Source organism: Ruminococcus difficilis (genome assembly GCF_016680995.1).
Genome location: NZ_JAEQMG010000149.1, coordinates 1 through 57,671, shown reverse-complemented (window position 1 = coordinate 57,671; position 57,671 = coordinate 1). Strand labels below are relative to the sequence as shown.

The window sequence follows — 57,671 nt, the reverse complement described above, 5'->3', positions numbered from 1 at the left end:
AGCCTGATCAGAATTATCTCGGGGATTCAGAATTCTGCTCTGCGCTCGAGAAAGATGTGCAGAAAGTCTTTGAAAATCTGCTCCCATGCGGTCTCGTGATGGGGCATTTCAAAGAGGATCACCTCGTTGAGCTTTTCGGGCGGATAACATTCCTCTAAGATCTCATACGTCCATTCCGTGCTCTGATAGATCAGCTTTTCCTGATCATCGCCAGCGCCGGAATAGATGTAAAGATACGGCAGGACAGGTTGTAATTTGGAGTGGATCCAATCCCGCATATCCTCGGGAGTGTAGATGACGAAAGCGGGGGAGAGGACGCCCGCGGCGCAAAACAGATCGGGGTGGTTCAGCGCGGTGAAGAACGCCTGTAAGCCGCCCGATGAACTGCCGCAGATCGCGGTAGCGTTCCTGCCGAGTTCTACCGGGAAATCTTTTTCGATGACAGGCATGACACGGTTGACGACAAAGTCGTCGAAGATCTCGCCCTGCGGAGTGATCTGTAATTTCAGTTCCTCGGGGCAGGCGAGTTCTCCGATGGTGAGGGGGGTGAGTTCATTGGTGCGCTCCATCGGATCGCCGTCGTTGTGGATGCCGACGATGATCGCCGCCTTGCCGGTAGCCTTTTTCTCGTCGCGGATCGTTTCACGCGTATACCAACAGCCGAATTCGACATGGTTATCTTCAAACAGATTCTGTCCGTCGGTCATATAGATGACGGGAAAGGTTTCTCCCGCTTCATGCTCGGGGATGAATACTCGTACTAAACGTTCTTCGTTGCTGTCGGGGTACGGTATATATAAAGGTATGATCTTTTCTTCTATCATGATGATCCTCCTCTTTTCTGTTTAGGTGTATTCCATTATATCATTGCCTGTAGTAAAAATCAACGGTATCCCATCAAGAATCGCAAAAGAATCACCGCGCAGGAGATCGACTCTTACGCGGTGACATTCAGCTTGTTTTTCGGACGAATTCATCGACGAGCGCTTCATAGCGCTGCGGATCGTAATAATAGGCAAGTCCGTGACCCGCGTCTGCGATCAGATAGCGCTCGATCATTTCGGGATTCGCCTTTTGTATCTCTTCGCTCATGGGCGCGGGGACAAAATCATCGCCGTCACCGTGGATGATCATGATCGGAACGGTCGCCTTTTTGACCTCCTTTGCCGCGGTGGTTTTGCTGACGTTGAACCGTCCGTAGATCAACCCGGAGAGCTTGATGACAGGCCAGCACAGATCGACGTTGAGACCGACCAGCTGACAGACATGGCGGATGATCTTCTCGGCGTCGTTGAAGGGACAATCGGAGATAATGCCTTTGACGTTATCGGGCAGCTCTTGTCCCGACGCCATCAGCACCGTGCCGCCGCCCATCGAGATACCGTGCAGATAGATGGGGCGGTCTGTGCCGAAGCGTTTACATGCGTAATCAATCCATGACAGTACGTCAAATCGCTCGCGCATACCGAAGGTGATGGTGTGACCCTGTGAGCGCCAGTGGGCTCGTTCATCCACCATGATGACGGGGTAACCCTGTCGGATCAGTGATAATCCCACGCCCGAATAGTCGCGCAGCGCGGAGCCGTGGTAGCCGTGAAAGCAGAGGAACAGTGGCTTGGATTCATCACCCTGATAGTATCGCGCGCTGAGCTTGAGCCCGTCATAGGATCGCGTCGTGATAAATTCACACGGAAGAGCGGCGAGCTCTTTGACCTTCACCCGCGCCTCGTCCCGATAAGGGTGCTTCGATTTGGTGATCGGACCCTTTGTTTCGGAAATGTTCTTGATCGGATAATAAAATGTTTTATAATACGCCGCGAACAGAACGATCAACAGTCCTATCAGTACCACGGCGAGGATGATCGCGAGAATCATAATATCACCTGAAATGGAAAGTTATTGAGAGGCCGGTCAACTGGGGGCACTCTTATAGTATTATTCTACCATATCCGACAGGTGAATGCAATCAATTCCGGTTTGTGAGCTTTTTTTATTGATAAAAATGTGAAAATATTTCTAATAAGTAGTGCATTTTTTTGGAAACTGTGTTACAATACTGCTAATAATGTGATTATATCATTACAAAAACAAAGGAGAAGATTATTATGACTGTAACAAAAAAACTTGAAGGCACCAAACTGACCGCAACGATCGAGGGCCGTCTGGACACCAACACCACCCCCGAGGCGGAAAAGGAACTGGCAGGCAGCCTTGATAACGTGACCGAACTGATCCTTGACTTCAAGCAGCTCGATTACATCTCTTCCGCAGGTCTTCGTCTGCTGCTGATGCTGCAGAAGAAGATGAACGCGCAGGGTTCCATGAAGATCCTTAACGCTAACGCGATCGTCAAAGAGATTTTTGAAGTAACCGGTTTTTCTGATGTATTGACTGTCGAATAAGGAGCCCCGCAATGATCGATATAATCCAATTGATTGAACAGTATACCCAAAACAACCCTCAGGCCGCCATCCTGTACGATGACGCTCACTCGAGGGGCATTACCTATTCCAAGCTCGATGACATGAGCGGACGTGTTTACGCTTATCTGAAACAGCAGGGAATAGGGAAAGAGGATTTTGTATTGATCAAGCTTCCCCGCGGAGTCCTGCCGATCGTCGCAATGATCGGCATTTGGAAAGCGGGCGCCGCATGGGCGCTGGTCGAGGATACCTACGCGCCCGAGCGTATCGACTATATCCGCAAGGATTGCGGCTGTAAGGCAGAGCTGAATTCCGATAACTGGGACGATATCATGAAGCTTGATTCGTTGTCGGGACACGAAAAGACCGATCTGCATGACGCGGCATACGCGATCTATACCTCCGGTACCACAGGCAACCCCAAGGGCGTACTGCACGAATTCGGCAACCTCAGCCGCGCGATCGAGTCGATCCGCATCAAAGGCGAGAATCCGTTCAACGGCAAGGATCGCGCAGCGCTGCTCGCGCCGATGAACTTTGTCGCTTCGGTCATCGTGATCTTAGAGGTGCTGAGCGTCGAGTGCGGCAAGCTCTTTGTCGTCAGCTACGCGACCATCAAGAACCCGATCGCGCTCAAGACCTTCTTTATCGAAAAGCGCATCACCGTCACCTTCCTGACGCCTTCTTATGTCCGTATGCTCGGCAATACCACAGGACCGTTTTTGAGAATGTTGTTTGTCGGCAGTGAACCGGCGAATAACCTGTATAATAAGAATCTGGATCTGATCAATATCTACGCGGCTTCCGAGAGCGGATTCGCGATCGGCGTCTTTCTCATCGATCAAGCGTATGAGACCTGTCCGATCGGCGTGCCCGAGATCGACGGCAAGATCACGCTGCTGGATGAGGACGGCAATGAAGTCGCTGAGGGAGAGGTCGGTGAGCTTTGCATCGAGAACCCCTATGTGCGCGGCTATCTGAATCTGCCTGAAGAGACCGCCAAGGCGTTTACGGACGGTATCTATCATACCGGCGATTTAGCGCGCCGCGACGCGAAGAACGGCTATGTCCTGCTCGGCAGATCCAATGATATGATCAAGATCAACGGTAACCGTATCGAACCCGCTGAGATCGAGGCGGCTGTCAAGCAGGCGCTCGGTATCGAGTGGGCGGCGGCACGCGGCTTTGAAGAAAGCGGCAAGAGCTTCCTTTGCGCGTATTACATCGATGATATCGAGATCGATACCGAGAAGCTGAGGGCGGAGCTCTCCAAGCGTCTGCCGTATTACATGATCCCCGCCTATTATATCAAGATCGATAAGGTTCCCTTGAAGCCCAACGGCAAGATGGACCGCAAGGCGCTGCCCGAACCGGAAGCCGACGACTTCAAAACCGAGTATGTCGCTCCCGAGAATGAAACGCAGGAGAAGCTCTGTCACGCGATGGAGACCGTGCTCAAGCTCGATCAGGTCGGTATTCATGATGATTTTTATGAGATGGGCGGCGATTCGCTGACCTCCATCCGCCTGATCACCGAGAGCGGCTTGCCCGGACTCAACGCGGGCGACGTCTTCCGCGGCAGAACTCCCGAGAAGATCGCTGAGATCTATACGGAAAGACGCGCGAACGCGGGCGATGATTCTCCCGATATGATCCAGGAGAAATCTCTCACACAGGATCATCCGCTGACAGCGGAGATGCTGTATATGGTGGACTATCAGCTCTATACGCCGAAGTCGACGATGTACAATCTGTTCACCGTCATGAAGATGGATAAAACCATCTTTGAAGCGAAGAAGATGGCAGAAACGATGTGCACCGTCATCAAGCATCATCCCGCGCTCTTGACGACCTTCCACTTCAACGGGGACGGCGAGGTCATCCAGCGCTATACTCCCGAGATCTTCGACGAGATCCATGTCGAGAAGATCAGCGAGTTTGAGTTCGGCAATATCAAAGATAATCTGGTCCAGCCGTTCAAGATCATCGGCGGCAAGTTGTTCCGCTGCCGCGTGTTTGAGACGGAAAAGAACGTTTATATCTTCTTCGACGTACATCATACGCTCTTTGACGGTACCTCGTTCAAGGTGTTTATGGCGAATGTCGGCAAGGTCTATATGGGCGCTCAGCCTGAGCCGGACTACTATTATTACATGCTCCATCAGCGTGAGCACGCTCAGGAAACTGATTTCTATAAAGAGAGCAAAAAATATTTTGAGGACAGATACGACGGCACAAAGTGGTCGAGCAGTCCCAATACCGACCAGACGTCGCGCGACAATGAGCTGGGCGAGATCTTTGCCGAGCTCGGTGTGGAGCCCGTTCAGCTGAAAAACATCGAGAACAAATACAGGATCAGCCGCAACGAGTTCTTTATCACCATCGGCTTGCTCGCGATCGCGATCTATAACGGAAAGTACGATGTAAAGATCAGCTGGATCTACAACGGTCGTGAAGAGATGGAACTGATGAATACGGTCGGACTGCTGTTCCGGGATCTGCCTGTCGGCGTTCATCTCAATGATAAAATGACCCTGCGCGATCTGTTCGCGGACGTCCACGAACAGGTGCAGAAGGGCATCGAGCACTGCTGTTATCCTTATGTCGACATCACCTGCGATATCGGTGACGGTGAGGCGGCATATGTCCTGTATCAGCAGGATATCCGCGATACCGGCGGACTGGAGGATTATAACATCGAAACCATTGATGTGCGCCAGAATCAGGCGGCGTCTCAGACGATCCTCGATATGGAGATCCTCGACGGCGAGGATGGCTTGATGCTGATGATCGACTTTGCCGCCAGCCGCTATGAGGACAGCAGCATGGAGCTCTTCCGTAACTACTTTGTCCGTCTGGTACAGACCATCGTCAAATTCGATTCTCAGAAGGACGTCACCCTCGGTGAACTCCATAAGAAGGTCATGGATAAGACCAACTTCTTTGATTTCCTCAAGACCATCCTCAGGAGAAAGATGTAATGGAACAATCGGTTTCAATATCTGTACGCGACAGGATCAGAGCCGCTTACGGTGTGAACGGTAAGATCGACGGCGTCTATAATCCTTTTGTCGCGGTTAAGTGTTATAACGGTACGTTCGTCGGACAGCAGGACGAGGGGATCCTTACCTTTCGGGGGATCCCTTACGCCAAGCCTCCTGTCGGCAGCCGTCGATGGAAGCGTCCCGCGCCCGCGCCGCAGGACGACGGCGTTTATGAAGCCTATTATTTCGGCAAAAGCCCGATCCAGACGGAGTGGGAGACCGAGCAGGGCTCCTACTATCCGCAGGGTGAGGATTGTCTGTATCTGAACGTTTGGGTGAATCGTACCGATACCACTGCAAAGAAGCCTGTCATGGTGTTTTTCCACGGCGGCAGCTTCGGTTGGGGCGGTACCGCCGACCCGCTGTATGACGGCGCGAATTTTGTGAAGCAGAATCCCGATATCATTCTCGTTACCGTCGGCTATCGCGTCGGCTTGATGGGCTTTGTGGATTTCTCGGAGCTCAAGGACGGCTCGAACTTTGCCGACGCGCCGAATCTGGGCATCCTCGATCAGATTGAGTCGCTCAGATGGGTGCAGAAGAATATCGCGTTCTTCGGCGGCGACCGCAAAAACGTCACCATTTTCGGCGAATCTGCCGGCGGCGCGAGTGTATCGCTGCTGCCGATCATCCCCAAGGCGAACGGATTGTTCCGCCGCGTGATCTCCGAGAGCGGTTCGGTGGCGCTGACCTTCTCTAAGGAGATGTGCAAGCCGTTCACCCGCCGACTGATCGAGGAGACCGGCATCCATTCGATGGCGAAGCTCATGGCGCTCCCCGAAAGAGAGCTGATGAAGCTGAACGAGAAGCTGAACGCCTACAATAACTTCCCCCAGCGTGACGGTCGCCTGATCCCCGTAAAGCCGTATGAGGCGTATGAGGCGGGCAAGACGGCGCATATCGACATGCTGATCGGTACCAACAGCGACGAGTCGCGGTATTGGGTAGAGGAGCTCGGCGGCATCGTGCCGTATCGGTTCAGTATCCCCGTCAAGTTCGAGAACGATATGAAAACGTTCGATAAGAAGGACAGAAATCGTGTCAGGGCATTTATGCACAGGCTCGACGGATACGGTATCTGGAAGATGTCGGAATTCTATGACGAGATGATGTTCCGACTGCCTGCTGTCAAGCAGGCGGAGTGCCATTCCGAACACGGCGGCAAGGTCTATATGTACTACTGGACGGAGCCTTCCGCCAAGGAGTATTGCGGCGCGTGCCATGCGGTCGAACTGGCATATGTTTTCGGCAATCTCCATAATACGATCTTTACCGGTGAACGCGGCGACGAGGCGCTGTCCGAACAGGTGATGACCATGTGGGCGAACTTTGCCCGCACCGGTAATCCCTCGCTCGGCGATCTCAAATGGAATCGTTATGATACCCGCCACCGTGCCACGATGATCCTGTGTAAGGACAGTCATATGGAAGAGGACGTCCTGTCCGAACAGCGTCAGCTTCTGTTCCCGCTGCTGCGCTATATGATCAATCCCTCATACTCAGACATGAGCTACAACGTGCCTTTTGTGCATAAGACGGCAGGTCTGGCGGCGTTAGCCGCGGTGGGCGTGATCGGACTGGGTATCGGCGTCATCAGGATGTTCGGTAAAAAATAGTATAACGGATCGTTGCAAGGCAATCATGCCGTGACGATCTCATCATTTAAATCAAAAAACCGCGTACAGCTCAGCGACTGTACGCGGTTGCTTTTATGTGGTTTAATTATTTTTTCTGCCGGCGATCGTCATGATCAGATCCAGTACCTTGAGATAGAGCCACAGTACGGTGAACGCCAGTCCGAACGCCGCCTGCCATTCATATTTCTTGGGGAGCTTATCCTGTACCACGTGATCGATGGTGGCAAAGTCACAGATCAAGAACAGTGACGCGATGATGATGAAGACCACCGAGAAGCCGATCGAGATCGCAAAGTTGTTTCTGATCTGCATGACCAGCTCGCTGGTGAACGGAATAAAGGAGCCGATCAGCATCAGCAGCGATACGGCGATGACTGTGACAAAGAGCGTCAGCATCACCGTTCTGAATTTCTTGGTCACGCGGATGATCCCGGTGGAGTAGAGGATCGCCATGACCATTACGATCGTCATCGTGATCGCCAGCGCCAAAAGACCGAGGTGCTCATAGCCGTGGAGCACTTTGAAGATCAAAAAGGAGATCATATAGCCCTGTGTGACGCAGTACAGCGCGCCGGTGACAGGCGTGGTGGATTTTGCGAAGAACGCGAGCAACTGGAAAACAATCGCGAGGATCACGCTGGCGAGCAGCGCGATGATCTCTCCCATATAAAGCGTGACATGGAAGCCCCTGATGTTCAGATCAAAGCTCTGACCGGTGCTGAGCATCTGTGAGAGAACTCGTTCCGCCGCGATGCCGGCAACTGAGAACAGCAGGAAGAATATCGTCTTTGCGGCGATACCGCCGTAGGTAGCGGAATCGCTCTCGCTGTATTCGTCTACCTTATCCAGTCGGTGCATGACCGGGTTCGAGGATAAGAACGACCTTTTTTCTTTGGTTGCGGTATTGTTGTTGGAAGATAAACGTGCCATAAATTACCTCTTTCTGTTTTTGATACCCATATCATAATACTCTTTTTCATAAAATGCAATAGTCTTTTATTCATAATTGTCATTGCGAGGGGCAAACACGTGTGGTCAGCCCTGTGGCAATCTCAACTGAATATAGGGATTTAGTATATGTTTCCATGTCGATACAAGTCGATTTATCTTGCTTTTCATTGATGATTGTGGTAAGATGATATCTGTTAATGCTATAAAGGAGAGTTTCGGCTTTTTGCGCGAAAGGGTTGAGTCAAATGGGCGATCTGGGACTGGGTCAGCATAAAACCATCAAGGATTTTGTTCAATCAAAGCTGCGTGCTTTTGAAGAACAGGGGCTTTCGATGGAGACGCTTTTCTCCCTGATGTTTCAGGAAAAAGAGAATATCATGTATGAACGATCCGCCGGTTATCGCGTTGAGAGCTTTTCCTACGGCGAGGTCGAGAAAAGGATCAAGGCGCGTGCTTTGTCCTTATCAAAGCTCCTTTCCGACGTTGCTCCCGGCTCGGTGATCGGTCTGTCGATGGACAATTCTCTCTCCTGGATCGAATGCTTTTGGGCGATCCTCCTTTGCGGTTTCCGTCCGCTGTTGATCAACCTGCGCCTCTCAGATGAGCCGGTGGAGGGCGCTATCCGCGACTGTGATGTACAGGCGGTGGTGTCCGACGGGCGGACCTATTCTGTCAGGACGATCCTGTGTGATGAGATCGAGCCTGTGGAGGAGCCGTTCACGACTTGTGAATTCGGCAAAGAGATCATCGTGATGACCTCCGGCACATCCCGCCATGTCAAACTCTGCGCCTATTCCGCCGAGGAGCTCTTTTATCAGATCAAAGGCAGCTACGGCATCATTCGGGAGTGTGACACGGTCAAGCGGCATTATCAGGATCGCTTGAAGCTGTTGACCTTCCTGCCGTTTTACCATGTATTCGGACTGGCAGCGGTATATATTTGGTTTTCATTCTTCTCCCGCACCTTTGTCGAGTTGAAGGATATGAAGCCCGATACCATCACCGGCACCGTGCGGCGCCATCATGTCACCCACCTGTTTGCCGTACCGCTGTTTTGGGAAACGGTCTATACACAGGCGCGAAAGACGATCCGTCTGCGCGGGGAGGAGACCGAACGAAAATTTGAGAAAGCGATGGCATTGCGCGATAAGCTCGGTGATTCCGCGCTCGGTGCTTTATTTACACGCGCCGCGTTCAAAGAGGTGAGAGAAAACCTCTTTGGTGACAGCATCCGATTCATGATCACCGGCGGCTCGTCGATCTCAAAGGAAACCATGCGCTTCTTCAACAGCATCGGCTACCACCTTGCCGACGGCTACGGTATGAGCGAGATCGGTATCACCTCGCTGGAATTGTCCAAGAAGCCGAGTATCCTCAATGAGGGCTATATCGGCAAGCCGATGGACGGTGTGGAGTATCGCATCAATAGTGACGGCGAGTTGGAGGTCAAGGGCAAGGCGATCGCCTGTTATATCATCGAGGACGGCGAAAAAAAGATCATCAATACCGATTTCTTCAACACCCACGATCTGGCGGTGTGCGAGAACGGTCATTATAAGATCCTCGGACGAAAGGACGATCTGATCGTCGGCATCTCCGGCGAGAATCTGAACCCGAACCTGATCGAACCGCAATTAAAGCTCAAGGACGTCAACGAGATCTGCTTGATCGGCGCTCTTGACGGCGTCAATGCCGTACCGACGCTGGTCGTGTCCGTGAATCGCTTTATCAGTGAAGAAAAGCTCACCGCACTGGATCACTCGCTCAAAAAGCAACTGGAAGAAATGCGCTTGAATTCAGAGATCAAAAGGATCCTCTACGTCAGCGACAGTTTGATCGTCGGCGATGAATTCAAGCTCAATCGTTTTCGCTTGAAGCAGCAGCTCGAAGAAAACGGTTTTCACGAGGTGAAGCCGCTTGGAAAGGATGAGGGCTTGCAGGATGCGCTGGCAAAACGGCTCAGAGAGTTCTTTGCCGCGGCGCTGGATCGCTCTGCGGAGGATATCGCCGACAGCGCTGATTTCTTTCTCGATCTGGGCGGCACTTCGCTCGATTATTTCGGCATGATCGCCGCGATGGAAACTGAATTCTCCGTCAAAATATCGACGGAGCAGAATCTGTCCACCGTCGCCGCGTTCCACCGTTATCTGTCCGAGATACTGTAAGCTGTTTGTTATCGATCCCGATCTGGTTATTGATTATGTTTTATTGTTTGTTTAACTGGTTTGTGAAGCTCACGGGCTGGCCGATCCAGCTCCTGTGTTTTCGCAAGAAGATATATTATGAGAATAAGGCGGTGCAATCCCGCCGCATCAAGGGAAAAGCGATCGTCATCTCGAACCACCTTTCCGTCTACGATTATCCTGTCGCGATGTTCGTCTTCTTCGGACGTACCCTGCGGTTCCAGATGTCGGAGCTTGTGATGAAGAAGCCGATACTGGGCACCTTCCTGAAGATGCTCGGCGGTATCTATGTCGACCGTGATTCCCACGATTTTGCCTTTATGGCTAAGTGTGAGAAGATCCTGAGTAAAGGCGGGGTGATCGGTATCTGTCCCGAGGGCAGATTGCCGCGCAAGGATGAACCCCGACCGCTGCCGTTCAAGACCGGCGCGGCGTATCTCGCGCTGATGACCGATACGCCGATCATCCCGATGGTGACCAACGGTTTGTACTTCAATTTCAAAGAGCGTGCCCGCGTGATCATCGGCACGCCGATCATTCCCTCGCAGGTCGCCGATCCCGCGCTGAGCGATAAAGAGAATATCGCTGCGCTGACCGACCTGATGAGGAACAAAACCATTAATTTAGGAAAATTACTGCATGAACAATCAACCGAATAAAGCAAAGCTGTTTTCTCTCAAATACTTCTTTGTCGATTTTGTCAGAGTGACGGGAGCGCTCCCGACGCTCTTGTGGTATCGACCGAAGATTATGTATGAGAACGAAACGGCAAAACAGAAGATCAAAGGCGGCGCGCTGGTTATTTCCAACCACAACTGCTTCTTTGATCCCGTCTATGTGATGCTGGCGATCTGGTACCGCCGCCATCATTTTATCATCAATCAAGAGTTTTACGATACCAAGGCAAAGTGGTTTTTGGATCGCGTCATGTGTATCCCAATCGATACAAAGAACACCGGCTTTCAGACGATGAAGGTCATCAACGATCATCTGACCGGCGGCGATCTGGTCTCGATGTTTCCGGAGGGTCATATCAACGACGGCTCCGGCGAGATGCGCCAATTCAAAAGCGGCATGGTGCTGATGTCCATGCGCGCCAAGGTGCCGATCGTACCCGTCTATGTGCGTGAGCATAAGCCTCGCTCATCCAGACTGCGCGTCGTCATCGGCGAGCCGATCGATATCAATAAGCTGTACGCGGGCCGTCCGTCGATGTCCGATATCGAAGCGATCACCAACCGCCTGTTTGAAAAAGAAAACGAACTCAAAGCGATCGCCTTTCAGCACTGATCGTTTGATTAAAAAAAGTCATTGCGAGGGGTAAACACGCGTGTTTATCCCCGCGGCAATCTCAACCGATATAAAGATATAAATAAGAACGGAGGAAATCATGTTTAGTCCGACTAAGGAAATCTTCAAACAATATACCGATCCCGAGCAGTTCGACCGCATCGTCGACAAAGACAGCGTGTCCGAGATGTGGCGGGATTCCGTAACCGCTTATCCTGACGTTGTCGCGATCGAGGATGACGGTAAACGCTATACCTATGCTGATATCGAAGCGGACGTCAGCCGCCTGCGCACAGTCATCAAAAGCGATGATGATAAAAGTCTGCGCGTCGGCGTCTACTGCCCGAACTCCTATGATTTTGTTCGCGCGTTTCTGGCGGTGACGACACTCGGCTATACCGCCGTGATCCTGCCCGCTCAGCTCGATCAGATGACGGTGTTCGGCTGTACGATGAAGTACGCGCTGGATGCGATCATCTATCATCCGTCGCTGAGTGAGAATACGGCAATCGTAGCGTCAAAGCGCCCCGATGTGGCGCTGATCTCGTCCGATACACAGGGCAATACCATGTCCGAAATGGTATTCCCCTCGGGTGATACGCCGTGCGTCATCATGTTCACCGGCGGTACGACCGGCAAAAGTAAGGGCGCGCTGCTTAGTAACGCCGCTGTCATGCAGGGTACGGTGAACGGCTGTTACGGTTATCAGGATGTATTCAACCAACGCTATTTACTGATCCTGCCCTTATCCCATGTGTTCGGCTTGATCCGTAACCTGACCACTTCGCTCTATACCGGTTCCACATTGTTCATCTGCCGCAACAATAAAGATATGTTCCGCGATATCGCAATGTTCCGCCCGACCATTTTGGTAGCGGTGCCCGCACTGGCGGAAATGGCGCTGAACCTTTCCAAAAAGTTCAAAAAGAATATGCTCGGCGATTCGCTCAAAGCCATCATCTGCGGCGCGGCGCCGGTACCGCCTTATTTGATCAAGGAATACAAAAAGGAATTCGATATCATGCTGCTGCCGGGCTACGGCTTGACCGAAAGCGCCAATCTGGTATCCGGTAATCCCGCGTATCTCACCAAGCCCGAATCCGTCGGCTTGATGTATCCGAATCAGGAGTACAAGATCGTCGACGGCGAACTGCTCTTAAAGGGCAGGAATATGATGTCCGGCTATGTCGGAGAAGAGGAAGACGGCGTCTATGACAAGGACGGCTTTTTCCGCACCGGCGATCTGGTTCGGATCGACGAGGAGGGCTTCCTCTATATCACCGGCCGTATCAAGGAGATCATCGTCCTGCCCTCCGGCGAGAATATCTCTCCCGCGGAATTGGAGGTCAAGTTCCTTGAACTGAGCCTGATACAGGACGCGCAGGTGTATGAGGATGTGACCGAGAACGGCGTTCATATCTTGGCGCTCGAGGTCGTGCCCCGTATGCCGGAGATCGCCCGACTCGGTATTGAAAACGTCGGACAGCACCTGACTGTTGAGCTGGAAAAGATCAACAACACGTTGCCGACGTTCCAGCGGGTGTCACGCATCATCATTCGTGATTCCGATTTTGAACGTACTCCCAGTATGAAGATAAAGAGGTACAAAAAATGCTGAGCAGAGCAGAGATTTTTGAAAAGCTGAAAGAGATTTTGCTTTTTGCCGACAATAAGAACCGGGCTGTGATCGAAAAATGTGACGAGAGCACCAAGCTCGTCACGGATCTGGGCTTTAATTCGGTATCGGTGCTCTACATGGTGATCGCCATCGAAGAGAGCTTCGGTATCGTGTTCGACAATGTGTCGATGAATGACTTTGAAACCATCGGCGACGTCGTCAGTTATATCGAGGCAAGGCTAAAATGAAGTGGGTATATCGTGAGTGTCAGTACGGCGACATCATCCGCGTCAAGCTGGGTTCCGTTTATCACTACGGGATCTTTGCCTCAGAGGATGAGGTGATCGCGTTCGGACTGCCGCCGACAGCGGAGAATCTGAAGAATCAGCAGGATATCAAGGTGCTCGCTACCGATATCGACGTTTTTTCCTGCGGTAATATGATCGAAACAGCGCAACTGACATTAAATGAAAAACGCAAGCGCCAAAGCCCCGACAAGACGGTATCCGCCGCACGAGCGCGGATCGGCGAAGGCAGCTATAATTTGATCCACAACAACTGCGAGCATTTTGTCAACGAGATCGTGTTCGGCAAAAAGATATCCGAACAGGAGCTGGAGGTGCGCCGTAAATGGATGCGCTTTCATGAAAACAAGGAAGGTTTATGATACTACTCTATATTGTTCTTGCCGTCATTTTGCTGGTGATCATCTTCTGGATCGCGCCCGGCATCGTGTGTTACCGCTCGATTTTCGGCAGACACCGTGTGTTGCCGCTGGATGATGAAAAGCTCAGTAAGCCCGCGATCGAACCGTTTAAGGAGCGTATGATGCGCGATTATCGTTATCTGCGTGATCGGGGATATGAACGCGTACAGGTGAAAGCAAAGGACGGCGTGATCCTATGCGGTGATCTGTATGACAACGGCAGTGACCGCACCGTGATCATGGTACACGGCTTCAATGCCGATCCCTATGTCAATCTGGTATCGCCCGCTCGGTGGTTCTGTGATCAGGGTTTTAACGTGCTGGTGATCTTTCAGCGCGCCCACGGCTGCAGCGGCGGAGATCGCTGCGGAATGGGGCTGCGTGAAAAGGACGACGTCGCGGTATGGCTCGATGAGGTGTTGAAGCGGGACGGCAAACAGCGTGTTTTGCTGTACGGTACGTCGATGGGCGGCTCTACGCTTGCGTATCTCTCCGACACGCTGACTGAGGATCGTGTGCCGTGCATGATGATCGACTGCGGCTTTATTTCCGCGGAAAACCAGCTTTTGAGCGACGCGAAGCGTATGCACCTGCCGCCGCTGTTGATCCCGTATATCCGATGGCTCTGCCAAAAGGAGCAGAAGATCGATATCCGCGAGAAGACGACGGATCATCTGCGGCACGCCAAAAAACCGATCCTCTTTTTCCACGGAACGGCAGATCCGACCGTATCTCTGGAAGAGGGACGTAAAAACTATGAGGCATGTTCCTCAAAAAAGAAGTTTGTCGTTGTCGAAGGGGCGGGTCATACGACCGCCTTTTGCACCGATGAGAATCAGGTGACGACGGCGATGACTGACTTTCTTCAGGCATATTTCAAATAAGACTAATATAATATGTAACAATCTTACAAGATCGTGAATCCGATAGATTTCTCTATCTGCAAATACAAAGGAGACTCTTATGAACGATTTTATTTTGATGGCGGACGCCGGCTGTGACCTCTCCGCCGAATTCCAGAAAAAATATGACGTCAAGATCATCGACGGACATCTTGTCCTGCCCGGTAAGGGCGATGTTCCCAGCTTTATGGAATGGAAGGATGTGACCCGCGAGGATTTTTACGCGGATCTGAAAAAGAATCCGTCCGATTTCGCGACCGCGCCCCCGAACACGGCGGAATATGAAAAGGCGTTTACGGCTTACGTGAAAGACGGCAAGCCCATTATCTGCATCACCATTTCGAGCGCGATGTCCGGCTCGCTCGACTTCGCGACCACTGCCCGCAAAAACATCCTTGTCCAATACCCTGACGCCAAGATCCGACTGGTCGACTCCATGCGCTACGGTCCCGGCTTCGGTTTGATGGTCGTGCACGCGGCGATGCTGCGCAGTGAGGGCAAGAGCTTTGAAGAGGTCTGCGATTATCTGGAACAGAACAAGAATCGCTTCCATCAGGCGGGATGGCTGGATGATCTGAGCTTTGTCGCCAAGAAGGGCAGACTGACGCATCCCAAGGCGTTCTTCGGCACCCTTGCCGGTATCAAACCTATCGGCGAATTCGATTCCGGCGGCATGACCACCGTGCTCGGTAAGGCAAAGGGCGCTAAGGCGGCGTATGCTGTTCTGCTGAAATACATCGAAGCGACCATTGAGAACCCCGAGGATCAGGTGATCTTCATCGCCCAGTCCTGCCGTTATCCGCAGGCAGAGGTATATAAGAAGATGATCGAAGACAAATTCCACCCTAAGGCGGTTTATATCAATGATGTGTATCCGTTCTGCGGTATCAACGTCGGCCCCGGACTGATGGCGGCATATTATGTCGGCAAACCGATCTCCGATGATCTGAGCACCGAACGCGCCCTGATCGAACAGTTTATTTCCGAAGGAAAGTAAGTTATCGTGTCCATAAACCTTGTTTATAAGGAATGTCTATGAGAAGAATCAACGGAATCCATCTGGAAAAAATGATGAATAACGGGCTCGCGTACCTCCAACAGCATGAGGAGGAGGTCAATCGCCTCAACGTTTTTCCCGTTCCCGACGGCGATACCGGCACCAATATGGCGCTGACCCTCGGCAACGGCATCCGCTACGCGGAGTCCGATGAACACGCCGGCGCCTATCTGCGCAGTCTTTCCGACGGGATGCTGCTCGGCGCGCGCGGGAATTCCGGCGTGATCCTGTCGCAGTTTTACCGCGGCCTTGCGGATGAGCTGGTACGTACGCCGATCATCGGACCCGGTGAGCTGCGCGCGGGACTGATCCGCGGCTATCGCACCGCGTATGAGGCGGTCGTGCATCCGGTCGAGGGCACGATCCTGTCCGTCGCGCGGGAGGGCATCGAGCATATCCGCACCCAGATCACGCGCAACTCCTCGATCGAAAGTATCCTGTCGATGTATATCGCCGAGATGCGCAAGACCCTGTCCTATACGCCCGAGATGCTCAGCGTGCTCAAGGAAGCAGGCGTGGTCGACAGCGGCGCCTACGGCTTTATCCTGATCACCGAGGGAATGCTCAAGTGCCTGTACGGCGAGGTCATCGACCCTGTTGAGGTGCCCGCGCCGATAACGCACCAGCCCTTGGTCGATCTCTCGCTGTTCAATGAGACCTCCGAGTTTTCGGACGGCTACTGCACGGAGTTCATTCTCCAGCGTCTGACGAATTCCCGCTACAAACAGGAGTTCGACAAACAGAGCTTTATCTCGGAGCTGCGCTTTTTCGGTAATTCGATCGCGGTCGTTGTCAACGGTATGCGCGTCAAGGTGCATATCCATACGCTCTATCCCGCCAAGGTGATCGCCTTCGCACAGCAGTACGGCGAGTTTTTGACCTTCAAGATGGAGAATATGCAGGTACAGCACAACGAGCATGATCTGGAGATCGCGAAGAAGAAGGAGCACAAGGCTCTTGCGGTGATCGCGGTCGTCAACGGTGAGGGAATGAAAAAGCTGTTTGAGGATTTCGGCTGTGATATCGTCATCGACGGCGGTACCACGATGAATACCTCCTCGGCGGAGTTTTTAGAGGCGTTCGATGAGCTCGACGCCGACGAAATCGTGATCCTGCCGAACAATCCCAATATCATCCTCGCCGCGCATCAGGCAGTCGAGCTTTCCAAACGCCGCCATATCACCGTGATCGAGTCCGGAAGCGTCGCGCAGGGCTACTTTGCCATGGCGATGGATGTTCCGGACAGCGATGACGCGCCGTTCCGTGTTTCACAGATGAAGAGCGGTATCGAGAATATCGCCACCGTCAGCCAGACGGTCGCCTCACGCGATTACAGCTATCATCAGATCAGCTGCCGCAAGGGCGACGAGATCGCGCTGCTCGACGGTGAGATCGTCAGCGTCGGTTCCGACTATGCCAAAACGATCCTCGACGCGATTGCCGCCATCGAGGATATCGAAGAGAAAGAGACCTGTGTGATCTTTCGCGGAACGGGTGTTGACGAGGATAGGGGAGATGAGCTGTGCGAGAGCCTCTCAGCCCGCTATCCGCTGATGGACTTTGAATGTATCGACGGCGGTCAGGAGATCTATCACTGGATCATCGGCTTAGCCTAAGGAGAGATTATGCCAATTTGGATTTGGATCGTTATCGCGGTCATCATATTGGGGCTTCTGCCCCTGCCGATCCTCGCTTACTATCTCTACTCGGTTCTTCTGGTGCGCACATCAAAGAAGAAATGGGGCAGAGAGTGCAGTATTCCCGATGACGAGGAGTATAAGAGGATGTTTGATATCGGCATCGAGTGGGAGAAGCAGTATCATTCACAAAAACAGCCGGTCGAGGTCGTCAGCGACGGACTCAAGCTGGTCGGAGAATATTTCGACTTCGGTTCCGATACCTCGGTGATCATCATCGCGGGACGCATGGAATCGCTGTTGTACTCCTATTATTTCGCGGAGCCGTACCGCCGACTCGGTTATAACATCCTCGTGATCGACAACCGTGCCCACGGTCTGTCCGAGGGCAAGTACTTGTCGCTCGGCGCCAAGGAATACCGTGATATCCTGCGTTGGGGCGAATTGCTCCATGATCGCTTTCATCAAAAAAGCATCGTGATCCACGGCATCTGTATCGGATCCTGCGTCGGATTGTTCGCCTTATGCTCGCCCGACTGCCCCGATTACTTCAAGGCGATGGCGGCGGAAGGAATGTTCACCACCTTCAAGGATTCGTTTGTCAACCATCTGATCGACGGTCATCATCCCGTTCAGCCCGCGACCTTCCTCGTGACGCTGTACATCCGTATTTTCGCGGGTGCCGACGTTGTGCATGACGGACCCTTGTATCGGATCGATCAGCTCAAAAAACCGATCCTTTTCCTGCACAGCAAGGAGGATGTTTTTTCTCTGCCGTCTGAGGTACAGCAGGTATATGATCGCTGTAAAAGCGAGAAGAAGCTGGTCTGGTTCGAAAAGGGCGCTCATTCGCGCGTGCGTATCAACGCGACCCGAAGATATGACGAAACTGTTATTGACTTTTTTGATCAATTAGAGATATAATGTTAAGGTAAATGATCCGTTTTGTGTTGTTGCCGATTGAGGGTTCGTTGTTGTGTCGGCATAGCAAAAGACGGAATGATACAGTATTGGATGGCTGCTGAGGTTGCATCGATTCTCGATCGCCGTTCAATCAACTATTTCAGGAGGTTAGTCATGATTTGTAGGTATTGTGGAAACGAAATGGAGCCCGACGCAAAGTTTTGCGGTGTATGCGGTGCGGTAAATGAAGCGACGATCAACGGTCAGCCGATCGAGGATACTAAACCTCAGTATGCTCAGCCCACACAGTCACAGTACGGTCAGCCGGTACAGTCACAGTACGGTCAACCCGCTCAGCCGCAGTACGACCAGCCTGCACAACCCCAGTATGGTCAGCCTGTGCAGCCGCAGTACGGTCAGCCGGTACAGTCACAGTACGGTCAACCCGCTCAGCCGCAGTACGGTCAGTCTGTACAGTCACAGTACGGTCAGCCTGTACAACCCCAGTATGGTCAGCCTGTGCAGCCGCAGTATGGTCAGCCTGCACAACCTCAGTACGGTCAGTATACGCAGGATCAGCTGGCAAGCTCCGTTTTGAAATTCGGTATCCTCGGGCTGGTATTCTCTATGTTGATCCCGTTGTTAGGTATTATCTTCAGCTCTATCGCAATGAGCAAAGCGAAGAATTATGCTTTGAATTATCCCTTGGAGGGAAAAGCCAAGACCGGTAGGATATTGGGAATAGTGGGATTGATCCTCAGTATTGTGACGATGGTGATAACATTCTTCTATTATGTCTCTGCTGTTTGAGAAATAATAATATTGACGTAAAAGAATATGGCAGATTCGCATTATTCAAATGTGCGGTATTGCATGAAAAAGGTGAAATAATCATGATTTGTAAGCATTGTGGAAACGAAATGGAACCCAACGCAAAGTTTTGCGGTGTATGCGGTGCGGTAAATGAAGCGACGATCAACGGTCAGCCGATCGAGGATACGAAACCTCAGTATGCTCAGCCCACACAGCCGCAGTACGGTCAGCCTGCACAGCCGCAGTATGGTCAGCCGGTACAGCCTCAGTACGGTCAGCCGGTACAGTCACAGTATGGTCAACCCGCTCAGCCGCAGTACGGTCAGCCTGTGCAGCCGCAGTACGGTCAACCCGCTCAGTACGGTGCTTCATATAATCCCGCTCCGGATCCTGTGGCAAACGGTTATGCCGGCAGGGCGTTAGGCTTTGGTATCACATCCTTATGTTGCTGTTGGCTTCCGTTCTTTTTCTCGATTATCGGTATTGTTTTTGGGGCGATGGCAATCAAACAATCCTCCAATTACGCGCGAGTTGCGTCCACCGGCTCCGGACGCGCCAAGACAGGCAGAATACTCGGTATTATCGGACTTGTGATCAGCATTATCGTTACGGCATTTTGGACATTGGCTTTATTTGTCGGAATGGCTTGATCACACAACATATAACCTCTGTCAATATATTGATACGAATCAGGTACGATAGGAGAAATGAAGATGAAATGTAATCATTGTGGAAATGAGATCAATATCAACGATAAGGTTTGCGCTGTATGCGGAGCTGAGGTTGAGATCCAAACCATGCTGGTAGACGATGAACCCGCACAGCAGAATCCTTATTCTGCCAATCAGCCCGCACAGCCGCAATATGCACAGCCAATTCAACAACCGCAACCGGCTCAGCCTCAGTATGCACAGCCGGTTCAACAGCCGCAACCGGCTCAACCGCAGTATGCACAGCCGGTTCAGCAGCCGCAGCCTGCGCCGCCTCAGCCGGTACAGCCTCAACCTCAACCGGTACAGCCGCCGATCGAGCCCAAACCGATGCGCCCGCAGTATGAGAGCTCTCAGCCGGTTCAACCGCAGTATGCCCAACCGCAGCCCGCACAATCTGCACCGCCGGTTCAGCCGCAGTATGCCCAACCACAGCCCGCACAACCTGCGCCGCCGGTTCAGCCGCAGTATGCGCAGCAGTATAACGTGGGTGCTGTGGCAGAGGATCCCAATGAGCGCGAAATGTCCAAGTCCTGCCTGACCTTCGGTATTTTGGCGATTGCGTTTGGTTCATCTTTCTATCTGTCTTTCCTCGGTATCGTTTTCGGCGCTATTGCAAGAAGTAAGGCAAAGACATATATGATGAGTTATCCTCTGGTCGGTCGCGCAAAGGTCGGCAGTATCTTAGGTACGATCGGTTTTATTCTGGGTATCGTACTGACGGTGTTCTTTGTCATATGGCTGATCATTGTGATCGCCGCTGCCGGCAGTGTCTATTATTACTATTAATCAAAATTCTCCGGGGGCAATTCTTTGTCCCCGGTTTTTGCTTTTTGCGCATAATACTGTCAGTCACGGATATGATACAGAGAGGAGTGTTATATACTGGTTTCAATAGAAAGTAGATATTTATTATCGAGGATGGTTTTCGCAAGACGAGGCGAAGGACGCCGCTAGGCTGGCGCCTAGCAAGGACGACAACGAAGTATTGCGGAAAAACAGACCGATAAGAATGTCTGGTTTTTTTTGAAAAACAGTAATACATATGAAACGAAATAAATATGTGAAACGGGTGCTTTCTGCTCTTTTGATCTTTATCCTCTCATTCTCTGTGCTCTCCATGGCGGTGACCGTGATTTTCTTCCATACGGCGTTTCCCCGCAGTGATACGCCGAGTGAATTCGCCTTTTCTTATTCACAGATGGAATCGGATGGTTATTCCTATCAACGGATCAGCTTCCCCTCCGGCAGCAACACCCTGATCGGTTATTGCTTTGCGCCCGATGAGCCTCAAGCGCTGGTTGTGATCGCGGCGGGCATCGGTGACGGCGGCTCATCTCATCTGTCTGAGATGAAAGAATTTGTCGACTGCGGTTACGCTGTATTATGCTATGACGCGACCGGTGTAGGGGAGAGCGAGGGCAGCGGGAAGGGCGGATTATCCCAACCCGCGGCTGATCTGCGCGCGGCGCTTCGCTTCACTGCCGATGATGAACGATTATCAAAGCTGCCGATCCTGTTGTACGGTCATTCCGCGGGAGGATACGCGGCGGCGACCTGTCTGGATGACGATCGGGTCAAGGCGGCGGTTATTGTTTCGGGCTTTGACCATCCCGTACAGCTGATGCGGGATTCCGCACGCTCCTATGTCGGGATCCTCGCCGATGTGGAATATCCGTTTTTGCTATTGGAAAATCAGCTGTTGTTCGGCAATTGTCAAACAGCCTCCGCGTGCATCAACAGCGTGTCGACGCCTGTAGCCGTATATGAGGGCGCGGATGATGAGCGTGTGCCGCGCTCCCAACGTCTGAGTACGACGCTCGATGAATCCGAGCGAACAAATATCAGCGTCAACCTGTGTGAGGAAACGCTCCGCAGCGGTCACACCGGCATGTGGCTGTCAAAGGACGCGCTCAGCTATCGGTTATCGCACAAGGATGATACGCCTGTTGATCTCGATCAAAGCAATCTGCTCGATCACGAGTATATCCAATCGATCCTGCGCTTTTATCGATCGGCTCTGGGATCGTGAATATAGAAAAGAAACAGCAAAAAGACTTGTAAAAATGTATCATATCATGTATGATAGTAGCATATTATGCTCGGAGATGTGACAAAATGAAACTGAAAAAAGACTTTATTGTACACAATGTCGGAGATGAGACCCTTTTGGTGCCGACTGCCGAGGCTGACTTTCACGGTCTGGTGCAGGGCAACAAAACGGTGGATACGATATTGAATTGCTTGGCGGAAGAAACGACGGAAGAAAAGATCCTTATTGCTTTAAAAGAAAAATATGACGGTGATGAAGCCGATATGCGCGCCGATATCGCCGATGTGATCGCAAAGCTGCGCACGATCGGAGCGATCGATGAGTAAGTCGACCTTTGAAGAGGTGCTCGCAGAAAAAGGCACGCTCATTTACACCAATGTCGGTGACAGCATGTATCCGCTGATCAAACCGCGTGATCTGCTGGTCATCAAACGCCCCGAGCTTCCGCTGAAGCGGCTGGATATTCCGCTCTATAAGCGCGACAGCGGTCAGTATGTCCTGCACCGCATCCTCAAGGTGCGTAAGGATGATTACCTGATCTGCGGCGATAATCGCGTGGGAACAGAGTCGGGCATCACCGACAGGCATATTATCGGCGTCCTGACAGATATCATCCGCAACGGAGAGACCATCTCGGTGTACAGCACCAAGAACCGTATCTACGCGCACCTTTATTGCGACTTTATGCCGCTCAAACGCGTTATCTTTCGTATCAAGCAAGTGTTTAAATAATGATGGTTCCCGAAACCTGTATTCTGAAAAATGGTGATTGTATGATGAAAAGAATTGTATCGATGCTTCTTTGCGTCATGATGACAGTATCTTTAGCGGCATTTCACGCGTCTGCCGAAGACACATTGTTCTTCGGTGAACCCGAACCCGTCGTGCCCGATGACGCGACATATTTTATCGATGGTTTCAAAAAGACCGATGCGGATCTTGCTTCGACCGGCGTGACGCTCGACGATCCCATCATTGTTCCCCGTATCGTTGTGACGACCGAAAACGGCAACGGAACCACTCTGCAAAAAGAGGACGGCTATCAGAACGCGTCTATCAGTATCACCGATACGGATGGTTCGGTGCTCAGCGACAGCTGTTCCTTTAAGGTGCGTGGCAACACCACCGCGATGGCTGCGATCGGTAAGAAAGCCTATACCTTCAAATTCGAGAAAAAAAAGGATGTTCTCGGAATGGGTAAAGGGAAAAAGTGGGTGCTGCTCGCGAACACGTTTGACCCTACGATGCTGCGCAATTATATGGGCTTTGAGTTTGCTCACCATCTCGGCTTGCCGTATACCTCCGAGCACCGCTTTGTCGAGGTGTTTCTCGACGGTTCCTACCGCGGCTGTTATGAGCTCGTCGAACCGGTCCAGGAGGGTAAGGAGCGCGTCAATATCGACATCGAGTCCAACGACGGCAAAAAGGACTTTTTGATCGAGTATGAGAGGACGCGTCTGGAACCGGACGTGACCTATTTTACGGTCGACGGTCTGCGCTTTATCGCGAGTGATCCCGACGAGCCGGATGAGGATCAGCTCAATTACATCACCGAAACCCTGACCGCTGTCACCGATACGATGAGGAACGGCAGCAGGGAAGAGATCGAAGAAGTGATCGATGTTCCGTCCTTCGTCAAATTCTATCTGCTCAACGAGTTCTTTAAAACCATGGATTTTGATGAGAGCTCCGTGTTCTTCTTCTATAAGGACGGCAAGCTCTATGCGGGTCCCGCGTGGGATTACGATATGTCCACCGGCAATACGAATGCCGATCTCGTTTCGGCTCACGCCAGAAACACCGCGAAGACAGACGATATTCTGCAGGATACCAAGAACTTCTACAAGTATATCGGCAGAAAGAGCTGGTTTGTCGATGAGGTCAAAAAGGCGTATGAGGAGAACTATGATTATATGGTGAGCCTCTTTGTCGAGAACGGTCTTTTGGATACATGGAGCAATGAATCCAAGGATATCTTTGACCGCAACTGGACGGTGTGGAGAGTCTCGAGACATTGGTATAACTACCAGAAGCCGCCTCTCGCGACCTATCAGCTCAACCTCGATTTTCTTAAGAACTGGCTCAATGAGCGCAATTCGTGGCTGTTTGATCATTATGATCTGTTCAGCTATGAGTATCTGCGCGGTGACGCCGACGGCAACGGCGCTTTGGATGTGCTCGACGCGACGACGATCCAGCGCGTGCTGGCCGGTCTTTCCGTTCAGAATGAGGATGGTCATATGGCACTGCGTGCCGCTGTGACCGACGACGAACTTTCGATCACCGACGCGACCGCGATCCAGCGTTATTTAGCTTCACTGGACAACATTTATGAGTTGGATACTACTGTCAAGGTAAAACTGAGAGAGAAATAACCGGTATAAAACGAACCCCGCCGAATGAATGAACGGCGGGGTTTTCATCTGTATACGATCGTCATTGCGAGGCATTCATGCCGTGGCAATCTCAACCTATTATCATCGTCATTGCGGGGCATCCAAGCCGCGGCGATCTCAACCTATTATCATCGTCATTGCGAGGTATTCATGCTGTGGTAGATTCAACCGATCACAATGTTTCTCTTTTCAGACGGAAGGCGACGGAGCGTTTGAGGTATTTGAGATAATCCGCGTCGTGGCACATGCTCTTCTCGGGATTGTCGCTGAGCTTCGCGACGGGCTTTCCGTTGACATACTGCAGCTTGATGACGATGTTGAGCGGATCGACGCAGGTATCGTTGGAGCAGTAGGTGCCGATGCCGAAGCTGACCTTCGCTCTGTCCTTGAAGTAGTCAAAGAGCTTTTGCGCGCGGTCAAAGTTCAGACTGTCGGAGAACAGCAGCAGCTTTGTCCTGGGGTCGACGCCGTAGCTCTCGTAGTGCTTGATGATCTTCTCGCCCCATTCATACGGATCGCCGGAATCATGGCGCACACCGTTGTAGTTGTTGACATTGGAGCGATTGAAGTCCATCAGGAACAGATCGGTGGTGATGGTGTCGGTCAGGGCGGTACCGTTGTCGCCGTCATACTCGTCGTACCAGTCGCGCATCGCGTAGTGGTTGGTGTAGGCGAGGGGATAGCGGTCGATGCCCTGATACATCTGTACGAACTCATGCGCGTAGGTGCCGATGGGGGTCAGGTTGTATTTCATCGCGAGATAGACGTTGGAGGTGCCGATACATTTATCTGTCTCGGTGGACAGTCGGCGCACCACGACGTCCTGCCACTCGCGCGAGAGGCGTCTGCGACAGCCGAATTCGGCAAACTTGAAGGTATAGGTGCCGTCGTTCAGCGCCTCGATCTTCGCACTGAGCTTTTCCTCGGCGGATTTTAGCAGCGTGTCATAATCGTATGACATGCGGAAGTAGACCTCGTTGACGATCTCGAGCAGGTGGATCTCGAACTGCATCGCCGAGAAGAGGGGACCGTCTATGATGATCTCCAGCTCGCCGTCCTTGCTCAGCGAGGCGTTGACATACTCGCGGATCGGGTGCCATAAGCGCAGGAATTCCACATAGTCGTTTTTGATAAAGCGGATAGAGCGCAGATAATCCAGCTCATCCTTTCTGAATCGCAGGGTACACAGATGGTCGATCTGGGAGTTGATCTCGTCGAGCATTTCCTGCGTGAACTTGACGTCCTTGTTGCGGCATTTAAAATAGTATTTGCCGCACAGGTCGGTATGCTTATGGAAGATGACCTGATCCATATTGAATTTATACAGATCGGTGTCCAGCAGCGATATTACAATCGGGTCGAGTTTCATAATAATAGTCCTTTCATGCCGAATCAGATTGATAGTGTTCGACTTTTACATAATAATACTTTCCCTCGGATAAGTCAAGCAAAGGGTGTTTTCAACAGCGGATTGTGTCGAATCGATTGACATTATTTCAAATATTGTTTATCATATAGCTGTTAACGTCAATTGCAAAGAGGCAAATACATGAGTGAAACGTATCAAATCGATTATCCCCGCCTGACGATGTATCAGATGGTGGAGAATTGTGCCAATATCAATCCGAAGGATAACGCTTTGGAGTTCTACGGCAGGCTGATCACCTACGGAGAGCTGATCCGACGCATCGAGCGCTGTGCCAAGGCGTTCAAGGCGCTGGGCATCCGAAAGGGTGACGCGGTGACGCTGTGTATGCCGAACACGCCGCAGACCGTGGAATGCTTTTACGCGCTGAACCGGATCGGCGCGATCGCTAACATGATCCATCCCCAGTCCGCGCAGAATGAGATCACCTATTATCTGAACCTCAGCGAGAGCAAAGCGATCGTCACGATCGACCTGTTTTGCGAGACCGTCCAGAACGCGATCGACAACGCCGATCATCCCGTGAAGGCGATCATCTGCCGCATGCAGGATGAACTGCCCTTTTTCCTGTCCGTTGCCTATTTTGTCAAAAAGGGCAAGGATTATATGAAATACCCGAACACCGATTACGGGATGCTCTATAAGGACTTTCTCAAGGGCGCGGATCGGATCGAGTCCGTAGAAAATGAACCCTTTGAACAGGATCGCACCTCGGTCATCCTCTACAGCGGCGGTACTTCGGGACAGCCTAAGGGCATTTGTCTGACCGATTTCAACTTCAACGCATTGGCGATGCAGGGCTTTGAGGCGCTGAACTTTGACACCAAGCGCGGTATGAAGCTGCTCAGCTGTATGCCGATGTTCCACGGCTTCGGACTGGGTATCAACATTCATGTCGGTCTGGTGCTCGGCGCGCTGTGTATGCTGATGCCGACCTTCAATAAACATACCTACGCCAAGGCGCTGCTGCAAAAAAAGCCGAATTTCATCGCCGGGGTCCCCACGATATTCGAGGCGCTTTTGCATTTGCCCGAGCTGGAAGGGAAGGATCTGTCCTATCTGTTCGGGATGTTCTGCGGCGGCGATTCACTTTCCGTCGAGCTCAAGCGTAAAATCGATGCGTTTTTGCATGAGCACAACGCCCATATCCAGGTGCGCGAGGGCTACGGGCTGACCGAATGTGTCACCGCGAGCTGTCTGACCCCGACCAATGAATATCGTGAGAACAGCATCGGACTGCCGTTCCCCGATATGGTCTATCAGATTGTCCGACCCGGTACCGACGATGTTTTGCCCTTTGGTGAAGAGGGCGAGATCATCCTGCGCGGTCCGACCTTGATGAAGGGCTATCTGAAAAATCCCGAAGAGACCGCAAAGACCCTGCGCCGACTCGCCGACGGCAACATCTGGCTCTATACCGGCGACCTCGGCTACATGGACGAGGACGGTTATGTCTATTTCAAACAGCGTATCAAGCGCATGATCATCACCAACGGCTATAACGTCTATCCCGGGGCGATCGAGAATGTGATCGACGGCGTGGATGAGGTGGCGTACAGCTGTGTCATCGGCGTCAAGGATCCCCGCCGTATGCAGCGGGTACGCGCCTATATCGTCCTGCACGACGGTGTCGAGCCGACGGACGCGCTGAAACAGAAGATCATGGATGAGCTCGAGCTGCATATCGCCAAGTACGCGTTACCCAAGGAGATCATCTTCCGTGACGAGTTGCCCAAGACGCTGGTCGGCAAGGTCGCTTATCGTAAGCTGGAAGAAGAAGCAAACGCAGAAGAGGAGGCAAAAGCATGAAACTGAGCTGGCACGGCACCGCGTCGATCCTACTCGAATCCGAGGGCTATAGGATCGCGTTCGATCCCTTTTTGACCATCCCTCTGCATGAGACGACCTGCCGCAGAAAACTGCACGCGGTCAAATACCGCACCGCGGATTCCGTTCTGGTGACGCACGGACATTTTGATCATATCCTCGACATCCCGAGATTGTATCAAAAGTCCGATACCTTGATCTACGCGACGAGCGCTCCTTGTAAAACCTTGATGAAACGCGGCATGGAGCGCGAACAGCTCCGGGTGATCATCCCCGGTGCGACCTTTCAGCTCGGCAACTTTACCATTCGCGTCTATCAGGGCAGACATTGCCGCTTTGATCTGGGCATCATGCTCAAGACCATATTCAAGTGGGATACCTTTCTGTATCCCAAGCGCCTATATGAGCTGATCAAGCTCAACCGCCTGTACGCGGAGAACGGTGAGACGCTCTTTTATGAGATCGAAGCGGAGGGCAAGCGTATCCAGCTGCTCGGCAGTATGGGGCTGGATATCAATACCGCGTACCCGACCGGCGCCGATGTGCTGATCCTGCCGTTCCAAGGGACGTCCGATCCCGCGCGCACGGTGGTGCCGATCATCAATAAGCTCCAACCGAAACGGATCTATCTGGATCACTATGACAACACCTTCCCGCCGATGACGAGGCATATCGATACGGTGGAATTCACCGCGAAGCTGATACGCAGCGGTATTCCTGCCGCGGCACTGAAGCGCGGTAAGGTGTATGAGATATAAGATATAAAAATACAAGACAGAGGAAGACTATGGCTGGGAATCAAAACAAGTATAAAAGAAGATGGGGCGATCGCCGAGACGGCCGCCGCGTCAAGGTGTCCGGCTTGCAGACAATCATGGCGAGTCTGTGGCCGAAGCGCACCGACTGCGAGGTGTATCTGAATGATACGATCGACGTTACCGAAATGATGAAGTATGTCGAGCAAAAGAACGCGGAGCACCCCGATCTGAAAACGACATTTTTCCATTGCGTGATCGCGGCAGTCGCGAAGATGGTCAGGGAACGCCCTTTGATGAACCGCTTTGTGCAAGGACGCCGCGTCTATGAGCGTTTTGATATCAGCGTCGCGTTTGTAGCGAAGCTGGCGTTTGAGGATCACGCGGAAGAAGCGCTTCTGTTCTTCGTCCCTAAGGATACCGACACCGTCGACAACGTCAGTCAGATGGTCGTCAACAAGGTCAAAAAGGTTCGCTCACGCGGTAATCAAAAGGCGGGCGTCGATGACCTGCTCGACAAGGTAGCGGCATTCCCGCGGCCGATCGTCATGCTGATCTGTAAGATCGTGCGATGGCTCGATTTCTGGGGCAAGAATCCCGCGGCGCTGACCGAAGGTGATCCGCACTACGCGACCGTCCTGCTCTCCAATCTCGGCTCGATCAAATGCCCCGCCGTCTATCATCATCTGAACAACTACGGCACCAACAGCATCATGGTCACCATCGGTACGATCCATGAGGAAGAGCGCCTCATGCCCGACGGCTCAAAGCAGATCCGCAAGGTATGCGATATCGGCGCGACGCTCGATGAGCGCATCGGCGACGGCTTCTACTTCGCGCGCAGCTTAAAGCTCATTCATTATATCTGCGCCCATCCCGAGCTGTTGGATCAGCCGATAGGGGAGAACAGCGGATTCGATTATCATTAGTTGTCATATAATAACTTGTATCTTACTCATATCTGTGATATACTATCGCTGTAATCAATAATTTCAATCAATGGAGGATCACATGAAAAGAATCATCTGTGTTTTACTTGTTGCGCTGTTATGTGTCGGCTTAGCCGCTTGCTCACCCAAGCAGGATAATACCGAACCCGCTTCCGATCCGGCTTCTTCCACCGCCTCGCAGACTGACGCTGCCCAAGCTTCAAGCGTTTCATCTTCCGGCAAGCGTTACGCGACCGTCAAAGAGTATCTGGATACACCCGAGGTGCAGTCGCAGATCAACTCCACGATCGAATCCAACAAGTCCGATGACATGGAGATGTCGATCTATGCGGAGGGCGATGATACACTGGTGTATGACTACCTCTTCACCCAGACCTATGATGAGAACGGCGTTGCCGAACTCAAATCCGGACTGGATAAGGCGTTGGAGGAAAAGGGCTCTACCTTTACTTCTGTTGCCGGTACGCTCAAAACCTATGTTGATGTTGAGAATCCCAAGGTGAAGGTCGTCTATCGCAACGGCGATAATGCCATCATCACCGAAAAAACCTTTGAATAAAAGCACGATGCCCGTCATGATTGGCGGGCTTTTTCGTTGCTTGATCCTATGGGAGCGGAGCAATCTGACAATAAAAAATTTTTCAAAAATAATCTTACGAAAACTATTGACAGTCACGTGAACCTGTGATATAATCATGTAAACTTGAAGAGGAGGTCGCGTGATGATAGATAATCCAAGTGTTCAAAGCCCGTGCAGGATAGCGGAATATCTTCCTTTGATCCGGGCGACCGACGGCTTAACGCTCAGTCAGGTCTGCACCTTGAGCGGACTGGAGCCGTCGACGATCCAGAACTGGATCAAGCGCGGCTATGTTCCGCATCCGGTAGGGAAGAAGTACAAGGAGCGCCATCTGGCGCGGATCCTGCTGATCTCGGAGCTCAGAGAGAGTATGCAGATCGACCGCGTTGGCAGCTTGCTCCGATATGTCAACGGCGACGCCGATGACGAAAGCGACGATATCATCACCGAAGAGGCGTTGTATGACCTGTTCTGTGATATCGCGCGGGAGCTGTCGGAAGATCCCGCCCCGCCCGATCAGATCGGACAGAGAGTAGCGGCGTTTCTCGATGACAGCGTCAAGACGTCCGATTCCGAAAAGCTTGCCGCGGCGTTGACGGTGATGGCAAACACCCATATGGCAAATCGATATAAACAGAACGCCGACGCATTGTATATCAATGTGATCGACGAGTCACAGAAATAAAGGTGAGAGTGATGGAAAACAATCAAACCGATTTTATGAAGAACAGACCCGTGGCGGCTTCCGCGAACCAGTACAAGGATGTGTACGGATCACAGAAGAAATCCACATTCACGACCATCAGCGCGGTGCTGAGTGTGATCACCTTCATATTGATGATGATCTCGATCTTCACCGGAAACCGGCTGATGATGGTGATCTTTATCCCGCTGTTCGTCATGCTGATCATTTCGTTCTTTGTCGGAAAACATGCCGAAAAACAGAATTCTCCCGTTGAAAAAACACAGGATAATAAGGAGGCGTTATTCAAAGATCATGATCTTTAATCTATTCAGACCGATGTGTCACAGACCCTTTGCGCCGCTGCCGCGGTTCTTTATGCCGAGGCGACACCTGTTCATGCACCGCAGACCCCCGATGGGGCCGTTCGGATTCTTCTTTTGGAGGTAGCTTATGAGTACAATGACGATCATATGGCTTGTCATCGCCGTTGTCATGGGCGTGACGGAGGCTTGTACCGTCCAGCTGGTATCCGTGTGGTTCGCGATCGGAAGCGCGGCGGCGTGTATCACCTCGCTGTTCACGGATCAGATCTATATTCAGGTGATCGTGTTCGTCGTCGTCACGGCGATCGCGCTGGCGGTGACCCGACCGCTGGTCAAAAAGCTCAAGCGAAAACGTCCCGAGGCGACCAACGCCGACCGCTATATCGGCAAATCCGCCGTTGTGGTGGAGGCGATCGATAACGATCACGCCAAGGGTCTTGTCAAGGTCGATAACGAAAAGTGGACGGCTCGCAGCGCCGACGGTCAGTTGATCGAACCGGGAGATCGTGTGGTTGTTACCGCGATCGAGGGCGTCAAGCTGATCGTGTCCAAAGTATAATAAATATGTAGGGGAGGGGCTTGAGGAATTGTCCAAATCTGTGATTTGGCTTACAATTCCCATGCAACAGCGCTCCTCCTGAGAAAAGTAGGGGAGGGGCTTGCTCCTCCCGATAATCAAGTATTTGGGCTAAGCCCGCAGTTAAAAAGGAGAAAGGAAATTATCATGTCAATCGTATCATTAATCGTTCTTGCTGTGATCGCGCTGATCGTGATCATCATCGTAGCACGCAACATCAAGATCGTGCCTCAGGCACACGCCTTTGTCATCGAACGTCTCGGCGCTTATCATCAGACATGGGGCACCGGTCTGCACTTGAAAGTACCGTTCATCGACAGGATCTCCAAGCGTGTATCGCTTAAGGAGCAGGTCGTCGATTTCCCGCCCCAGCCGGTCATCACCCGTGATAACGTTACCATGCAGATCGACACCGTCGTATATTTTGAGATCACCGATCCCAAGCTCTACACTTACGGCGTGGAACGTCCGCTCAGCGCGATCGAGAATCTGACCGCCACCACCCTGCGTAATATCATCGGTGACCTGGAGCTCGACTCCACCCTGACCTCTCGCGACACCATCAACGACAAGATCCGTATCATCCTTGATGAAGCTACCGACGCGTGGGGCATCCGCGTGATCCGCGTAGAGCTCAAGAACATCCTGCCTCCGCGTGAGATCCAGGACGCGATGGAAAAGCAGATGAAGGCAGAGCGTGAGCGCCGTGCCCGCATCCTCGACGCAGAGGGTGAGAAGCGCTCCCAGATCCTCGTAGCCGAGGGCTTGAAGGAATCCGCGATTCTGAAGGCAGACGCGATCAAGGAATCCAAGATCCGTGAAGCGGAAGGTGAAGCTCAGGCGATCTTAGCGGTACAGAAAGCGAACGCCGACGCGCTGCGTATGCTCTCTGAGGCGGATCCCAGCGAGAAGGTCATCGACCTGAAATCTCTGGAAGCTCTCGCAAAGGTAGCCGACGGTCAGGCAACCAAGCTGATCATCCCCGCCGATATGCAGAACATCGCATCTCTCGCCGCCTCCGTCAAGGAAATGGTGACAGATAAGTAAAAATCTTATGGCTCAAAGGGCTCCCTTTGGGATCCGTATGTGATTGTCAGGAGCAGTCCGATCGGGCTGCTCCTTTGCTGTATTTATTCTGCTGATTGACAGTAACCATCTACGCGGCGAATGAATCTGTTACCGCTCGTGACGCATTCCCGTTTTGTCGTCCGCGTCCGACGCGATCTGCATCAGCGCCATGATCGCGACGCCAAAGAAGCCGCCGAGCATCAACCCGATGATGAAGCTGATCATTATCATCCCTCCCCGGATTCATATTTTTCGATAATTGTGAATATATATTTATATTCTATTATTCTCATAACGCATTATAATTATGCGCTTATGCTGTACAATACTATATATAGCGCCCCTAACGGAGCAAAGTACAAAATATGTTAAAACTTTGTAACTGGAAAAAACCCTTTTGTTACTTGCAAACCACAACATATTGTGCTATCATTCTAATTGCAATCAAGATAAAGTGTGTTTTAACCTAGGCTCCCTTTGGGAAAGGTACCTCCGTTGGGGGAATGTCCGAAGGACAAGGGGGGGAGCCGCTTCCGGCGAGGAGGCTGTCGCTAAGCGACTGAGGAATTGTATCGTTGCTTGAGCGTCAGCGAGAAACCATATTATTGTATTGAAATCAAAGAATCTTTAGGAAATGAGGAGTTTAACATGACAGTAACAGTCACAGGCGGCAGCCTTTCAAAAGCAGAAATCAACGCGTATGTACAGCAGCTCAAGGAGAAGAATCCCGATAAAGTGATCACCTCCGTGACCTTCACCGTAGACGGTGAGTATGTCGACATGAGCTACACCTACGATAACGTTCCCTTCGAGCGTATCCGCCGTATCACCGGTTATCTGGTAGGTACCGTTGATCGTTTCAACGACGCGAAGCGCGCCGAGGTGCAGGACAGAGTCAAGCACTCCATCGACTGTGGTTGCTCTCTGGAAGAGATTGCGTAACTTTTTCGTGTAATTATTGATACGTTATTGACATATAGCGTCGAACGTATTATAATTTTGACAGCAGAATAACTGATCACTTATCAAGAGCGACTGAGGGACAGGCCCTGTGAAGTCCGGCAACCTGCATATGTAAGGTGCTAAATCCTGCGGTATTACCGAGAGATGAGTTTTGCACTCCGTACGGTAAGCCGTGCGGAGTTTTTGTTTTAGCGGTCAGTAGTCAGTGATTAGTGGTCAGTGTTGTTTAGTATTTATTATGGAAAAGAGTGTTTATTATGTCGTATTTATTTACATCCGAATCAGTCACCGAGGGTCATCCCGACAAAGTATGTGACCGAGTATCCGATTCCATCCTCGATGCGATCTTAGCGCAGGATAAAAATGCGCATGTTGCGTGTGAGACCACCGCGACCACCGGGCGCGTCAATGTGATGGGTGAGATCTCCACGATCGCAAAGGTCGATTATGAGCAGGTCATCCGTGACGCTGTCTGTGATATCGGCTACGACAGCAAGGCGGCTACCTTTGACGGACATACCTGTGACGTCAATGTTTTTCTGGACACCCAAAGCCCCGATATCGCGATGGGCGTCAACGCTTCCTACGAGCTCAAGGACGGTGAAGAAGCCGCCGAGAATCAGCTCGGCGCGGGCGATCAGGGCATGATGTTCGGTTATGCCTGTGATGAAACACCCGAGTTGATGCCGCTGGCGATCTCGCTGGCGCAGAGAATGGCGTATCGTCTGACGCAGGTACGCAAGGACGGCACGCTGCCTTATCTTCGTCCTGACGGTAAAACGCAGGTCACCATCGAATATGACGGCGATCAGGCAAAGCGTGTGGATACCGTCGTCGTATCGACACAGCATGACGCCGATACACCGCTTGAGACCATTCGTGAGGATCTGATCGAGCAGGTGATTCGTCCCATCATCCCCGAATGCTTGATGGATGACGATACCAAGATATTTGTCAATCCCACCGGTAGATTCGTTGTCGGCGGTCCCGAGGGAGATTCCGGTCTGACCGGCAGAAAGATCATCGTCGATACCTACGGCGGTTATGCTCGCCACGGAGGCGGCGCTTTCTCCGGCAAGGATCCGACAAAGGTCGACAGGAGCGCGGCGTATTTCGCGCGCTATATCGCAAAGAATATCGTAGCCGCGGGTATCGCGAAGAAGGCGGAGGTACAGCTCGCCTACGCGATCGGCGTCGCAAAGCCCGTGTCGGTCATGGTCGAGACCTTTGGTACCTCGCAGTATACCAACGAGCAGATCGCCGCTGCCGTCAACAAGGTGTTTGACGCGCGTCCCGCATCGATCATCCGCACGCTGGATCTTCTGAACACGAAGTACGCGCCCTTAGCCGCATACGGTCATATGGGTCGCGAGGAACTCGGCGTTCGCTGGGAGGATACCGATAAGACTGACGATTTGTTGAGAGCAATTGCAGAATGAAGAAAATCTTTCGATATTTACAGGGGATCCCCGGGATCATCCTGATCCTCTATGTACAATTCATCCTCAGCGCCGATATCTATTTATCGGAGTTGACCGACGCGACGAAGGCATGGCTGTACGTTATCGTATTGATCGGCGCGCTGATCCTGTGTCCCGCGCTGATCCGCCTGTTTCGCCGTTTCAGTATCCGCTATAAGGCGACTCTGACGACCAAGCGCAATAAGATCATCTGGTTTTCGGTGTTCTTTGTGATCAGTGCCGCGGTGTTCGGATTTTACTATGCCGCGGAATATCCCGGCGCGTTCTCAGCGGATTCTATCACACAGTATGCACAGGCGATGACCGGTGAATACAACAACTGGCATCCTGTTTTGCATACGCTGTTAGGCTTCAAGCTGCCTTTGACGCTCACCGGCGGATGGGCTGGCTCGGTCGTATTGTTCCAGCTGATCCTGTTCGCTTTCGCCGCGGCTTACGCGGCATATACGATCCTGCGTCACAGCAACATCCCTTACGCGGCGCTGTCGCTGGCGTTTATCCTGTTCAGCCCCGTCACCGCGGCAATATCGGTCTATCCGTGGAAGGATATCCCGTTCGCGATCATGACGCTGCTTGCCGCATCCTATGCCGCGAACACCTATTTCACCAAAGGCGAATGGCTGAAAAAGCGTAGTCATATCGTCGCGGTCATCGTTGTTCTGGTGTTGGCGACGGTATTCCGTCACAACGCGATCCTGTTCACCTTGCCCATGCTGATCGCCATGCTGCTGTATCTCAAGCGCAAGGCGGCGATCATCACCGCTGTGTGCTTCGCGGCGGCGATCATCCTGATCGAAGGACCGCTGTATGCCGCGCTGAACGTGACACAGCCCGGCGACAGGGCGGAAGAGATGCTCGGCGTACCGGTTGCTGTGATCGGAACAGTCGCCAAGAAAAATCCGAACGCATTGGATCAGGAAACCAAACAGTTCATCTATTCTGTCGCACCGCCTGAGACCTGGGCGAAGAACTATGTGATCGGTAATTTCAATACCGTGAAATTCGTGCCCGGTACCAACTACCACAAGATCACTGAGGCAGGTGCGCCGAAGGTGATCGGCTATATGTTCAAATGCTTTGCCAAAGCTCCGAAAGAGGCGTTTGCCGGCTTGATCGGCGCGACCGACATGGTCTATACGGTATCCGGTGACGATTCCTGTTGGAGCGACGTCAGACCCGGCGTCGTCGGCAATCAGTATAATATCAAGTACCACGGCGATCAAACCGCCAAGGGCGTCGTTTCGTTCATCTTTGACCGACTCAATACCTTTATGAGGTGGATTTTCTGGTACGTCGGCGCAATGAACCTGCTGTTGATCACGGCGGCACTCGCCAGATTCAAGCCTAGGAAATCAGAATGGAAGCGGATCCTGCCGGTATTGTCAATGCTGATGTACAATTTCGGCACCATGCTGGTGCTGAGCGGTGATGAGATCCGTCTGTTTTACTTTACCTTCCCGGTCACTCCCGTATTGTTCCTGCTTGTGATGCGTGAGGAACGCAAAACATCTGCCTCGGATTGCGAGAAAGCTCCCGCGATTCCCGAAAAGGTGCAGTCCGATGAAGCGTCCGTTATCAACGCGCAGACAAAAGCAGCTCAAAATTGATCTCTCCCACATTTATATCCAAAAACCCGAAGGCTCTGCTGTGATGGCAGAGCTTTTGGGTTATATGGGAAAAGCTTGTTTAGGATGATATATCATTGTTCATAAAGTGCCTTTCGGCTTGAATGGTGTGATCGGTAAAGCCGCGCGCGGCTATCCGATCAGCCCGAAGGATACGGACAACGCCTGATTGATCTGCTTCATCGACTGTACGTTGACGCTGCCCATCTTCTCTCTGAGTCGGCGTTTATCTAATGTACGGACCTGTTCGAGCAGAACGACGCTGTCCTTGTATAAGCCGCAGTCGCGCGCTTCGATCGGGATATGCGTGGGCAGCTTGGTCTTATCCGTCTTGCTGGTGATCGCCGCCGCGATGACGGTGGGGGAGTAGCGATTGCCGACGTCGTTCTGGATGATCAGCACAGGCCGTACACCGCCCTGCTCCGATCCGACCACCGGACTGAGATCGGCATAATAGATATCGCCGCGTTTGATATTCAATTGCTTCACACTCCTGAATTTGTATCTTCTGCAATTATCTTTGACAGTTTGGCGCGATATTATTCAAAACAGTCATTGCGAAGCCCTTAAGCCTCCCTTTTCTAAGGGAGGTGCCCGTCAGGGCGGAGGGTTGCAAGGGCTGTGGCAATCTCAACATATCATAAGAGTTCCTTATGATTGAAAAATCCGTGTATTTGTGTTACAATGAATTGCGGTTATGATAACCGTTATTATTGTATGATTCGTGAGGGATAAAGTGAGTAACAGAACCAAAGGAATCCTGCTTCTGATCCTATCGGCGTTTTTCTTCGCCTGTATGAATATGTTCGTCAAGCTCAGCGGCGATGAGCTGCCTGTGTTCCAAAAGGTGTTTTTTCGCAACGCGATGGCGTCCGTGATCGCGTTTATCGTTCTTTTAAAGAATAAAGCACCCCTGCGTCCGACGGTCAAGGGCAGCTGGAAGTATCTCGTATTGCGGACGTTATTCGGCTTGACGGGCGTGGTCTGCAATTATTACGCGCTCGAAACGTTGGTGCTGTCCGACGCGTCCATCCTCAATAAGATGTCGCCGTTCTTCGCGGTGATCTTCTCGTTCATCTTCATCCATGAACGCCCCAAGCTCTATCAATGGCTTGTCCTCGGCGGCGCGCTGTTCGGCACGATCTTTGTCATCAAGCCCAGCTTTGCCAACGCCGCTTTCATTCCGGCATTGGTAGGATTTTTGGGCGGCGTATGCGCGGGAGCGGCTTACGGCTGTGTGCGTAAGCTCGGATTGATGGGGGAGAGCAACCCGTATATCGTGTTCTTCTTCTCGACAGCGTCCACCCTGATTGTCACGCCCGTCATGATCGCGGGTTATGTGCCGATGACGGCGCTGCAGTGGGTGTATCTGCTCAGTGCCGGTGTATCCGCGGCGCTCGCGCAGTTCTCCATCACCGCGGCGTATACCTACGCGCCCGCCAAGGAGATCTCCGTCTACGATTTCAGCCAGATCATCTTCGCGTCGCTGATGAGCCTGATCGTATTTCAGCAGGTGCCGGATATCTGGAGCGTCGTCGGCTATGTCATCATCATTTCGATGGCGATCCTCAACTATTTTCTCAGCAGAGAAAAAATCACTAAAAATTCAGAGTGATACTCTTTCTTTATCGTCAAATTGCCGATATTGACTTTTCCGAACAATTGTGATACATTTTTAACAGACAATTGATAAAGGCTGTGACGAAGACGGTCAAGGCATTGTTTTTTCAGAGAGTCGGCGGCTGGTGTGAGCCGACAGAATGAGCCTGAGTACCCATCGCTTCTGAGCCGGGAGCCCGAAAAGTCATACATCTGTATGCTGAGTAGATACTCCCCGTGATTGCTGCGTAAAGGCATAGGGATTCATATAGATTGTCATCACGAGGCACATCGTGCCGTGGTGATATCAATGATATATCGATCCTGAGAGTGGCAGTAGCAATACTGCAAATTGAGTGGTACCGCGGATGTGATTTTTCACGCTCGTCTCAATGTTGAGACGGGCGTTTTATTTTTGGTTAACGGTTAATGGTTAACGGTTAACGGTTGTGGGAAACGCTTCGCGTTTTTGATTCCTAATAGAATTGATTGAGCGAAGCGAGATACCTTCACCGTTCACCGAAACAAGATGAATAATAAAGTTTGATAGGGAGGTCATCCTATGTCAGTAGTTGATAACGAAAAACTCATCGAGGTCGCGAAGCGTATCCGTGAAATGCGCGAGATCAGCGGCTTTTCCGTGGAAGAAATGGCGGAGAAAACCGAGGTGTCCGTATCTGAGTACAAGGCGTATGAGAACGGCACCGAGGATTTTCCCTTCACCTTCATCCACAAGTGCGCTTTGGCGTTCGGACTGGGCATCACCGATATCCTCGAGGGTGAGTCCGCAAGGCTCAAGAGCTACACCGTGACCCGCCGCGGCGGCGGCAGACAGACTGCCGAGGAGGAGGGCATCTCCATCATCAACGTCGCGCCGATGTTCAAGAACAAGATCGCCGAGCCGTATTTCTGCCAGTACGATTATAACGAGAGCTTGCAGAATAAACCGATCCACCTGACCAAGCACGCGGGACAGGAATTCGACTTTGTCCTGTCGGGCAAGATGAAGATCCAGATCGGCAACAACTTTGAGGAGCTCGCCGCGGGCGACAGCATCTACTACAATTCCTCCACGCCTCACGGCATGATCGCGATCGGCGGCGAGAACGTCAAGTTCATCGCCATCATCCTGCCGGGTGAGAAAGAGACCGAAGAGCGCGACGACGAGGTGATGAAGGCGCATGTCAAGAAGAAATCCGCTATCACCGGTCAGTTTGTCCGCACATTGGAGGACGAGAACGGCTGCCTCAAGGCGATCAGCTTCCGCAATGAGGATAAGTTCAACTTCGCGTTTGACTGCGTTGACGCGATCGCGAACAATACGCCCGATAAGCTCGCCATGCTCCATGTCGACAAGAACAAGGTCGAGCGCCGTTTTACCTTCAACGATATGAAGCGCCGTTCCAATCAGGCGGCGAACTATTTTAAGTCCCTCGGCATCAAGAAGGGCGACCGCGTCATGCTCGTCCTCAAACGCCATTATCAGTTCTGGTTCAGTATGCTCGCGCTGCATAAGCTGGGCGCGATCGCGATCCCCGCGACCAACCAGCTCCTTGCGCACGATTTCGAGTATCGCTTCCAGAGCGCAGGTGTTTCCGCAATCGTCGCGACTGCCGACGGTCAGGTCGCCGATTCCGTCGATGAGGCGCAGACGACCTGTCCGACCCTGCAGACCAAGATCATGGTCGGCGGCAATAGAGAGGGTTGGCATGACTTTGACGCGGAGTTTGAGATGTACTCCACCCACTATTACCGCACGACGGAAACGCCCTGCGGCGACGATACGATGGTCATGTTCTTTACCTCGGGCACGACAGGTTATCCGAAGATCGCCAACCACAGCTATAAGTATGCGCTGGGTCACTATGTCACCGCCAAATACTGGCACGGCGTCGATCCCGACGGCCTGCACTTCACCATCTCCGACACCGGCTGGGGCAAGGCGCTGTGGGGTAAGTTCTACGGTCAGTGGCTTTCCGAGGGCGCGGTATTCACCTATGACTTCGACCGCTTCCACGCGGATGACATCCTGCCGATGTTCAAGAAGTACAATATCACCACCTTCTGCGCGCCGCCTACCATGCTGCGCATGATGATCAAGGAGGATCTGAGCAAGTACGATCTGTCCAGTATCACCCATATGACCACCGCGGGCGAGGCGCTCAATCCCGAGGTGTGGCGTCAGTTCCGCAAGGCGACCGGATTGAGGATCATGGAGGGCTTCGGCCAGACCGAGACCACCCTCACCATCGGCAACCTCTTCGGCACAACACCCAAGCTCGGCTCGATGGGCAAGCCCATCCCCGGCTATGATATCGATATCGTTGATCCCGACGGCAATCCCGTTCCCGACGGTGAGCCCGGCGAGATCATCATCCGCACCGACAAGCGCGTTCCCTGCGGATTGTTCAAGGGCTATTATAATAATGAAGAAGCCACCAAAGAGGCATGGCATGACGGCATGTATCACACCGGTGATACCGCGTGGCGCGATGAGGACGGCTACTTCTGGTATGTCGGCAGAACCGACGACGTTATCAAGTCCTCCGGCTACCGTATCGGACCGTTCGAGATCGAATCCGTCATCATGGAGCTGCCCTATGTCCTCGAGTGCGGTGTATCCGCTGCTCCCGACGAGGTGCGCGGTCAGGTCGTCAAGGCGTCCATCGTGCTGGTCAAGGGTACCGAGGGCACGGACGCGTTGAAGAAGGAGATCCAGGATTACGTCAAGAAGCATACCGCGCCGTATAAATATCCGCGTATCGTTGTTTTCAAGGACAGCCTGCCCAAGACGATCAGCGGCAAGATCCAGCGCAATAAGCTCTGATTGGTGAAGAATGAAGGATAAAAGCGACACCTCATTGCGAAGCAGATGATTCGTTTTCTGTAGGGTACGGCGCTTGCGGCGTACCGAGAGGTTTCCGACAAATGTCGTTTTACAATTTAATTGTTGACAAAGATTGAATCATGTGATATTATTAGACGAGCTAAAGGCTATGACGAAGAGGGCGCGGTTCTCTCATCATCCAGAGAAAGAGCGGTTGGTGCAAGCTCCCATGATGGATTCCGTGTTTGTAGCTTCTGAGCCGGGGAGAAGAAAGTATCCTGTGATATGATTAGACCTCCTCCGTGATTGCTGCGTAAATGCATAGGGGTTAATAGATGATTGTCATCACGAGGCACATCGTGCCGTGGTGATCTCAACCGATGTATAGACCCTGAGAGTGGCAGTGCTGAGATATCAGCCTGCAATTTGAGTGGTACCGCGGGTGTTATGCGCTCGTCTCAAAGTGATTACTTTGGGATGGGCGCTATTTTTGGTTAACGGTTATCGGTTAACGGTTAACGGTTGTGGGAAATGCTTCGCATTTTTGATTCCTAATAGAATTGTTTGAGCGAAGCGAGATACCTTCACCGTTCACCGTTCTCCGTTCACCGTTCTCCGATCCGCTCCGTTCCCGAATTCAAGAATGAGGTGCGTTATGGATTATAACACGACAGCTTTGGACACGAAAATCAAAGAAATGGCGACCCGAATTCGCGAGCTGCGCGAACTTGAGGGCAAGACGATCGCCGAAATGGCGGCGTTCGCCGACGTCACCGAGGATGAATATATCGCGTGTGAGTCAGGCGAGCAGGATCTGAACTTCGCGTTCATCTACCGCGTCTCTCAGGCGCTGAACGTCAACGTCACCGAGATCATCGAGGGTATCTCCCCGAACCTGAAATCCTATACCGTGACGCGTTGCGGACAAGGACAGAAGGTATCTCAGGCGCACGGCATGACCTATTATAACCTCGCCTATGCGTTCCAGAACCGTATCGCCGAGCCCTTGTATGTCAAGAGTAAGTACAATCCCGAGGCGCAGTCAAAGCCGATGGAGCTGACCACCCACGACGGTCAGGAGATCGACATCGTCATCGAGGGACAGCTGATGGTACAGGTCGGCGAGCATAAGGAGATCCTCGGCCCCGGTGATACCATCTACTTCGATTCCAACACCCCTCATGGTGAAATGGCAGTCGGCGAGCAGGATTGTATCTTCTACGCCATCGTCCTCAACCCGAAGGGTGAGCCGATTCCCGAGCTGACCACCACCAAGGCGATCGCCGCCGCGAAGGTAGAGAACGTCGATACCAAGGAACGTGTCTGGAAGAAGTTCGTCGACTATGAGGTCAACGAGAACGGTACGCCCACCAAGGTCACCTTCAAGAATGAGGACAAATTCAACTTCGGCTTCGACGTCATCGACGCCATTTCCTATAAGGATCCCGATAAGCTCGCGATGATCCATGTCGCCAATGATAAAACGGAGCATCGCTTCACCTTTACCGATATCCGTCACGCGTCATGCCAGTGCGCGAACTATTTCAAATCGCTCGGCATCCGCAAGGGCGACCGCGTTATGCTGATCTTAAAACGTCATTACCAGTTCTGGTTCGCGATCATCGGTCTGCATAAGCTCGGCGCGATCGCGATCCCCGCGACCAACCAGCTCCAGGCTCACGACCTTGAATACCGCTTCAAGGCGGCGGGCGTTTCCGCGATCGTCTGCACCGGCGACGGCTACTCCGCCGCTGAGGTCGAGAAGGCGATGGAGAATTATCCGCAGTTAAAGCGCATCATGGTCAACGGTGTGCGCGAGGGCTGGCGCAATTTCGATGAAGAATATAAGCTGTTCTCCTCTCACTTCGAGCGTAAGGAGAGCACTCCCTGCGGCGACGACATCATGCTGATGTACTTCACCTCGGGTACCTCCGGTTATCCGAAGATCGCCGCGCATAGCTATAAGCTGGCGCTCGGTCACTTTATGACCGCGCATTTCTGGCACAACGTCGACCCCGACGGTCTGCACTTCACCATCTCCGACACCGGTTGGGCAAAGGCGGCGTGGGGCAAGCTCTACGGACAGTGGCTGTGTGAAGCGCCGATGTTCGTCTATGACTTCGACCGCTTCCATGCCGACGATATCCTGCCGATGTTCGCCAAATACCACATCACCACCTTCTGCGCGCCTCCTACCATGCTGCGCATGATGATCAAGGAGGATATCAGCAAATACGATTTCTCCTCCGTCAAGCGCATGACCACTGCGGGCGAGGCGCTCAACCCCGAGGTATACAACCAGTTCGAGAAGCTGACAGGTTTACAGATCATGGAGGGCTTCGGTCAGACCGAGACCGCCGTTATCATCTGCAACATGATCGGCGCGCCGCATAAGATCGGCTCGATGGGCAAGCCCTCTCCGATCTATGACATCCACCTGATCGACAAGGACGGCAACGATGTTCCCGACGGTGAGCCCGGCGAGATCTGCATCAATATCGCCGACAAAATGCCCTGCGGTCTGGCGATGTACTACTACAACGACGTCGACTCCACCCGCAAGAACTGGCGCAACGGCTACTATCACACCGGCGACCTCGCTTGGCGTGATGAGGACGGCTTCTTCTGGTATGTCGGCAGAGCGGATGACGTCATCAAGTCCTCCGGCTACCGTATCGGACCGTTCGAGATCGAATCGGTCATCATGGAGCTGCCGTATGTGCTTGAGTGCGGCGTATCTCCCGCGCCCGATCCCGTCCGCGGACAGGTCGTCAAGGCTTCTATCGTGCTGGTCAAGGGTACCGAGGGCACCGAGGAGCTGAAGAAGGAGATCCAGGACTACGTCAAGACCCATACCGCTCCGTATAAATATCCGCGTATCGTCGTCTTCAAGGACAGCCTGCCCAAGACGACCAGCGGTAAGATTCAACGAAATTTACTGTGATTCGGTAAATAATTGTATATTCGTTTGGTTAACGGTTAATGGTTAACGGTTAACGTTTGTGGGAAACGCTTCGCGTTTTTGATTCCTAATAGAATTGATTGAGCGAAGCGAGATACCTTCACCGTTCACCGTTCTCCGTTCACCGTTCTCCGTTAACCGTTAACCAATCATAATGGAGATAAAAATGACCTACAAACGTTTGACTATATTATGCGGTCACTACGGTTCGGGAAAGACCAATATCGCCGTCAATATGGCGCTCGACCTCGCCGAAAAGCGGGACAATGTCGCGATCGCCGACCTTGATATCGTCAATCCCTATTTCCGCAGTAAGGACAGTGAGGATGAATTCAAAGAGAAGGGCATCCGCCTGATCTGCTCCGATTTCGCGTCCTCCAACGTGGATCTGCCCTCCATGCCCGCCGACCTGTATTCGATCACCGATGACAAAAGCCTGAGCGTGATCATGGATATCGGCGGCGACGATAGGGGAGCCTACGCGCTCGGCAGACTGCGTGACGCGATCATAGCGGAAAACGACTATGAGATGCTGATGGTCGTCAACAAATACCGCCCCCTGACGCCCGACGCAGAGTCCACCATCGAGGTCATGCGCGAGATCGAAGCGGCGTGCGGTATCCCGTTCACGGGCATCATCAACAATTCCAACTTAGCAACCGAGACCTCCGCGGATGATATTCTTTCCTCTGTGAAGTACGCCGAGGAATTGTCGAGGCTCACAAGCCTGCCGCTGGTGCTTACCACCGTTGAGGAACGTCTTTATGATGACCTCAAGGATAAAATCAGCCCATTATTCCGCTTGAAGCTGCAAAAGAAGCCGGTATAGGCTCCCTTTGGGAAAGGGAGCTCCCGCGTTCAGCGGGTGAGGGATTGCATAAATGTTCGACCGAGACACCTGTGTCGCGGGAGAAACCATTTTTATAAGGTTGCCATTATAATTGGCGATTGATACAATCCCTCCGAGGTTGTCTTGCGACAACCCCACCTCCCTTTACCAAAGGGAGGCTTGATAATCTGCCCACTATAATCTAATTATTTATATAAAAGTATTATAAAGAAGGGAAAATGTATATGGCAAAGCTAACATTCAAGACCGACAACTGTAAGGGTTGCGGACTGTGCGTCGACGCTTGTCCCAAAGGGATCCTGCAGATCGCCACAGACAAAATCAACAAGAAGGGTCATCATCCCGCAGAGTGCACCGATATGGACGCCTGTATCGGCTGCGCGTCCTGCTACATGATGTGCCCCGATTGTATTATCAAGGTAGAAAGGTGATGAAAAACAATGGCAGATAAGATTTTGATGAAAGGTAACGAAGCAATCGCTGCTGCCGCTATCAAGGCGGGTTGTATGCATTACTTCGGTTATCCGATCACCCCTCAGACCGAGATAGCTGCCTACATGGCGAAGGTCATGCCCAAGGTCGGCGGTACCTTCCTGCAGGCTGAGTCCGAGATCGCCGCGATCAACATGGTATACGGCGTGGCGTCCGCGGGCAAACGCGTCATGACTTCTTCTTCCTCTCCCGGCGTATCGCTGAAGGGTGAAGGTTTATCCTACTTAGCGGGCTCCGACCTGCCCTCCCTGATCGTCAACGTACAGCGCGGCGGTCCCGGACTCGGCGGCATCCAGCCCTCCCAGTCCGACTACTTCCAGTCCACCCGCGGCGGCGGTCACGGCGATTATCACATGATCGTTCTCGCTCCCGCGTCCGTCCAGGAGATGGCGGAGCTGACCGTCAAGGGCTTTGAGCTGGCGGATACCTACCGCATGACCGCCATGATCCTCGCCGACGGTACCATGGGTCAGATGATGGAGCCTGTTTCCATCGAAGATCTCGAGGTCAAGCCCGCTCCCGAAAAGCCGTGGGCGACCACCGGCACCAAGATGGAGCGTGAGCACAATATCGTCAACTCCCTCTCTCTGGTTCCCGAGGAACTCGAGGAGCTCAATTTCAAGCGCTATGACCGCTATAAGGTCATCGAAGAGAACGAGACCATGTATGAGGAATACAAGGTCGATGACGCCGACATCGTGATCGCGGCGTTCGGTATCGCGGCGCGCGTATCGAAGAACGCGGTCGATGAAGCCAGAAAGCAGGGCATCAAGGTCGGTCTGATCCGTCCGATCACTCTGTGGCCGTTCCCGAAGGCGCCCTTCAAGAAGGCTGCCGAGCACGCGAAGGCGTTCATCTCGGTCGAGCTGAACATGGGTCAGATGATCGAGGACGTACAGCTCGCCACCGAGAGTAAGTGCCCCGTGACCCTGTGCAACCGCGCGGGCGGTATGATCCCCGATCCCGAGCAGGTGCTGAACGCGATCAAAGAAGTAAACGGAGGTATCAAGTAATGGCTGTATTTGAGAAACCGCATGCACTCATTGATGTGCCGCTGCATTACTGCCCCGGCTGTACCCACGGTATCGTACACCGTCTGGTAGCCGAGGTCATCGACGAGCTGGGCATCGAGGGCAAGACCATCGGTATCGCCCCCGTAGGATGCTCCGTTATGGCTTATAACTATTTCAACTGTGATATGATCGAGGCGGCTCACGGCCGCGCTCCGGCTGTCGCGACCGGCGTGAAGCGTGCCGATCCCGAGAACAACATCGTCTTTACCTATCAGGGTGACGGCGACCTCGCGTCCATCGGTATGGCTGAGACCGTCCACGCGGCGGCTCGTAACGAGAACATCACCGTTATCTTTATCAACAACGCGATCTACGGCATGACCGGCGGTCAGATGGCGCCGACCTCTCTGGTCGGTCAGGTCACCCAGACCTCTCCCTACGGCCGTGACCCCAAGGCTTGCGGCTACCCGATCAAGGTCTGCGAGATGCTCAGTGAGCTTGTCGGACCCGAGTACCTCGAGCGCGTTACCGTCAACAATGTCAAGAATGTCAGAAACGCGAAGAAGGCGATCAAAAAGGCGTTCCAGAACCAGATCGACGGCAAGGGCTTCTCTCTTGTCGAGGTCGTATCCTCCTGCCCGACCAACTGGGGCATGACCCCCAAGCAGGCGCTGGATTGGATCGAAAGCGATATGCTGCCTTACTATCCCTTAGGCGTATATAAGGATCGTTCCGCGGAACAGAAGGAGGCAGAATAATGAGTGCTAAAAATATGTTATTCTCCGGCTTCGGCGGTCAGGGTATCCTTTTCGCCGGCAAATTCATTGCCTACAAGGGCCTGATCGAGGACAAGCAAGTTTCATGGCTGCCGTCCTACGGTCCCGAGATGCGCGGCGGTACAGCGTCCTGCTCCGTCATCGTTTCCGATACGCCCGTCGGCTCTCCGATCGTCAGCAATCCCGACATCCTCGTCGCGATGAACCTGCCCTCTCTGGACAGATTCGAGAGCAAGGTCAAGCCCGGCGGCATGATCTTCGCGGATTCTACGCTGATCGAGCGCAAGGTCGAGCGTGACGACGTCAAGGTGTTCTACATCCCCGCGACCCGCATGGCTTCCGATGAGAAGCTCGGCAACCTCGCGAACATGATCATCGTCGGCAAGCTCCTCAAGGAGACCGGCGACTATACCGAGGAGGGCATCCGTGCCGCTCTGGACAAGGTCATCTCCGCGAAGCGCGCCAACATGAAGGACGTCAACTTCAAGGCGATCCAAATGGGCGCTGAGTTTGAGTAATCGCCTCCCTTTCCTAAGGGAGGTGCCCGATAGGGCGGAGGGTTGTCGTAAACACGATATTACATTTGTTTGAATGAGCAACCCCCAGTCTGCATACGCAGACAGCTTCCTCGCCGGAAACGGCTCCCCCCTTGTCCTTCGGACATTCCCCCAACGGGGGCACCTTAGGAAAGGGGGCCTGAAGATAATTGAAGATTGTATAGGAGGAATCATCATGGATATCAAAGTTACATTAAACCCGAATCCGAAGGCGAAGCCTACCGATACTTCCGCGCTCGGTTTCGGTCAGATCTTTACCGATCACATGTTCCGCTGGACATGGAACAGCGAAGAGGGCTGGCACAATCCGCGCATCGTGCCCTTTGAGAACCTTTCCATCCATCCGGCTTCTACCGTTCTGCACTACGGCTCCGAGATTTTTGAGGGCTTGAAGGCATATCGCCGTGCCGACGGTAAGGTGCAGATGTTCCGTCCGATCGAGAACATCCGCCGTATGAATAACAGTGCCGAGCGTCTCTGTCTGCCCCAGATGCCCGAAGAGGATCTGATGCAGGCGCTGGTCGAATTCGTCCGCTTAGAGCAGGATTGGACGCCTTCCGATAAGGGTACTTCTCTGTATTTGCGTCCGTTCATGTTCGGTAATGACGAGAGCCTCGGCGTTCATGCTGTCCACAACGCGGAGTTCATCATCATCGCATCTCCCGTAGGCTCCTACTACAAGGAGGGTCTGAACCCCGTCAAGATCATGATCGAGGATCAGGACGTCCGCGCGGTACGCGGCGGTACAGGCTACGCGAAGTGCGGCGGTAACTACGCGGCTTCCAACCGTGCAGGCGAGCGCGCCGAGCAGCAGGGCTATTCTCAGGTGCTGTGGCTCGACGGCGTAGAGCGCAAGTATATCGAGGAAGTCGGCGCGATGAACGTCATGTTCAAGATCAACGGCGAGATCGTCACGCCCAAGCTGACCGGTTCCATCCTGCCCGGTATCACCCGCAAGAGCTGCATTGAGTTCTTGAAGAGCGAGGGTATCGAGGTTTCCGAGCGTCTGCTCTCCGTTGAAGAACTCGCTCAGGCGATGACCGACGGCACGCTGGAAGAGGCATGGGGCTGCGGCACCGCAGCTGTTATCTCTCCGATCGGCGAGCTTTGCTATAAGGATCACAAGTACATCATCAACAACAACGAGATCGGCGAACTCTCTCAGCACCTCTACGATTCCATCACCGGCATCCAGTGGGGTGAGGTTGAGGATAAGTTCGGCTGGATTGTTGAGGTTTGATATCGATTGTCATTGCGAACCCCGTTTACGGGGTGTTGCAATCTCAACCATATAAAACGACGCACGCGTCCAATCTCAATCAAATCATCATTGATCAAGCGGCAGGGGAGACCCTGCCGCTTTTTTGATATGAAGCGTTACAGAGATCTTGTAGGGTACGTCCGACACGCGTGTCCGACGTACCGCAACCTTTCCGATATATCCGTACCAAAAGCGAAGCAAATATATGTTTCCGTAACGCTACGCTATGGTCATTGACCATCCGCTTGGCAGAAACGTTATTTTTCTATCTATACTTATTCGAAATAAGGTGAGCCCGTCATTCTCGGACGAGCAATGCTCGTCCCTACGGTAAGATTGATCATCTCTGAATAGTAAATCTGTCAAAAACACCATAATTTTGCGGTGAAAAAACTCTCTGTTGTATCATAAAAACAAAACGATATTTTCACGCGGTAAAGCGCTTGACAATTCTTTGACATTATGCTATATTACTAAAAGCTGAATAACCACATAAATGCGCAGATGAAATTATCGCTTTTACAAACGTCTTTTCAGAGAGTTATCGGTCGGTGCGAGATAACAGGGCAGCAGAAGCGAGTCTCATTTCGGAGCAGAGTCGGTGAACTGCTGTCGGTGGAGATTGCCACAGCCCTAAAGGGCTTCGCAATGACGATTGATAGTAATAGTAACCGGCTACGGAGTGTCCCGTTATCATGGCAGAGGGCTTGTCAGAGCCTTAGAGTGACCGTAGTTATACGGTAAGCAGGGTGGTACCGCGAAGTAACTTCGTCCCTGAGGTCAATGACCTCGGGGATTTTTATATTTGGTGAATGGTGAACGGGGAATGGTGAACGGTGAATGGCGGGCGCTGCCCGCACCCGATTCCTATTGAGTTCATCTTTCACGTTCATTATTCAGAAACGGGGAATTGTTATGAATCACATCAAGATTGCAGAAACAACCTTATCCGATGAAAAATCGACTTTATCCTTCAAGCAGAAGCTTGAGATCGCGCGCAAATTAGAGCGGCTGGGCGTGGACGCCGTAGAGCTGCCCGAGGTCGGCATTTCAAAAGCCGACAGCCTTTTGGTGCGCACGGCGGCGTCCTTTGTGAAGGGCAGCGTCCTGTCCGTGGCGGCGACGACGTCCGTTGACGCGATCGACCGAGCGGCTGACGCCTTGTCTACCGCTTCACATCCGCGTATCCGTGTGGAACTGCCGATGACCGCGTCCATCATGGAATATTCTCTGCACATCAAGCAGCCCAAGATGTGCGCTTATGTAACGAAGCTGGTCGAGAAGGCGAAGTCCGTCTGTGATGACGTTGAGTTCACCGCTGTGGATGCGACCCGCGCCGAAGAAGCGTTCCTCAAAGAAGCCGTCAGAGCGGCGGTGGGTGCCGGCGCGACCGCGATTACCCTGTGTGATGACGCGGCGATCCTGCTGCCCGATGACTTCGCGTCATTCGTTGTTCGTGTGACCGAGGGTGTGGATGTGCCTGTCGGCGTGAAATGCAACAATAAAAACGGCGTGGCGACTGCCGCGGCGATCTTAGCGGTCAAGAACGGCGCTGCCTGCGTCAAGACCTCTATCGGCGGCGAGGCGACTCCGCTGCGTGAGTTCGGCTCGCTGATCAAGGATATCCGTGAGAACTACGGCATCACCTCCGATATCCGCACCACCGAGCTGCTCCGTACCATCGACCAGATCGAGTGGATCATCAGCGGTAAGGCGCATACGGTGACAGCTCGTGAGATCATCGATGACGGCGTGCGTCTGTCGCTCAACGACACGGTCGATACCGTTCGTGAGAACATTGAGAGGATCGGCTATGATCTCTCCGACGAGGATATTCAAAAGGTCTATGAGGAGTTCCTCCGCATTGCCCGCAAGAAGAATGTCGGTATCAAGGAGCTCGACGCGATCGTCGCGTCCTCCGCTTTGCAGGTGCCCGAGACCTACACCATCGAGAATTATGTGATCAACAGCGGCAACCGTATCAGCTCCTCCGCCCAGATCTCGCTGAACCGCGAGGGCAGGACGGTACAGGGCATCGCCATCGGCGACGGTCCCATCGACGCGGCGTTCCACGCGATCGAGCAGATCATCGGCAGACGCTTTGAGCTGGATGACTTCTCCATCCAGACCGTTACGCAGGAGAAAGAAGCGATGGGTAACGCGCTGGTTCGTCTGCGTGTCGCGGGACGGATCTATTCCGGTACCGGGCTCTCCACCGATATCATCGGCGCGTCCATCCGCGCGTACATCAGCGCCGTCAACAAGATCGTTTACGAAGAGGAATAAGGCATATAGGCTCCCTTTTCTAAGGGAGCTGTCGCATAGCGACTGAGGGTTGATACGCTGTGTAAAGATGATTTCATATTGTAAAACCCTCCGCCACTTGGCATGTGTGCCAAGTGCCACCTCCCTTAGGAAAGGGAGGCTAAATATAACGAAAGGTATGTGAAAACCGATGAAATTTTCCTTTTCCACCAAGGGCTGGCATGATATTTCTTTTGAAGAATTTTGTACAGCCGCTGAATATTTCAAATTCGAGGGCATCGAGCCCCATAATATCAATAACGCCGCGTTCTCCGAGAAGAGCAGCGTATTCCAGGATTATTCCTCTGCGGCGACGATGCGCATGCTCTATGACCGCAACCTGACCCTGCCGTGTATCGACGTGATCAACGATATCGCGGACGAAGAGCAGTTCGATTCCGCGATCGCCGAGATCGAGCGCTGTATGAGGATCGCCGCCAATCTGCGCATCCCGAACATCCGCCTGCGTGCGGAATCGCACGAGGATGTGGAAAAGGCGGTCAAGAATTCAAAGCATCTGATCGAGACCATCCTCCCCGACGCGGAGAAGGATAAGATCTCGCTTTTGATCGAGACCCGCGGACTGTACGCGGATACCGCGCTGCTGCGCGATACGCTCGAATATTTCGCGTCCGATTATGTCGCGGCGCTGTGGAATATGTCCGCCGCCTACTTCACCGTAGGGGAGAGCCCTGCCAAGATCATCTCCAACCTCGGCGCTTACGTCCGTCATGTCCACCTCAATGACGGCGTCAAGACCGCTGACGGCATCGAATACCGTCTGGTCGGCGAGGGCGATCTGCCCATTACCGAGACCATGAAGGCACTGCGCTCCGTCAACTACGACGGCTTTATCTCACTGGTATGGGATCCCACTTGGGAGCCCGATCTGGACGATATGGATATCATCTTCGCCCAGTTTATCAGCTATATGAAGCAGTTCGCCGATACCTCCAAGAACGAAAGCGCGCTGTACTGGAATAACCGTCATACCGGTAAGTTCGTGTGGAAGAAGGAGACGCTGATCGACGCGACCTTCTCCGATGTGCTTGACCGCATGGTAGAGGAGTTCCCCGATCAGCTCGCGTTCAAATACACCTCGCTGGACTATACCCGCACCTATACCGAGTTCCGTGACGACGTCGATGAATTCGCCCGCGTGCTGATTTCTCTGGGCGTCAAGGCGGGCTCCCATGTCGCGGTATGGGCTTCCAACGTGCCGCAGTGGTACATCGCTTTCTGGGCGACCGTCAAGCTCGGCGCGGTACTGGTCACCGTCAACACCGCCTATAAGATCCACGAGGCGGAGTACCTTTTGAAGCAGAGCGATACCCATACCCTGATCATCACCGAGGGCGCCAAGGATACCAGCTACGGCGAGATCGTAGCGCGTCTGTGTCCCGAGCTTGAGAACGTCAAGGAGGGTGAACAGCTCCACGCAAAGCGTCTGCCGTTCCTCAGAAACGTCATCACCGTCGGCTTTGAGCAGAAGGGCTGCCTGTCATGGGAAAAGGCGATGGAATACGCTACCAAAACACCCAAGAGCGAGGTCTACCGCATGGCGGCGCAGGTGGATAAGGACGATGTGTGCAATATGCAGTACACCTCGGGTACCACCGGCTTCCCCAAGGGCGTCATGCTGACCCATTATAATATCGTCAACAACGGCAAGAATATCGGCGACCGCATGGATCTGTCCACTGCCGACCGCATGATGATCCAGGTGCCCATGTTCCATTGCTTCGGCATGGTTTTGGCGATGACCGCCTCCATGACCCACGGCGCTACCGTCCTGCCCCTGCCGTATTTCAGCCCCAAGCCCGCGCTTGCGTGCATCAACAATGAGCATATCACCGCTTTCCACGGCGTTCCCACGATGTTTATCTCTCTTTTGGAGCATCCCGATTTCCCGAACACCGACTTCTCCTATATGCGCACCGGTATCATGGCGGGATCACCCTGTCCGATCGACAAAATGCGTGAGGTCGTCGATAAGATGCACATGACTGAGATCACCATCGTCTACGGACAGACCGAGGCGTCTCCCGGCTGTACCATGAGCTCGACCGAGGACAGTATCGAAGTCCGCGTCAACACCGTCGGCAAGGAACTGCCCGAGATCGAGTGTAAGATCGTCGATCCCGAGACGGGTGAGGAATGTCCTCCGAACGTCAACGGCGAATTCCTCGCGCGCGGTTATAATATCATGAAGGGCTATTACAAAATGCCCAAGGAGACTGCCGAAGCCATCGACAAGGACGGCTGGCTCCATACCGGCGACCTCGCCTGCAAGACCGAGGACGGTTATTATAAGATCACCGGTCGCTTGAAGGACATGATCATCCGCGGCGGTGAGAATATCTATCCCAAGGAGATCGAAGAGTTCATCTACACCAATCCCAAGGTCTCCGACGTACAGGTCATCGGCGTTCCCGATGAAAACTACGGCGAAGAGATCATGGCGTGCGTCATCCTCAAGGAGGGTGAGACTATGACCGAGCAGGAGATGAAGGACTTTATCGCCGCGAGCATGGCTCGTCATAAGGTGCCGCGTTATATCGACTTCGTCGACAGCTTCCCGATGAACGCCGCCGGCAAGATCCTCAAGTATAAAATGCGTGAGGACGCGGTCGAAAAGCTCGGTCTGCAAAAAGCGAACAGCGTGGTGACGGCATGATGGAAAAAGGTCACTCGCGTGATTCGTCACGCTCAAACATCGATACAATTCCTCAGTCGCTCGACACGTGTGTCGGTCGACAGCTCCCTTTCCCAAAGGGAGCCGAAAGATTTCAGATTATTGACTCCCACTGTCATATCTATCCCGAGAAGATCGCCGCCAAGGCGGTCGCGGGTACCGATACCTTTTATGACACCGTCGCCAAGTGTGACGGTACTGCCGGCAGCCTGCTGAAGATTAACGAGGAAGTCGGCATCGACCATTCTCTGGTGCAGTCTGTCGCGACCACGCCCAAGCAGGTGCAGTCGATCAATCATTTCATCGCCGAGACTGTTGCCGGCTCAAACGGCAAGCTCACCGGTTTAGGTACGCTCCATCCCGACAGCGAGGATCAGCGCGCGGATGTTCGGCACCTTGTAGATTTAGGCTTGAAGGGCGTCAAGCTCCATCCCGATATCCAGCAATTCAAGATCGACGACTATCGCTGTTTGAAGATCTATGAGCTGTGCGAGGAATATGGCTTGCCGATCCTGATGCACACGGGCGATAAACGCTATGATTTTTCCAACACCAATCGCCTGATCCCGATTTTGGAGACCTATACCAACCTGACCATCATCGGTGCGCACATGGGCGGCTGGTCGCTTTGGGAAGAGGCGAGCTTACAGCTGGCGGGCACCCCGAATCTCTATGTCGACTGTTCCTCTACGATGTCATGGGTACCGCTCGACAAAACCGCTGAGATCATTCGTCGTTACGGCGCGGACAGGGTGCTGTTCGGTACGGATTACCCGATGTGGCATCCCAAGGACGAGCTGGAGATGTTCTTTAACCTCGGACTTACCGACGACGAGATGAAGCTGATCCTCAGCGAGAATGTCAAAAAAATATACGGCTTATCACTTTAATATATTTCTATATTAGAATATTATCGCAAAGCACAGCCGCTGCGGCATCTACCGCGGCGGCTGTTTTACGTGTCTGTTTTCTTTTTGATCGAACAATGCTAAAAAGGCTTTTTGATCTTGCGCCGCGCACAGTTGAGCAGTGAATGTCGGGTCGGACAAGAGCTTTTGCAGCTGTGCTTTGACCCTTATATGCTCGTCGCTGTCGCTTTTGCCCGTGATCATGAAGATGAGCTTGACCCTGCGCCTGTCGGGTGCGCCGTAATCGACGCCGTCCTTGATCGTGACCGCGCTGACCGCTGTTTTTACCGACCCGCTGTGCATGACGTCACAGATCGCGATCCTGCATCCCGCGGCGGTATTGCCCCTATTTTCGCGCTCGATGACCTCACGCTTGAGTGCTTTCGGATGCTCGATCATGCCGCCTCTTTTTTGCAGGCGGATCAGTTCATCCAGTGCTTCTCCCTTAGAATACAGCTCCGCGCCGAGCTCGATCATGCTTTCGTTCAACATTTCCCGTATCGTCATATGAATATTATTCGCTGTTATGATGAGGGTATGCATTTATTGTAACTTGACCTTTGGGGCGTTTTAGGGTAAAATATACAGTGATATATTATGAGCGACAGAGGTATTATGAGTCAAATTTTTGTATCCGGTCTTTCGAATGTAGAGACCTCATGCGCGGTAAGACAGTTTCCGATCGACTATCAGCCGATCGATTATAACTTTTTCGGCATCAGTTCTATTCCTTCGGGCGTCGGGCTGAATGTTTCCCTTGCGCTGTCAGCTCTGGGCGATGAAGTGAGCTTCGCCACCTTTGTCGGCGATGACGCCGCGGGCGTATCGGTGCGCTCCGTCAGTGAGGTTATCGCGGATCGTCGATTTGTATCCTGCACACAAACGCCCCAGAGCGTGGTGCTGTATGATGAAAACGGCAGACGGCGTATCTATACCGATCTAAAGAACATTCAGGAGTCGGAGCTGCCCGATAGCGTATATTGCGACCTTGACCGCTTTGACGCATTATGCCTGTGTAATATCAACTTCTCGCGTCCGCTGCTGCGAATCGCGAAGGAATACGGCAAGCCTGTATTTTGTGATGTGCATTGTCTGAGTGATATCCACGATACGTACAATGCGGATTTTATGAGAGCTGCGGATGTGCTGTTTTTATCGAATGAGAATATCCTCGGCAGGGAAGAGAGTATTGTCAAGAGCCTTGCCGCTGAGTATCCGTGCCGGATTATTGTCGTCGGTATGGGTGCGCGGGGCGCTCTGCTCTATGAAACGGATCGGGACAGGTTTACCGCTGTTTCCGCTGTGACCACACGACCCGTCGTCAATACGGTCGGAGCGGGCGACGCGTTGTTCTCCGCGTTCGTCCATTTCTTTCTCAAGGAAAACGATCCGACAGACGCGCTAAAGAAAGCAGTTGTCTTTGCGTCGTACAAGATCGGCGAGTCCGGCGCTTCAAGGGGTTTTCTTTCAGAAGATCAACTGATCGAATTGTTGTAGTCCTTTTCGGGCTCAACGAGATCATCCCGCGATGTTATATCACCGCGTTTTGATTCAGTCAAACCATCATGATTTTGCAAAAGGAGGTGTCTGAGATGCAAACAAAAAAGCCCAGTTTGAAAAAGCAGTTGATCAATGTCGGCTTCTTGTTGTTGCTGATCGGATTCACCTTCTTTATCATTTTCCACAACAACGACGGCTTTTCTCTGCGGTCGTTGGAGGATTTTGTCAGTAAGATCCACTGGCCGTTTTTGCTCGGCGCGTTTATCTGCATGTTCATGAATATCGGCTTCAAGGGCATGAGTATCGGCGTACTGTCACGTGCGCTCGGTTATAATAAGCGACTGACAAAGAACTATTCCTATGCCGCGGCGGATATATATTTTTCGGCGATCACACCGTCGGCTACGGGCGGACAACCCGCCTCGGCGTATTATATGGTCAAGGATGATATCCCGATCTCCCACACCACGGCGATCCTCTCGGTGAACCTCTTGATGTATACCGCGTCGCTGATGGCGCTGGCGCTGGTCACCTTCATCGTCCGGCCGAATCTGTTCATCAACATCGACTCTTGGATCGTCAAGGTCTGTATTATCGTCGGACTGCTTGTCCAGCTCTTGTTCCTCTCCGTGTATGTGATCATCATGATCTCGGAAAAAACGGTCATGAAGATCGCGACATGGCTTGTCAAGATCGGCTCATTCTTCCGCATCATCAAGGATAGGGAAGAGTATCTCGGACGCATCGACGCGTCGGTCAAGCGCTTTAAGAATTCGATCAAGCTCCTCAATCACGACAAAAAGGCGCTGATCGGCTCCTTCCTGCTGAATTTCGCCGAGCGCATCACCTACATCTCCATCGGTGTACTGGTGTTCTACGGCGCGCTGTATAACATTCCCGAGTTGGCGGGTGTGAAGATCAATGTGATCGATATCTACGCGCTGGAGGCGTTCTGCTGGTTCGGCTCCTACTGCATACCGCTTCCCGGTGCGGTCGGCGCGAGTGAAGCGATCTTCAACAGCGTATTCAGTATGGTCATCAGTAATGTGGTACTGCTGAATTCCACGATGATGATCACCAGAGGTATCAACTTCTATATCAGCTTTATCTTCGCGGGTATCGTGACGCTCCTGCATCACATCAATGTCCATTTCATCCATCCGAAGAGAGTGGAGAATAAAGCAAAAACCTGATAATCGATAAAGAAAAAGCGTGAGCATCAATGTGAACAGGTCCAGTAAAAACGGACAATAGAAAAAAGCACCCCCTTATGGTAGAATGAAAAAGAACTACCATAAGGGGGATTTTGTATGTCAAGAGAGTATAGACACATACAACAGTATG

Annotated in this window: 52 protein-coding genes, 1 riboswitch and 1 other annotated feature; of the genes, 45 read left to right on the top strand and 7 right to left on the bottom strand. The window is 52.6% G+C overall.

Annotation, left to right across the window (positions count from 1 at the left end; translation table 11 throughout):
• Window positions 1-26 precede the first annotated feature (26 nt).
• A complete protein-coding gene (locus JKK62_RS14175; protein WP_201428470.1) occupies window positions 27-824 on the bottom strand; it encodes an alpha/beta hydrolase in 798 nt (265 codons plus the stop codon).
• Between the two features lie 127 nt (window positions 825-951).
• Window positions 952-1,875, bottom strand: a complete 924-nt coding sequence (locus JKK62_RS14170) for an alpha/beta hydrolase (RefSeq protein ID WP_201428469.1) — start codon at window positions 1,873-1,875, stop codon at window positions 952-954.
• A 230-nt stretch (window positions 1,876-2,105) separates the two neighbouring features.
• Here JKK62_RS14170 and JKK62_RS14165 point away from each other — a divergent pair, with 230 nt between their 5' ends.
• From JKK62_RS14165 to JKK62_RS14155, 3 genes are read left to right on the top strand one after another with little or no spacing between them, the layout of a single operon-like run.
• Window positions 2,106-2,402, top strand: a complete 297-nt coding sequence (locus JKK62_RS14165) for an STAS domain-containing protein (RefSeq protein ID WP_201428468.1) — start codon at window positions 2,106-2,108, stop codon at window positions 2,400-2,402.
• An 11-nt stretch (window positions 2,403-2,413) separates the two neighbouring features.
• The gene (locus JKK62_RS14160) at window positions 2,414-5,404 is read left to right on the top strand and encodes an AMP-binding protein (protein WP_201428467.1); all 2,991 of its coding nucleotides are present in this window, start codon (window positions 2,414-2,416) and stop codon (window positions 5,402-5,404) included.
• Window positions 5,404-7,083: a carboxylesterase/lipase family protein gene (locus tag JKK62_RS14155; RefSeq protein WP_201428466.1), complete on the top strand. Its 1,680-nt coding sequence runs from the start codon at window positions 5,404-5,406 to the stop codon at window positions 7,081-7,083. Before JKK62_RS14160 ends, JKK62_RS14155 begins: the two co-directional genes overlap by 1 nt.
• 102 nt (window positions 7,084-7,185) lie before the next feature.
• Here the strand turns inward: JKK62_RS14155 and JKK62_RS14150 are convergent, their stop codons facing one another.
• On the bottom strand, window positions 7,186-8,034 hold the full coding sequence (locus JKK62_RS14150) for a Bax inhibitor-1/YccA family membrane protein (RefSeq protein WP_201428465.1): 849 nt from the start codon (window positions 8,032-8,034) through the stop codon (window positions 7,186-7,188).
• Between the two features lie 266 nt (window positions 8,035-8,300).
• On the opposite strand from JKK62_RS14150, the gene JKK62_RS14145 reads away from it, so the two are divergent.
• The 17 genes from JKK62_RS14145 to JKK62_RS14065 all read left to right on the top strand — a co-directional run bounded on the left by JKK62_RS14145 (window position 8,301) and on the right by JKK62_RS14065 (window position 24,302).
• The gene (locus tag JKK62_RS14145; protein ID WP_201428464.1) at window positions 8,301-10,220 is read left to right on the top strand and encodes a non-ribosomal peptide synthetase; all 1,920 of its coding nucleotides are present in this window, start codon (window positions 8,301-8,303) and stop codon (window positions 10,218-10,220) included.
• 35 nt (window positions 10,221-10,255) lie between these two features.
• The gene (locus tag JKK62_RS14140) at window positions 10,256-10,897 is read left to right on the top strand and encodes a lysophospholipid acyltransferase family protein (protein ID WP_201428463.1); all 642 of its coding nucleotides are present in this window, start codon (window positions 10,256-10,258) and stop codon (window positions 10,895-10,897) included.
• Window positions 10,878-11,528, top strand: a complete 651-nt coding sequence (locus JKK62_RS14135; RefSeq protein ID WP_201428462.1) for a lysophospholipid acyltransferase family protein — start codon at window positions 10,878-10,880, stop codon at window positions 11,526-11,528. The genes JKK62_RS14140 and JKK62_RS14135 overlap by 20 nt, the downstream gene beginning before the upstream one ends.
• Window positions 11,529-11,628: 100 nt before the next feature.
• A complete protein-coding gene (locus JKK62_RS14130; RefSeq protein ID WP_201428461.1) occupies window positions 11,629-13,146 on the top strand; it encodes a class I adenylate-forming enzyme family protein in 1,518 nt (505 codons plus the stop codon).
• Complete coding sequence (locus JKK62_RS14125; protein ID WP_201428460.1) at window positions 13,140-13,394, top strand: acyl carrier protein; 255 nt, start codon at window positions 13,140-13,142, stop codon at window positions 13,392-13,394. Before JKK62_RS14130 ends, JKK62_RS14125 begins: the two co-directional genes overlap by 7 nt.
• Complete coding sequence (locus JKK62_RS14120; RefSeq protein ID WP_201428459.1) at window positions 13,391-13,813, top strand: lecithin retinol acyltransferase family protein; 423 nt, start codon at window positions 13,391-13,393, stop codon at window positions 13,811-13,813. Before JKK62_RS14125 ends, JKK62_RS14120 begins: the two co-directional genes overlap by 4 nt.
• On the top strand, window positions 13,810-14,736 hold the full coding sequence (locus JKK62_RS14115) for an alpha/beta hydrolase (protein ID WP_201428458.1): 927 nt from the start codon (window positions 13,810-13,812) through the stop codon (window positions 14,734-14,736). Before JKK62_RS14120 ends, JKK62_RS14115 begins: the two co-directional genes overlap by 4 nt.
• Window positions 14,737-14,815: 79 nt before the next feature.
• Window positions 14,816-15,751: a DegV family protein gene (locus JKK62_RS14110; RefSeq protein ID WP_201428457.1), complete on the top strand. Its 936-nt coding sequence runs from the start codon at window positions 14,816-14,818 to the stop codon at window positions 15,749-15,751.
• 38 nt (window positions 15,752-15,789) lie between these two features.
• Window positions 15,790-17,427, top strand: coding sequence for a DAK2 domain-containing protein (locus tag JKK62_RS14105; RefSeq protein ID WP_201428456.1), 1,638 nt, complete (start codon window positions 15,790-15,792; stop codon window positions 17,425-17,427).
• A gap of 9 nt (window positions 17,428-17,436) precedes the next feature.
• On the top strand, window positions 17,437-18,372 hold the full coding sequence (locus JKK62_RS14100; RefSeq protein ID WP_201428455.1) for an alpha/beta hydrolase: 936 nt from the start codon (window positions 17,437-17,439) through the stop codon (window positions 18,370-18,372).
• 153 nt (window positions 18,373-18,525) lie between these two features.
• Complete coding sequence (locus JKK62_RS14095; protein ID WP_201428454.1) at window positions 18,526-19,161, top strand: zinc-ribbon domain-containing protein; 636 nt, start codon at window positions 18,526-18,528, stop codon at window positions 19,159-19,161.
• Window positions 19,162-19,244: 83 nt separating this feature from the next.
• The gene (locus JKK62_RS17855) at window positions 19,245-19,814 is read left to right on the top strand and encodes a zinc-ribbon domain-containing protein (protein ID WP_201428453.1); all 570 of its coding nucleotides are present in this window, start codon (window positions 19,245-19,247) and stop codon (window positions 19,812-19,814) included.
• A gap of 63 nt (window positions 19,815-19,877) precedes the next feature.
• Window positions 19,878-20,663, top strand: coding sequence for a zinc ribbon domain-containing protein (locus JKK62_RS17850; protein ID WP_201428452.1), 786 nt, complete (start codon window positions 19,878-19,880; stop codon window positions 20,661-20,663).
• Between the two features lie 256 nt (window positions 20,664-20,919).
• Window positions 20,920-21,906 (top strand): alpha/beta hydrolase family protein, encoded by a 987-nt coding sequence (locus JKK62_RS14080; RefSeq protein WP_201428451.1) that lies wholly within the window; start codon window positions 20,920-20,922, stop codon window positions 21,904-21,906.
• An 86-nt stretch (window positions 21,907-21,992) separates the two neighbouring features.
• Window positions 21,993-22,253: a PqqD family protein gene (locus tag JKK62_RS14075; RefSeq protein WP_201428450.1), complete on the top strand. Its 261-nt coding sequence runs from the start codon at window positions 21,993-21,995 to the stop codon at window positions 22,251-22,253.
• Window positions 22,246-22,659 (top strand): S24/S26 family peptidase, encoded by a 414-nt coding sequence (locus tag JKK62_RS14070; protein ID WP_201428449.1) that lies wholly within the window; start codon window positions 22,246-22,248, stop codon window positions 22,657-22,659. The genes JKK62_RS14075 and JKK62_RS14070 overlap by 8 nt, the downstream gene beginning before the upstream one ends.
• A 41-nt stretch (window positions 22,660-22,700) precedes the next feature.
• Window positions 22,701-24,302 (top strand): CotH kinase family protein, encoded by a 1,602-nt coding sequence (locus JKK62_RS14065; RefSeq protein WP_207752199.1) that lies wholly within the window; start codon window positions 22,701-22,703, stop codon window positions 24,300-24,302.
• Between the two features lie 193 nt (window positions 24,303-24,495).
• Here JKK62_RS14065 and pncB read toward each other — a convergent pair whose 3' ends face one another.
• Window positions 24,496-25,692: a nicotinate phosphoribosyltransferase gene (gene pncB / locus JKK62_RS14060; RefSeq protein WP_201428447.1), complete on the bottom strand. Its 1,197-nt coding sequence runs from the start codon at window positions 25,690-25,692 to the stop codon at window positions 24,496-24,498.
• A gap of 180 nt (window positions 25,693-25,872) precedes the next feature.
• Between pncB and JKK62_RS14055 the strand changes: the two genes are divergently transcribed.
• From JKK62_RS14055 to JKK62_RS14020, 8 genes are all read left to right on the top strand, one after another.
• The gene (locus tag JKK62_RS14055) at window positions 25,873-27,558 is read left to right on the top strand and encodes a class I adenylate-forming enzyme family protein (RefSeq protein WP_201428446.1); all 1,686 of its coding nucleotides are present in this window, start codon (window positions 25,873-25,875) and stop codon (window positions 27,556-27,558) included.
• Window positions 27,555-28,334 (top strand): MBL fold metallo-hydrolase, encoded by a 780-nt coding sequence (locus JKK62_RS14050; RefSeq protein WP_201428445.1) that lies wholly within the window; start codon window positions 27,555-27,557, stop codon window positions 28,332-28,334. The genes JKK62_RS14055 and JKK62_RS14050 overlap by 4 nt, the downstream gene beginning before the upstream one ends.
• Before the next feature lie 29 nt (window positions 28,335-28,363).
• Window positions 28,364-29,260 carry a 2-oxo acid dehydrogenase subunit E2 gene (locus tag JKK62_RS14045; RefSeq protein WP_201428444.1) on the top strand — a complete coding sequence of 299 codons (897 nt, stop codon included), beginning with the start codon at window positions 28,364-28,366 and terminating at the stop codon, window positions 29,258-29,260.
• A gap of 82 nt (window positions 29,261-29,342) precedes the next feature.
• Window positions 29,343-29,840, top strand: a complete 498-nt coding sequence (locus JKK62_RS14040; RefSeq protein WP_201428443.1) for a DUF4854 domain-containing protein — start codon at window positions 29,343-29,345, stop codon at window positions 29,838-29,840.
• A gap of 163 nt (window positions 29,841-30,003) precedes the next feature.
• Window positions 30,004-30,546 carry a DUF1836 domain-containing protein gene (locus JKK62_RS14035; RefSeq protein ID WP_201428442.1) on the top strand — a complete coding sequence of 181 codons (543 nt, stop codon included), beginning with the start codon at window positions 30,004-30,006 and terminating at the stop codon, window positions 30,544-30,546.
• Window positions 30,547-30,557: 11 nt separating this feature from the next.
• Window positions 30,558-30,869 (top strand): hypothetical protein, encoded by a 312-nt coding sequence (locus JKK62_RS14030; protein WP_201428441.1) that lies wholly within the window; start codon window positions 30,558-30,560, stop codon window positions 30,867-30,869.
• Window positions 30,870-30,996: 127 nt separating this feature from the next.
• The gene (locus tag JKK62_RS14025; RefSeq protein ID WP_243411866.1) at window positions 30,997-31,428 is read left to right on the top strand and encodes an NfeD family protein; all 432 of its coding nucleotides are present in this window, start codon (window positions 30,997-30,999) and stop codon (window positions 31,426-31,428) included.
• A gap of 165 nt (window positions 31,429-31,593) precedes the next feature.
• Window positions 31,594-32,493, top strand: coding sequence for an SPFH domain-containing protein (locus JKK62_RS14020; RefSeq protein WP_201428440.1), 900 nt, complete (start codon window positions 31,594-31,596; stop codon window positions 32,491-32,493).
• A 129-nt stretch (window positions 32,494-32,622) separates the two neighbouring features.
• Here the strand turns inward: JKK62_RS14020 and JKK62_RS14015 are convergent, their stop codons facing one another.
• The gene (locus JKK62_RS14015; RefSeq protein ID WP_201428439.1) at window positions 32,623-32,739 is read right to left on the bottom strand and encodes a DUF3789 domain-containing protein; all 117 of its coding nucleotides are present in this window, start codon (window positions 32,737-32,739) and stop codon (window positions 32,623-32,625) included.
• 423 nt (window positions 32,740-33,162) lie between these two features.
• On the opposite strand from JKK62_RS14015, the gene nrdD reads away from it, so the two are divergent.
• From nrdD to JKK62_RS14000, 3 genes are all read left to right on the top strand, one after another.
• Window positions 33,163-33,456 (top strand): anaerobic ribonucleoside-triphosphate reductase, encoded by a 294-nt coding sequence (gene nrdD / locus JKK62_RS14010; RefSeq protein WP_201428438.1) that lies wholly within the window; start codon window positions 33,163-33,165, stop codon window positions 33,454-33,456.
• A 77-nt stretch (window positions 33,457-33,533) separates the two neighbouring features.
• Window positions 33,534-33,628: riboswitch (SAM riboswitch) on the top strand.
• Window positions 33,629-33,731: 103 nt separating this feature from the next.
• Entirely contained in the window at window positions 33,732-34,916 is a 1,185-nt protein-coding gene (gene metK / locus JKK62_RS14005) for a methionine adenosyltransferase (RefSeq protein ID WP_366503353.1), read from the top strand.
• Complete coding sequence (locus JKK62_RS14000) at window positions 34,913-36,565, top strand: DUF6020 family protein (RefSeq protein WP_201428436.1); 1,653 nt, start codon at window positions 34,913-34,915, stop codon at window positions 36,563-36,565. The genes metK and JKK62_RS14000 overlap by 4 nt, the downstream gene beginning before the upstream one ends.
• Window positions 36,566-36,715: 150 nt before the next feature.
• On the opposite strand, the gene JKK62_RS13995 is transcribed toward JKK62_RS14000, so the two are convergent.
• Window positions 36,716-37,063 carry a type II toxin-antitoxin system PemK/MazF family toxin gene (locus tag JKK62_RS13995; RefSeq protein ID WP_201428435.1) on the bottom strand — a complete coding sequence of 116 codons (348 nt, stop codon included), beginning with the start codon at window positions 37,061-37,063 and terminating at the stop codon, window positions 36,716-36,718.
• Window positions 37,064-37,319: 256 nt separating this feature from the next.
• On the opposite strand from JKK62_RS13995, the gene JKK62_RS13990 reads away from it, so the two are divergent.
• The 12 genes from JKK62_RS13990 to JKK62_RS13935 all read left to right on the top strand — a co-directional run bounded on the left by JKK62_RS13990 (window position 37,320) and on the right by JKK62_RS13935 (window position 54,809).
• Window positions 37,320-38,198: a DMT family transporter gene (locus JKK62_RS13990; protein ID WP_201428434.1), complete on the top strand. Its 879-nt coding sequence runs from the start codon at window positions 37,320-37,322 to the stop codon at window positions 38,196-38,198.
• A 546-nt stretch (window positions 38,199-38,744) separates the two neighbouring features.
• Window positions 38,745-41,009 carry an AMP-binding protein gene (locus JKK62_RS13985; protein ID WP_201428433.1) on the top strand — a complete coding sequence of 755 codons (2,265 nt, stop codon included), beginning with the start codon at window positions 38,745-38,747 and terminating at the stop codon, window positions 41,007-41,009.
• A gap of 655 nt (window positions 41,010-41,664) precedes the next feature.
• A complete protein-coding gene (locus tag JKK62_RS13980; protein WP_201428432.1) occupies window positions 41,665-43,953 on the top strand; it encodes an AMP-binding protein in 2,289 nt (762 codons plus the stop codon).
• Window positions 43,954-44,137: 184 nt separating this feature from the next.
• Window positions 44,138-44,800, top strand: coding sequence for a nucleotide-binding protein (locus JKK62_RS13975; protein ID WP_201428431.1), 663 nt, complete (start codon window positions 44,138-44,140; stop codon window positions 44,798-44,800).
• Window positions 44,801-45,045: 245 nt separating this feature from the next.
• A complete protein-coding gene (locus JKK62_RS13970; RefSeq protein ID WP_201428430.1) occupies window positions 45,046-45,252 on the top strand; it encodes a 4Fe-4S binding protein in 207 nt (68 codons plus the stop codon).
• Between the two features lie 9 nt (window positions 45,253-45,261).
• Window positions 45,262-46,326: a 3-methyl-2-oxobutanoate dehydrogenase subunit VorB gene (locus JKK62_RS13965; protein WP_201428429.1), complete on the top strand. Its 1,065-nt coding sequence runs from the start codon at window positions 45,262-45,264 to the stop codon at window positions 46,324-46,326.
• Window positions 46,326-47,084, top strand: coding sequence for a thiamine pyrophosphate-dependent enzyme (locus JKK62_RS13960; RefSeq protein WP_201428428.1), 759 nt, complete (start codon window positions 46,326-46,328; stop codon window positions 47,082-47,084). The genes JKK62_RS13965 and JKK62_RS13960 overlap by 1 nt, the downstream gene beginning before the upstream one ends.
• Window positions 47,084-47,620 (top strand): 2-oxoacid:ferredoxin oxidoreductase subunit gamma family protein, encoded by a 537-nt coding sequence (locus JKK62_RS13955; protein ID WP_201428427.1) that lies wholly within the window; start codon window positions 47,084-47,086, stop codon window positions 47,618-47,620. Before JKK62_RS13960 ends, JKK62_RS13955 begins: the two co-directional genes overlap by 1 nt.
• A 214-nt stretch (window positions 47,621-47,834) precedes the next feature.
• On the top strand, window positions 47,835-48,899 hold the full coding sequence (locus JKK62_RS13950) for a branched-chain amino acid aminotransferase (RefSeq protein ID WP_201428426.1): 1,065 nt from the start codon (window positions 47,835-47,837) through the stop codon (window positions 48,897-48,899).
• 513 nt (window positions 48,900-49,412) lie between these two features.
• Window positions 49,413-49,699 (top strand) — a binding site (T-box leader).
• Window positions 49,700-49,835: 136 nt separating this feature from the next.
• Entirely contained in the window at window positions 49,836-51,206 is a 1,371-nt protein-coding gene (locus JKK62_RS13945) for a hydroxymethylglutaryl-CoA lyase-like TIM-barrel protein (RefSeq protein WP_201428425.1), read from the top strand.
• 169 nt (window positions 51,207-51,375) lie between these two features.
• Window positions 51,376-53,901, top strand: a complete 2,526-nt coding sequence (locus JKK62_RS13940; RefSeq protein WP_201428424.1) for an AMP-binding protein — start codon at window positions 51,376-51,378, stop codon at window positions 53,899-53,901.
• A complete protein-coding gene (locus JKK62_RS13935) occupies window positions 53,898-54,809 on the top strand; it encodes an amidohydrolase family protein (RefSeq protein ID WP_201428423.1) in 912 nt (303 codons plus the stop codon). Before JKK62_RS13940 ends, JKK62_RS13935 begins: the two co-directional genes overlap by 4 nt.
• A gap of 48 nt (window positions 54,810-54,857) precedes the next feature.
• Here JKK62_RS13935 and JKK62_RS13930 read toward each other — a convergent pair whose 3' ends face one another.
• Window positions 54,858-55,319, bottom strand: coding sequence for a PTS sugar transporter subunit IIA (locus JKK62_RS13930; RefSeq protein ID WP_201428422.1), 462 nt, complete (start codon window positions 55,317-55,319; stop codon window positions 54,858-54,860).
• 123 nt (window positions 55,320-55,442) lie between these two features.
• On the opposite strand from JKK62_RS13930, the gene JKK62_RS13925 reads away from it, so the two are divergent.
• Window positions 55,443-56,324 carry a carbohydrate kinase family protein gene (locus JKK62_RS13925; protein ID WP_201428421.1) on the top strand — a complete coding sequence of 294 codons (882 nt, stop codon included), beginning with the start codon at window positions 55,443-55,445 and terminating at the stop codon, window positions 56,322-56,324.
• 95 nt (window positions 56,325-56,419) lie between these two features.
• Window positions 56,420-57,520: a lysylphosphatidylglycerol synthase transmembrane domain-containing protein gene (locus JKK62_RS13920; protein WP_201428420.1), complete on the top strand. Its 1,101-nt coding sequence runs from the start codon at window positions 56,420-56,422 to the stop codon at window positions 57,518-57,520.
• The last annotated feature ends 151 nt before the right edge of the window (window positions 57,521-57,671 follow it).

Bases quoted from the DNA above. Each gene is read 5' to 3' on its own strand.
- JKK62_RS14080 (WP_201428451.1), top strand. From the start codon at position 20,920: ATGAAACGAAATAAATATGTGAAACGGGTGCTTTCTGCTCTTTTGATC.
- JKK62_RS13935 (WP_201428423.1), top strand. From the start codon at position 53,898: ATGATGGAAAAAGGTCACTCGCGTGATTCGTCACGCTCAAACATCGAT.
- JKK62_RS14150 (WP_201428465.1), bottom strand. From the start codon at position 8,034: ATGGCACGTTTATCTTCCAACAACAATACCGCAACCAAAGAAAAAAGG.
- JKK62_RS13940 (WP_201428424.1), top strand. From the start codon at position 51,376: ATGAAATTTTCCTTTTCCACCAAGGGCTGGCATGATATTTCTTTTGAA.
- JKK62_RS14045 (WP_201428444.1), top strand. From the start codon at position 28,364: ATGGCTGGGAATCAAAACAAGTATAAAAGAAGATGGGGCGATCGCCGA.
- JKK62_RS14075 (WP_201428450.1), top strand. From the start codon at position 21,993: ATGAAACTGAAAAAAGACTTTATTGTACACAATGTCGGAGATGAGACC.
- JKK62_RS13980 (WP_201428432.1), top strand. From the start codon at position 41,665: ATGGATTATAACACGACAGCTTTGGACACGAAAATCAAAGAAATGGCG.
- JKK62_RS14115 (WP_201428458.1), top strand. From the start codon at position 13,810: ATGATACTACTCTATATTGTTCTTGCCGTCATTTTGCTGGTGATCATC.
- JKK62_RS13965 (WP_201428429.1), top strand. From the start codon at position 45,262: ATGGCAGATAAGATTTTGATGAAAGGTAACGAAGCAATCGCTGCTGCC.
- JKK62_RS14135 (WP_201428462.1), top strand. From the start codon at position 10,878: ATGAACAATCAACCGAATAAAGCAAAGCTGTTTTCTCTCAAATACTTC.
- JKK62_RS14035 (WP_201428442.1), top strand. From the start codon at position 30,004: ATGATAGATAATCCAAGTGTTCAAAGCCCGTGCAGGATAGCGGAATAT.
- JKK62_RS13955 (WP_201428427.1), top strand. From the start codon at position 47,084: ATGAGTGCTAAAAATATGTTATTCTCCGGCTTCGGCGGTCAGGGTATC.
- JKK62_RS14020 (WP_201428440.1), top strand. From the start codon at position 31,594: ATGTCAATCGTATCATTAATCGTTCTTGCTGTGATCGCGCTGATCGTG.
- JKK62_RS14165 (WP_201428468.1), top strand. From the start codon at position 2,106: ATGACTGTAACAAAAAAACTTGAAGGCACCAAACTGACCGCAACGATC.
- JKK62_RS14050 (WP_201428445.1), top strand. From the start codon at position 27,555: ATGAAACTGAGCTGGCACGGCACCGCGTCGATCCTACTCGAATCCGAG.
- JKK62_RS14125 (WP_201428460.1), top strand. From the start codon at position 13,140: ATGCTGAGCAGAGCAGAGATTTTTGAAAAGCTGAAAGAGATTTTGCTT.
- JKK62_RS13985 (WP_201428433.1), top strand. From the start codon at position 38,745: ATGTCAGTAGTTGATAACGAAAAACTCATCGAGGTCGCGAAGCGTATC.
- JKK62_RS13975 (WP_201428431.1), top strand. From the start codon at position 44,138: ATGACCTACAAACGTTTGACTATATTATGCGGTCACTACGGTTCGGGA.
- JKK62_RS14105 (WP_201428456.1), top strand. From the start codon at position 15,790: ATGAGAAGAATCAACGGAATCCATCTGGAAAAAATGATGAATAACGGG.
- JKK62_RS14040 (WP_201428443.1), top strand. From the start codon at position 29,343: ATGAAAAGAATCATCTGTGTTTTACTTGTTGCGCTGTTATGTGTCGGC.
- nrdD (WP_201428438.1), top strand. From the start codon at position 33,163: ATGACAGTAACAGTCACAGGCGGCAGCCTTTCAAAAGCAGAAATCAAC.
- JKK62_RS14175 (WP_201428470.1), bottom strand. From the start codon at position 824: ATGATAGAAGAAAAGATCATACCTTTATATATACCGTACCCCGACAGC.
- JKK62_RS13930 (WP_201428422.1), bottom strand. From the start codon at position 55,319: ATGTTGAACGAAAGCATGATCGAGCTCGGCGCGGAGCTGTATTCTAAG.
- JKK62_RS17850 (WP_201428452.1), top strand. From the start codon at position 19,878: ATGAAATGTAATCATTGTGGAAATGAGATCAATATCAACGATAAGGTT.
- JKK62_RS13950 (WP_201428426.1), top strand. From the start codon at position 47,835: ATGGATATCAAAGTTACATTAAACCCGAATCCGAAGGCGAAGCCTACC.
- JKK62_RS14120 (WP_201428459.1), top strand. From the start codon at position 13,391: ATGAAGTGGGTATATCGTGAGTGTCAGTACGGCGACATCATCCGCGTC.
- JKK62_RS14070 (WP_201428449.1), top strand. From the start codon at position 22,246: ATGAGTAAGTCGACCTTTGAAGAGGTGCTCGCAGAAAAAGGCACGCTC.
- JKK62_RS13945 (WP_201428425.1), top strand. From the start codon at position 49,836: ATGAATCACATCAAGATTGCAGAAACAACCTTATCCGATGAAAAATCG.
- JKK62_RS14155 (WP_201428466.1), top strand. From the start codon at position 5,404: ATGGAACAATCGGTTTCAATATCTGTACGCGACAGGATCAGAGCCGCT.
- JKK62_RS14160 (WP_201428467.1), top strand. From the start codon at position 2,414: ATGATCGATATAATCCAATTGATTGAACAGTATACCCAAAACAACCCT.
- JKK62_RS14015 (WP_201428439.1), bottom strand. From the start codon at position 32,739: ATGATCAGCTTCATCATCGGGTTGATGCTCGGCGGCTTCTTTGGCGTC.
- JKK62_RS17855 (WP_201428453.1), top strand. From the start codon at position 19,245: ATGATTTGTAAGCATTGTGGAAACGAAATGGAACCCAACGCAAAGTTT.
- JKK62_RS14145 (WP_201428464.1), top strand. From the start codon at position 8,301: ATGGGCGATCTGGGACTGGGTCAGCATAAAACCATCAAGGATTTTGTT.
- JKK62_RS13925 (WP_201428421.1), top strand. From the start codon at position 55,443: ATGAGTCAAATTTTTGTATCCGGTCTTTCGAATGTAGAGACCTCATGC.
- JKK62_RS14065 (WP_207752199.1), top strand. From the start codon at position 22,701: ATGATGAAAAGAATTGTATCGATGCTTCTTTGCGTCATGATGACAGTA.
- JKK62_RS14055 (WP_201428446.1), top strand. From the start codon at position 25,873: ATGAGTGAAACGTATCAAATCGATTATCCCCGCCTGACGATGTATCAG.
- JKK62_RS14140 (WP_201428463.1), top strand. From the start codon at position 10,256: ATGTTTTATTGTTTGTTTAACTGGTTTGTGAAGCTCACGGGCTGGCCG.
- JKK62_RS14110 (WP_201428457.1), top strand. From the start codon at position 14,816: ATGAACGATTTTATTTTGATGGCGGACGCCGGCTGTGACCTCTCCGCC.
- pncB (WP_201428447.1), bottom strand. From the start codon at position 25,692: ATGAAACTCGACCCGATTGTAATATCGCTGCTGGACACCGATCTGTAT.
- JKK62_RS13960 (WP_201428428.1), top strand. From the start codon at position 46,326: ATGGCTGTATTTGAGAAACCGCATGCACTCATTGATGTGCCGCTGCAT.
- JKK62_RS14000 (WP_201428436.1), top strand. From the start codon at position 34,913: ATGAAGAAAATCTTTCGATATTTACAGGGGATCCCCGGGATCATCCTG.
- JKK62_RS14025 (WP_243411866.1), top strand. From the start codon at position 30,997: ATGAGTACAATGACGATCATATGGCTTGTCATCGCCGTTGTCATGGGC.
- JKK62_RS14170 (WP_201428469.1), bottom strand. From the start codon at position 1,875: ATGATTCTCGCGATCATCCTCGCCGTGGTACTGATAGGACTGTTGATC.
- JKK62_RS13970 (WP_201428430.1), top strand. From the start codon at position 45,046: ATGGCAAAGCTAACATTCAAGACCGACAACTGTAAGGGTTGCGGACTG.
- JKK62_RS14100 (WP_201428455.1), top strand. From the start codon at position 17,437: ATGCCAATTTGGATTTGGATCGTTATCGCGGTCATCATATTGGGGCTT.
- JKK62_RS13920 (WP_201428420.1), top strand. From the start codon at position 56,420: ATGCAAACAAAAAAGCCCAGTTTGAAAAAGCAGTTGATCAATGTCGGC.
- JKK62_RS14095 (WP_201428454.1), top strand. From the start codon at position 18,526: ATGATTTGTAGGTATTGTGGAAACGAAATGGAGCCCGACGCAAAGTTT.
- JKK62_RS14030 (WP_201428441.1), top strand. From the start codon at position 30,558: ATGGAAAACAATCAAACCGATTTTATGAAGAACAGACCCGTGGCGGCT.
- JKK62_RS14130 (WP_201428461.1), top strand. From the start codon at position 11,629: ATGTTTAGTCCGACTAAGGAAATCTTCAAACAATATACCGATCCCGAG.